The sequence below is a fragment of the Streptomyces sp. NPDC006997 genome, from assembly GCF_040635175.1.
In the GTDB taxonomy this organism is placed as follows: Bacteria; Actinomycetota; Actinomycetes; order Streptomycetales; family Streptomycetaceae; genus Streptomyces.
Genome location: NZ_JBEYHH010000010.1, coordinates 1 through 56250, shown reverse-complemented (window position 1 = coordinate 56250; position 56250 = coordinate 1). Strand labels below are relative to the sequence as shown.

General features: G+C 71.4%; 52 protein-coding genes (1 of these 52 only partly in view). 32 read left to right on the top strand and 20 right to left on the bottom strand.

The annotated features are described in order from the left end of the window. On the bottom strand, positions 1 to 2441 hold the 5' portion of the coding sequence (locus tag ABZ659_RS12275; RefSeq protein WP_360217061.1) for a phosphoribosyltransferase. Its footprint begins 25 nt before the window's first position; 2441 of the gene's 2466 nt are visible here — the first part of the coding sequence; its start codon is at positions 2439 to 2441; its stop codon lies beyond the left edge, outside the window. A gap of 17 nt (positions 2442 to 2458) precedes the next feature. Further along, a complete protein-coding gene (locus tag ABZ659_RS12270; protein ID WP_360217058.1) occupies positions 2459 to 3628 on the bottom strand; it encodes an HpcH/HpaI aldolase/citrate lyase family protein in 1170 nt (389 codons plus the stop codon). A gap of 185 nt (positions 3629 to 3813) precedes the next feature. Here ABZ659_RS12270 and ABZ659_RS12265 point away from each other — a divergent pair, with 185 nt between their 5' ends. Further along, positions 3814 to 4605, top strand: coding sequence for a TerD family protein (locus ABZ659_RS12265; RefSeq protein WP_360217055.1), 792 nt, complete (start codon positions 3814 to 3816; stop codon positions 4603 to 4605). Between the two features lie 101 nt (positions 4606 to 4706). Here ABZ659_RS12265 and ABZ659_RS12260 read toward each other — a convergent pair whose 3' ends face one another. From ABZ659_RS12260 to ABZ659_RS12235, 6 genes are all read right to left on the bottom strand, one after another. After that, positions 4707 to 5447: a Tellurium resistance gene (locus ABZ659_RS12260; RefSeq protein ID WP_360217052.1), complete on the bottom strand. Its 741-nt coding sequence runs from the start codon at positions 5445 to 5447 to the stop codon at positions 4707 to 4709. A 104-nt stretch (positions 5448 to 5551) separates the two neighbouring features. After that, positions 5552 to 6697, bottom strand: coding sequence for a DUF475 domain-containing protein (locus tag ABZ659_RS12255; RefSeq protein WP_360217049.1), 1146 nt, complete (start codon positions 6695 to 6697; stop codon positions 5552 to 5554). Positions 6698 to 6754: 57 nt separating this feature from the next. Then, positions 6755 to 7330, bottom strand: coding sequence for a TerD family protein (locus ABZ659_RS12250; RefSeq protein ID WP_360217046.1), 576 nt, complete (start codon positions 7328 to 7330; stop codon positions 6755 to 6757). A 111-nt stretch (positions 7331 to 7441) separates the two neighbouring features. Beyond that, complete coding sequence (locus ABZ659_RS12245) at positions 7442 to 8017, bottom strand: calcium homeostasis/redox stress adaptation protein (protein ID WP_360217043.1); 576 nt, start codon at positions 8015 to 8017, stop codon at positions 7442 to 7444. A gap of 113 nt (positions 8018 to 8130) precedes the next feature. After that, entirely contained in the window at positions 8131 to 8589 is a 459-nt protein-coding gene (locus ABZ659_RS12240; RefSeq protein ID WP_360217040.1) for a peroxiredoxin, read from the bottom strand. A gap of 137 nt (positions 8590 to 8726) precedes the next feature. Next, a complete protein-coding gene (locus ABZ659_RS12235; protein ID WP_360217037.1) occupies positions 8727 to 9164 on the bottom strand; it encodes a DUF3052 domain-containing protein in 438 nt (145 codons plus the stop codon). 412 nt (positions 9165 to 9576) lie between these two features. On the opposite strand from ABZ659_RS12235, the gene aceE reads away from it, so the two are divergent. Further along, the gene (gene aceE / locus ABZ659_RS12230; protein WP_360217034.1) at positions 9577 to 12324 is read left to right on the top strand and encodes a pyruvate dehydrogenase (acetyl-transferring), homodimeric type; all 2748 of its coding nucleotides are present in this window, start codon (positions 9577 to 9579) and stop codon (positions 12322 to 12324) included. 56 nt (positions 12325 to 12380) lie between these two features. Next, the gene (locus tag ABZ659_RS12225; protein WP_360217031.1) at positions 12381 to 13160 is read left to right on the top strand and encodes a potassium channel family protein; all 780 of its coding nucleotides are present in this window, start codon (positions 12381 to 12383) and stop codon (positions 13158 to 13160) included. A gap of 277 nt (positions 13161 to 13437) precedes the next feature. Here the strand turns inward: ABZ659_RS12225 and ABZ659_RS12220 are convergent, their stop codons facing one another. Both ABZ659_RS12220 and ABZ659_RS12215 read right to left on the bottom strand, forming a co-directional pair. After that, entirely contained in the window at positions 13438 to 13746 is a 309-nt protein-coding gene (locus ABZ659_RS12220) for a small hydrophobic protein (RefSeq protein WP_360217487.1), read from the bottom strand. An 88-nt stretch (positions 13747 to 13834) separates the two neighbouring features. Then, positions 13835 to 15430: an MFS transporter gene (locus ABZ659_RS12215; protein ID WP_360217028.1), complete on the bottom strand. Its 1596-nt coding sequence runs from the start codon at positions 15428 to 15430 to the stop codon at positions 13835 to 13837. Positions 15431 to 15533: 103 nt separating this feature from the next. On the opposite strand from ABZ659_RS12215, the gene ABZ659_RS12210 reads away from it, so the two are divergent. The 3 genes from ABZ659_RS12210 (at position 15534) to ABZ659_RS12200 (ending at position 18489) form a co-directional block, all read left to right on the top strand. Beyond that, positions 15534 to 16181, top strand: a complete 648-nt coding sequence (locus ABZ659_RS12210) for a TetR family transcriptional regulator (RefSeq protein ID WP_360217025.1) — start codon at positions 15534 to 15536, stop codon at positions 16179 to 16181. 178 nt (positions 16182 to 16359) lie between these two features. Then, entirely contained in the window at positions 16360 to 17577 is a 1218-nt protein-coding gene (locus tag ABZ659_RS12205) for an alpha/beta hydrolase (RefSeq protein WP_360217022.1), read from the top strand. Positions 17578 to 17634: 57 nt separating this feature from the next. Beyond that, complete coding sequence (locus tag ABZ659_RS12200; protein ID WP_360217019.1) at positions 17635 to 18489, top strand: DUF4429 domain-containing protein; 855 nt, start codon at positions 17635 to 17637, stop codon at positions 18487 to 18489. A 92-nt stretch (positions 18490 to 18581) separates the two neighbouring features. Here the strand turns inward: ABZ659_RS12200 and ABZ659_RS12195 are convergent, their stop codons facing one another. Together ABZ659_RS12195 and ABZ659_RS12190 are read right to left on the bottom strand one after the other, a co-directional pair. Next, positions 18582 to 19589 (bottom strand): aldo/keto reductase, encoded by a 1008-nt coding sequence (locus ABZ659_RS12195; protein WP_360217016.1) that lies wholly within the window; start codon positions 19587 to 19589, stop codon positions 18582 to 18584. After that, positions 19586 to 20068, bottom strand: a complete 483-nt coding sequence (locus tag ABZ659_RS12190) for a MerR family transcriptional regulator (RefSeq protein ID WP_360217013.1) — start codon at positions 20066 to 20068, stop codon at positions 19586 to 19588. Before ABZ659_RS12190 ends, ABZ659_RS12195 begins: the two co-directional genes overlap by 4 nt. Positions 20069 to 20168: 100 nt before the next feature. Here ABZ659_RS12190 and ABZ659_RS12185 point away from each other — a divergent pair, with 100 nt between their 5' ends. Beyond that, a complete protein-coding gene (locus tag ABZ659_RS12185) occupies positions 20169 to 20987 on the top strand; it encodes a serine hydrolase domain-containing protein (protein WP_360217010.1) in 819 nt (272 codons plus the stop codon). Between the two features lie 49 nt (positions 20988 to 21036). Then, the gene (locus ABZ659_RS12180) at positions 21037 to 22167 is read left to right on the top strand and encodes a DUF5954 family protein (RefSeq protein ID WP_360217007.1); all 1131 of its coding nucleotides are present in this window, start codon (positions 21037 to 21039) and stop codon (positions 22165 to 22167) included. A 5-nt stretch (positions 22168 to 22172) separates the two neighbouring features. Here the strand turns inward: ABZ659_RS12180 and ABZ659_RS12175 are convergent, their stop codons facing one another. Beyond that, on the bottom strand, positions 22173 to 22589 hold the full coding sequence (locus tag ABZ659_RS12175; RefSeq protein ID WP_360217004.1) for an ATP-binding protein: 417 nt from the start codon (positions 22587 to 22589) through the stop codon (positions 22173 to 22175). Between the two features lie 83 nt (positions 22590 to 22672). Between ABZ659_RS12175 and ABZ659_RS12170 the strand changes: the two genes are divergently transcribed. Further along, positions 22673 to 23497, top strand: a complete 825-nt coding sequence (locus ABZ659_RS12170; RefSeq protein ID WP_360217001.1) for a helix-turn-helix transcriptional regulator — start codon at positions 22673 to 22675, stop codon at positions 23495 to 23497. Continuing rightward, positions 23481 to 23822, top strand: coding sequence for a DUF397 domain-containing protein (locus ABZ659_RS12165; RefSeq protein ID WP_360216998.1), 342 nt, complete (start codon positions 23481 to 23483; stop codon positions 23820 to 23822). The genes ABZ659_RS12170 and ABZ659_RS12165 overlap by 17 nt, the downstream gene beginning before the upstream one ends. Here ABZ659_RS12165 and ABZ659_RS12160 read toward each other — a convergent pair. Further along, a complete protein-coding gene (locus ABZ659_RS12160) occupies positions 23819 to 24478 on the bottom strand; it encodes a pirin family protein (RefSeq protein WP_360217484.1) in 660 nt (219 codons plus the stop codon). The two genes, ABZ659_RS12165 and ABZ659_RS12160, sit on opposite strands and share 4 nt — an antisense overlap. Before the next feature lie 94 nt (positions 24479 to 24572). Between ABZ659_RS12160 and ABZ659_RS12155 the strand changes: the two genes are divergently transcribed. The 5 genes from ABZ659_RS12155 (at position 24573) to fabF (ending at position 29517) form a co-directional block, all read left to right on the top strand. Next, positions 24573 to 25778 carry a helix-turn-helix domain-containing protein gene (locus ABZ659_RS12155; protein ID WP_360216995.1) on the top strand — a complete coding sequence of 402 codons (1206 nt, stop codon included), beginning with the start codon at positions 24573 to 24575 and terminating at the stop codon, positions 25776 to 25778. An 89-nt stretch (positions 25779 to 25867) separates the two neighbouring features. Then, positions 25868 to 26785 carry an ACP S-malonyltransferase gene (locus tag ABZ659_RS12150; protein ID WP_360216992.1) on the top strand — a complete coding sequence of 306 codons (918 nt, stop codon included), beginning with the start codon at positions 25868 to 25870 and terminating at the stop codon, positions 26783 to 26785. A gap of 26 nt (positions 26786 to 26811) precedes the next feature. Next, on the top strand, positions 26812 to 27813 hold the full coding sequence (locus ABZ659_RS12145) for a ketoacyl-ACP synthase III (RefSeq protein WP_360216989.1): 1002 nt from the start codon (positions 26812 to 26814) through the stop codon (positions 27811 to 27813). 80 nt (positions 27814 to 27893) lie between these two features. Continuing rightward, positions 27894 to 28142: an acyl carrier protein gene (locus tag ABZ659_RS12140; RefSeq protein WP_190188172.1), complete on the top strand. Its 249-nt coding sequence runs from the start codon at positions 27894 to 27896 to the stop codon at positions 28140 to 28142. 100 nt (positions 28143 to 28242) lie between these two features. Continuing rightward, entirely contained in the window at positions 28243 to 29517 is a 1275-nt protein-coding gene (gene fabF / locus ABZ659_RS12135) for a beta-ketoacyl-ACP synthase II (protein WP_360216986.1), read from the top strand. A 192-nt stretch (positions 29518 to 29709) separates the two neighbouring features. Here fabF and ABZ659_RS12130 read toward each other — a convergent pair whose 3' ends face one another. Continuing rightward, positions 29710 to 30204: a DUF3145 domain-containing protein gene (locus tag ABZ659_RS12130; RefSeq protein ID WP_360216982.1), complete on the bottom strand. Its 495-nt coding sequence runs from the start codon at positions 30202 to 30204 to the stop codon at positions 29710 to 29712. Between the two features lie 263 nt (positions 30205 to 30467). Between ABZ659_RS12130 and ABZ659_RS12125 the strand changes: the two genes are divergently transcribed. Both ABZ659_RS12125 and ABZ659_RS12120 read left to right on the top strand, forming a co-directional pair. Further along, positions 30468 to 31364 (top strand): SGNH/GDSL hydrolase family protein, encoded by an 897-nt coding sequence (locus ABZ659_RS12125; RefSeq protein ID WP_360216979.1) that lies wholly within the window; start codon positions 30468 to 30470, stop codon positions 31362 to 31364. A gap of 24 nt (positions 31365 to 31388) precedes the next feature. Further along, on the top strand, positions 31389 to 32387 hold the full coding sequence (locus ABZ659_RS12120) for an aldose epimerase family protein (protein WP_360216976.1): 999 nt from the start codon (positions 31389 to 31391) through the stop codon (positions 32385 to 32387). A gap of 85 nt (positions 32388 to 32472) precedes the next feature. Here the strand turns inward: ABZ659_RS12120 and ABZ659_RS12115 are convergent, their stop codons facing one another. Next, a complete protein-coding gene (locus ABZ659_RS12115; protein ID WP_360216973.1) occupies positions 32473 to 33303 on the bottom strand; it encodes an EI24 domain-containing protein in 831 nt (276 codons plus the stop codon). Positions 33304 to 33346: 43 nt separating this feature from the next. After that, a complete protein-coding gene (locus tag ABZ659_RS12110) occupies positions 33347 to 33784 on the bottom strand; it encodes a MarR family transcriptional regulator (protein ID WP_360216970.1) in 438 nt (145 codons plus the stop codon). Positions 33785 to 33889: 105 nt separating this feature from the next. On the opposite strand from ABZ659_RS12110, the gene ABZ659_RS12105 reads away from it, so the two are divergent. Then, positions 33890 to 34912: an NADP-dependent oxidoreductase gene (locus ABZ659_RS12105; RefSeq protein WP_360216967.1), complete on the top strand. Its 1023-nt coding sequence runs from the start codon at positions 33890 to 33892 to the stop codon at positions 34910 to 34912. A 39-nt stretch (positions 34913 to 34951) separates the two neighbouring features. Here ABZ659_RS12105 and ABZ659_RS12100 read toward each other — a convergent pair whose 3' ends face one another. After that, positions 34952 to 35650 (bottom strand): hypothetical protein, encoded by a 699-nt coding sequence (locus ABZ659_RS12100; RefSeq protein WP_360216964.1) that lies wholly within the window; start codon positions 35648 to 35650, stop codon positions 34952 to 34954. A 287-nt stretch (positions 35651 to 35937) separates the two neighbouring features. Here ABZ659_RS12100 and ABZ659_RS12095 point away from each other — a divergent pair, with 287 nt between their 5' ends. The 8 genes from ABZ659_RS12095 (at position 35938) to ABZ659_RS12060 (ending at position 46332) form a co-directional block, all read left to right on the top strand. Beyond that, the gene (locus ABZ659_RS12095; RefSeq protein WP_360216962.1) at positions 35938 to 37104 is read left to right on the top strand and encodes a mandelate racemase/muconate lactonizing enzyme family protein; all 1167 of its coding nucleotides are present in this window, start codon (positions 35938 to 35940) and stop codon (positions 37102 to 37104) included. Then, positions 37101 to 38108 carry an alcohol dehydrogenase catalytic domain-containing protein gene (locus ABZ659_RS12090; RefSeq protein ID WP_360216959.1) on the top strand — a complete coding sequence of 336 codons (1008 nt, stop codon included), beginning with the start codon at positions 37101 to 37103 and terminating at the stop codon, positions 38106 to 38108. Before ABZ659_RS12095 ends, ABZ659_RS12090 begins: the two co-directional genes overlap by 4 nt. Positions 38109 to 38241: 133 nt before the next feature. Then, positions 38242 to 39210 (top strand): hypothetical protein, encoded by a 969-nt coding sequence (locus ABZ659_RS12085; protein ID WP_360216956.1) that lies wholly within the window; start codon positions 38242 to 38244, stop codon positions 39208 to 39210. Positions 39211 to 39342: 132 nt separating this feature from the next. Further along, positions 39343 to 40452, top strand: coding sequence for a multiple monosaccharide ABC transporter substrate-binding protein (gene chvE, locus ABZ659_RS12080; protein WP_360216953.1), 1110 nt, complete (start codon positions 39343 to 39345; stop codon positions 40450 to 40452). A 60-nt stretch (positions 40453 to 40512) separates the two neighbouring features. Beyond that, the gene (gene mmsA / locus ABZ659_RS12075; RefSeq protein ID WP_360216950.1) at positions 40513 to 42063 is read left to right on the top strand and encodes a multiple monosaccharide ABC transporter ATP-binding protein; all 1551 of its coding nucleotides are present in this window, start codon (positions 40513 to 40515) and stop codon (positions 42061 to 42063) included. Continuing rightward, a complete protein-coding gene (gene mmsB, locus ABZ659_RS12070) occupies positions 42060 to 43304 on the top strand; it encodes a multiple monosaccharide ABC transporter permease (RefSeq protein WP_360216947.1) in 1245 nt (414 codons plus the stop codon). Before mmsA ends, mmsB begins: the two co-directional genes overlap by 4 nt. 53 nt (positions 43305 to 43357) lie before the next feature. Beyond that, complete coding sequence (locus tag ABZ659_RS12065) at positions 43358 to 44509, top strand: aldose epimerase family protein (protein ID WP_360216944.1); 1152 nt, start codon at positions 43358 to 43360, stop codon at positions 44507 to 44509. A 116-nt stretch (positions 44510 to 44625) separates the two neighbouring features. After that, positions 44626 to 46332: an aminotransferase class I/II-fold pyridoxal phosphate-dependent enzyme gene (locus ABZ659_RS12060; protein ID WP_360216941.1), complete on the top strand. Its 1707-nt coding sequence runs from the start codon at positions 44626 to 44628 to the stop codon at positions 46330 to 46332. 189 nt (positions 46333 to 46521) lie between these two features. Here ABZ659_RS12060 and ABZ659_RS12055 read toward each other — a convergent pair whose 3' ends face one another. Next, positions 46522 to 47529, bottom strand: a complete 1008-nt coding sequence (locus tag ABZ659_RS12055; protein ID WP_360216938.1) for an arabinan endo-1,5-alpha-L-arabinosidase — start codon at positions 47527 to 47529, stop codon at positions 46522 to 46524. Positions 47530 to 47743: 214 nt separating this feature from the next. Here ABZ659_RS12055 and ABZ659_RS12050 point away from each other — a divergent pair, with 214 nt between their 5' ends. Beyond that, positions 47744 to 48217 carry a carboxymuconolactone decarboxylase family protein gene (locus tag ABZ659_RS12050; protein ID WP_360216935.1) on the top strand — a complete coding sequence of 158 codons (474 nt, stop codon included), beginning with the start codon at positions 47744 to 47746 and terminating at the stop codon, positions 48215 to 48217. A gap of 199 nt (positions 48218 to 48416) precedes the next feature. Here the strand turns inward: ABZ659_RS12050 and ABZ659_RS12045 are convergent, their stop codons facing one another. Next, positions 48417 to 49928, bottom strand: coding sequence for an alpha-N-arabinofuranosidase (locus ABZ659_RS12045; RefSeq protein ID WP_360216932.1), 1512 nt, complete (start codon positions 49926 to 49928; stop codon positions 48417 to 48419). 346 nt (positions 49929 to 50274) lie between these two features. On the opposite strand from ABZ659_RS12045, the gene ABZ659_RS12040 reads away from it, so the two are divergent. From ABZ659_RS12040 to ABZ659_RS12020, 5 genes are all read left to right on the top strand, one after another. Next, positions 50275 to 51531 carry an MAB_1171c family putative transporter gene (locus ABZ659_RS12040; protein WP_360216929.1) on the top strand — a complete coding sequence of 419 codons (1257 nt, stop codon included), beginning with the start codon at positions 50275 to 50277 and terminating at the stop codon, positions 51529 to 51531. Between the two features lie 98 nt (positions 51532 to 51629). Then, on the top strand, positions 51630 to 52130 hold the full coding sequence (locus tag ABZ659_RS12035) for a toxin (protein ID WP_360216926.1): 501 nt from the start codon (positions 51630 to 51632) through the stop codon (positions 52128 to 52130). Then, the gene (locus tag ABZ659_RS12030; RefSeq protein WP_360216924.1) at positions 52127 to 53296 is read left to right on the top strand and encodes an MAB_1171c family putative transporter; all 1170 of its coding nucleotides are present in this window, start codon (positions 52127 to 52129) and stop codon (positions 53294 to 53296) included. The genes ABZ659_RS12035 and ABZ659_RS12030 overlap by 4 nt, the downstream gene beginning before the upstream one ends. Positions 53297 to 53304: 8 nt before the next feature. After that, positions 53305 to 54489, top strand: coding sequence for an MAB_1171c family putative transporter (locus ABZ659_RS12025; RefSeq protein ID WP_360217481.1), 1185 nt, complete (start codon positions 53305 to 53307; stop codon positions 54487 to 54489). Next, the gene (locus tag ABZ659_RS12020) at positions 54479 to 55876 is read left to right on the top strand and encodes an FAD-dependent monooxygenase (RefSeq protein WP_360216921.1); all 1398 of its coding nucleotides are present in this window, start codon (positions 54479 to 54481) and stop codon (positions 55874 to 55876) included. The genes ABZ659_RS12025 and ABZ659_RS12020 overlap by 11 nt, the downstream gene beginning before the upstream one ends. Positions 55877 to 56250: the final 374 nt, after the last annotated feature.

Here is a 56250-nt window from a genome sequence, read left to right as displayed (position 1 = left end):
GCGCCGGTCGCGCCCCGGGTGTAGCGGGGGTGGATCAACCCCACGCACGAGTACGGCAGTTCGTCGACCTCCTCGACCGGCACCCCGCGCTGTTCGGCGAGCAGCCGTACGTGGTCGAGGTCGGCCCCGGCGCCCTTGCGCGCGAGGATCTTCCACGGCACCCGGCGCAGCAGCACCCGTGTGGTCTCCCCCACGCCCGGCTTGACCAGGTTCACGTCGTGGATGCCGTACTCCTCGCTGATCCGCTCGACGGCCGCCCAGCCCTCCCAGGTGGGCGCGCGGTCGGCGGACAGCAGTTCCTTCACCGCGGCGTCGACCGCGTCCGCGACGTCCGGGAAGCGGGCGGAGACGGCGTTCAGGAAGTCGCCGGACACGTCGGCCCCGGCGAGTTCGCGGTAGAACTTCGCGCCGTGGAAGTCGTCGGGGCCCACCAGGTCGGCCCGCAGCACGGTCCGTGAGACCAGCCCGGACACGGTGGAGTTGAGGCAGGCGGACGGGATGAGGAAGTCCTCCCGGGTGCCGTACGTCCGTACGCACGCGCCCGGATCGGCGAGGACGGCGATGTCCGGATCGAACCCGGTCACCCCCTCCCGCTCCTCGAACTCCCGCACGGCCGCCGCCAGTTCGCGGCTGATGGCGCCCTTGCCGGTCCACCCGTCGACGAAGACGACGTCGGCGGGGTCGTGGTGCCGCGCCAGCCACCGCAGCGCGTTGGCGTCGATCCCCCGCCCCCGCACGATCGACACGGCGTAGTGGGGCAGGTCGAGCCCGTGCCGGTACCGCGCCCAGCGGCGCATCAGCACCCCGACCGGCGTGCCCGCGCGGGCCAGCGACACCAGCACGGGCCGCGGGGACCGCTCGGCGAGCACGGTCTCGGTCACCACGCCCACGGCGTGCGCGAGCCGGTCCGCGGAGGCGTCCAGCGCGGCGTGGAAGAGCTGTTGGTACCGCTCGCTCGGCTGGTACTCCACCGGCAGCGACTCGGCGTAGTGCGCGCCGCCGCTCTGGACGGCCTCCTCGCGTTCCTCGGTCGGCGCCTCCAGCGCGACGTCCGACAGGTCCTGGAGCAGCCAGCCCACCTCCTCCGGCGCGTACGAGGAGAAGGCGGGGCCGCGGAGGGGCTCGGGCAGCATGGCGGGCCTTTCGGGGGCGTGCGCGGGAACGTGGGAGGGCACGACGGCGAGCAGCACGCACGGGACGTGCGCGGCGAGCTGGTCCAGCAGGCCGCCGGGGGCGTGCAGTTCGGGGGTGTCGGCGGCGGAGTCCACCACCGCCACCACCGCGTCGAACCCGCCGCCGGCGACGTTGTAGGCGTACCGCTCGCCGGGCCCGTCGGCCGGGTCGTCGTGCGCCGGGAAGACCAGGCGGCTGCGGATGGCGTACCCGGGGTCGTCGACGGCGAGGACGGGCGACCGGGTCGTGGTGGAGAACCGCACGTCCACGCCGTCCGCGACCTGCTCCAGCTCCCGGGCCAGCCGCAGCGGGGCGTACATCAGCTCCTCGCACCCCAGCACCAGCACCCGTCGCGCCGACGCCGGGAGGGCCTCGGCGAGCTGTGCGCCCAGCGCGGGCAGGGCGCGCTCCAGCCGCCGCCGGTGCGCGGGCGTGAACCCGTGCCGCCCGCCGTCGGGCACACCGCCGGGCCAGCGCAGCGCGAGGCGCCGCACGGAACCCCGCTCACCGACCGACGCGGGCGCGTCCCCCTCGTGCGCGGCGACGAGGGCCTGCCCCTTCTCCAGGACGCCGTCGGGCAGCCGTACGCTCCCCCGCGCGGCGGCGACCAGGTCCACCCGGGCGCCGATCTCGCGCCCGAAGGCGGTGAGCCGTTCCTGGTCGTCCGGCGACCGCATGTCGACGAGCGCCACGACGACGTACCGCCGCCGCGGCCAGCGTTCGTGCAGCGCCCGCACGGTGTTGAGGACCGTGTTGCCGGTGGAGAACTCGTCGTCGACGAGGACCAGCGGCCCGTCCCCGGCGAGGAACCGGTCGTCCTCGGGCAGCAGCAGGTGGGAGGTGGCGTGCGAGTGGGACTCCTCGAACCCCCCGGCGGTCCGCACCCCGGGCACCGGACGCCGCGTCGAGTGCAGGTACGGCACGTCGCCGATGCCGTCGGCGACGGAGTGCCCGAGCCCGGTGGCGGTCTCCGCGTACCCGAGGACGACGGCGCCGTCCGGGTCCCCGAGCAGCTCCCGCACCCGCCTGCCGAGGGCGAACCCGGCGCCGTACACCACCGCCGGCGACTGCGGTACGTGCTTGCCGAGCACGTGGGAGACGAGCAGGTGGGCGCGTTTGGGGTTGCGGCGCAGGGCCAGCCCCAGCAGGTCCCGCAGCTGGCCGTCGCCGACGAGTTCGACGCCGAGCCGTTCCGCGACCCAGGTACCCGACCAGACCCCCTTGCCTTCCGTGGTCCCGCTGACCCCGTTGTTCACTGCGTTCGTCATCCGTCCCTGTCGTCTCGTCAGCCGGGTATGCCCGCGGCGAGCAGTTCCACGAATCCGATGTCCTCGTTGGCCACGCCGAAGACCTCGGCGCGCAGCACCGTCCGCTCGGCCCAGGCGCGGTGCGGCTTCACTTCGTTCATCTTGTTCGTGTACGCGGACCTCAGCACCCCGCCGCCCCCGCGCTCGGGCCGCAGGATGTCCTGCGCGTCGCTGTACTCCTCGTGGCTGACCACGGACAGCGCGTGCACGGGCGGCACGTGCGAGGGGTGGATGCAGGTCTTGCCCAGCAGCCCGTTGGCCTGGTCGAGGGCGATCTCCCGCAGCAGCCCGTCCATGGCGTGCTCGATCAGCGCGGCCCGCAGTGCGTCGGCCTGGCCCTCCAGGAAGGGGCTGCGGCGCAGTTGCGGCTTGAACATGCGCTCCTGCACCCGGAAGTACTCCCACACGGGCCCGGTGACGGTGAACCCGGTCCCGTCGGCCCGCCCGAGCATGTTCACCACGTCGGAGATCACCGACGCCACGACCTGTACGTCGTAGGCGGTCATGTCGGACGCCCGGCGCAGCCCGTACGAGGAGCAGAAGTCGGTCACGCCGAGCCGCAGCGCGAGCACCCGGTCGCGGAACTTGTCGACGGCCCGGTAGATCCCCTCCAGGGTCTCCACCCGGGACTCCCGGTAGAGCAGTTCGGGCGATTCCAGCACCGGCATGGCGAACAGCCGCCGTCCGGTCTCGGCCTCGGCGACCTGGAGTGCCTCCAGGAACGGGATGCCCCGCTCCTCGGTGAACTTGGGCAGGACGAATCCGGACAGCAGCCGGACGGCGGGTCCGAGCCGCCGCGCGAGGTCGGGTATCTGCTCGGGCGCCCGCACCCGGACGAACAGCAGGGGCGGCTCCCCGCCGCCTCCCCGCCGCGCCAACGCGGCGAACTGCCGTACGAGGTTGGCCTCGGCGCCGGGGACCTCCGCGTCGTCTATGGAGTCCTCCAGGCACAGCACCATCGAGGCCACGCCCCGCGCGCCCTGCTTGCGGACGTCGTCGGCCAGCCGGGGGCGGGTCGCCGGGCTGTAGAGCGTGGCGCCCAGGGCGGCGGCGAGCAGTCGGGCCGGGGAGTCCGCGGTGAACGTGCACGGCTCCCGGTAGAACAACCGATTCCGCACCTCAGGGGCGATGTGCCCGAAATGACGCATGGAACTCCCCTGTGGTGACGGTGTGACGCTGTGGACGCTTTACGGGTGGCCGGTAATAGTACGTATCAATCCATGTCGGAGGTTCCCGTCGGGCATGAATTCCAAGTAACGCACGTGGGGCCCGTTCCCCGCACACCGTGCGCCCCGCGTTGTCGTGAGCAGGACCGAGAGGGCAGGATGACGGCATGACGCACGCGATGCTGAAGGGGTCGAACGTCCCCCTGGAAGCCACCACGGTACGCGCCGTACTGCGCTGGACGCCCGGACAGGGGGTACCGGACGTAGACGTCTCCGCGCTCCTGCTCGGGCCCGAGGGCCGTGTGCGTTCCGACGAGGACTTCGTCTTCTACAACCAGCCCCGGCACCCCTCGGGCAAGGTCTGGCGGCTCGGCAAGAAGCGGGCCGCCGAATACCTGACCGACACGATCCAGACAGACCTCTCCGGGGTCCAGCCGGACGTCGGGCGCATCCTGCTGGTCGCCTCCGCGGACGGGGTCACCTTCGACCGGGTACGGGACCTGCGCATCCTCGTCCACGACGCCGCGGACGCCGACGGGCAGCCGGTGGCGACGTTCGACGTCACGCCGGAGACCGGGCAGGAGACGGCGCTGATCTGCGGCGAGCTGTACCGGCGCGGGGAGGGGTGGAAGTTCCGGGCGCTGGGTGAGGGCTACTCCAACGGGCTGAAGGGCCTGGCGACGGACTTCGGCATCTCGGTGGACGAGTCGGAGGCGGCGGACGCGGGGGCGGCTGCCACGCCGGAGGTCTCCGTACCGCTGCCGCCGGAGCAGCCGACGGTGGTCACGCCGCCGCCGACGTACGGCTATCCGCAGCCCGCGCCGACGTCGGCTCCCTCCGCACCGGCGTACGGCTATCCGCAGCCCGCGTACGGCTACCCCCCGCCCCCGCCGGTCCCCCCGGGCCCGGACCCCGACTTCCAGCTCCCGCCGCAGGGGCCGCAGTTCATCGGCCGCTGACGCCAGCTAGGCGGGCACACGCACGTGACCGTACGCGCCTGGGGGCGCGGGGAACTGCCGTGGCCAGCCACCGGCCACCCGGAAGGCAGCCGCGCACCCCGTCAACGCTGGGCCTTCGTCTTGTAGCCGCGGCCCCACTGCAGGCCCCAGCCGTAGAGCCGGTCCAGCTCCCCCTGGAAGCCGTACACGAACCTCACCTCGCGCCGGACGAGGATCTCGCCCTTCACGTTCTCGATCATCACCACCGCGCAGGACCGCGCCTGCGGGTGCCGTTCGTCGAGGTGGATCTCGATCCGCGGCCCGTTGCTCGGGTACAGCGTCACCACCGCCTGCGTCCGGTCGAACGCGGGCGTCTGGTCGTAGATGTACGCGAAGACCAGCAGCCGCTTGATCGCGTCCCGGTGGTCCAGGTTGACGTAGATCGTCTCTCCGGACGCCGACCCGAACCGGTCGTCCCCGCTCAGCTTGACGTACGGCGGCGCGTTCACGTCCCCGAGGTAGCCCCCGAGCGGCTGCACGACGCCCTTGGTGCCGTCCTGGAGCTCGTACAGGCACCCGAGGTCGAGGTCCACGTTCACCATCGACTGGCTGTGCCCCATCACCTCCGGCGGCTTCAGCGCCCTGAAGGGGTGCCGCAGCAGGCTCTCCCGCTGCGGCCCGCCGAAGTCCGACGTCCGCATCCGCCAGTTCAGGTTGATCCGCAGGTGCCCCGTCGCCGCGTCCTGCTTGGTCAGCGACACCTGCCCGTGCCGTCTCGTCAGCTCGATCGCGTTGCTCGACGCGCTCCCCGAGTCGAACTGGGCTTCCCGCCCCCGCCACAGCAGTCCGTCGAACAGTCCCATCAACGCCCCCACCCAACCGACACCGGCACGACACAGCGAACGGGGCGGCGCCGAGGAACCCCCGCGCCGCCCCACTCAGAAGCGTTCCCCTACCCGCGGGAACGTCACACCCCGGAAGAGACCTCGGCCTTCTCGCCGGAGGACCCGGCAGCCCCTTCCTCCGCCTCCAGCGCCCGGTTGCGCCGCACGGAGGACCAGAAGGACGCGGCGATCAGCAGGACGCCCACGAGCCCGGTGATGACCTCGTGGATCTCGTACTGGATGGTCACCAGCAGGATGACCGCCAGCGCGCCGATCGCGTAGTGCGCGCCGTGCTCCAGGTAGACGTAGTCGTCCAGCGTGCCCTGCCGGACCAGGTACACGGTCAGCGACCGGACGTACATCGCGCCGATGCCCAGGCCCAGCGCCATGAGCACGATGTCGTTGGTGATGGCGAAGGCGCCGATGACGCCGTCGAAGGAGAAGGACGCGTCCAGGACCTCCAGGTAGAGGAACATGAAGAAGGCGGCCTTGCCGGCGAGCAGGATCGCGGGTTTCTGCTTGCCCGACCGCCTGGCCTCTTCCTCCTCCTCGTGCTCGCGCTCCTCTTCCTCCTCCAGCTTGTCCTCGAAGTAGCCGGAGAGCCCGCCCACCACCATGTACGTGATCAGACCGGCGATCCCGGACAGCAGGACCGTCTCCGCCTTGTCGGCGGACCCGGCGTGCAGGTGCGCGTGCGTGGCGAAGGTCATCGAGCTGACCAGCAGCACGATCAGCGCGATGCAGACCGACAGCATGTCGACCTTGCCCAGCTTGGCCAGCGGACGCTCCAGCCAGGCCAGCCACTTGATGTCCCGGTCCTCGAAGATGAAGTCCAGGAAGATCATCAGCAGGAACATGCCACCGAACGCGGCGATCGCCGGGTGCGCGTCGGTGACCAGCTCCTGGTAGCGGTCCTTGTCGGTCAGCGCGAGGTCGACCGCCTCGATCGGCCCGAGCTGCGCGCTGATGGCCACGATGACGACGGGGAACACCAGCCGCATACCGAAGACCGCGATCAGGATGCCGATCGTGAGGAAGATCCTCTGCCAGAAGGCGTTCATCTTCTTCAGGATCCCGGCGTTGACCACCGCGTTGTCGAACGACAGCGAGATCTCCAGGATGGAGAGGATCGCCACGATCCCGAACGCGGTCCACCCCCCGTAGAAGACCGCCGCGACCAGGCCGAGCGCGGTGACCGCGAACGACCAGCCGAAGGTTTTCAGTACCACTGGCTACCCAATCCCTTGGTATCGGGTGTACGGGTCTCCCCCGCGCCGCACCCGGCTTTACGAAACATTGACCCCGAAGTCTAGAGCGATCCCCCGCAGTCCGGACGCGTACCCCTGTCCCACCGCCCGGAACTTCCACTCGCCCTGGTAGCGGTAGACCTCACCGAAGATCATCGCGGTCTCGGTGGAGGCGTCCTCGCTCAGGTCGTAGCGGGCCAGTTCCTGGCCGTCGGCCTGGTTGACCACCCGGATGAAGGCGTTGCTGATCTGCCCGAAGGTCTGGCCGCGTTCGTCGGCCATGTGGATCGACACCGGAAAGACGATCTTGTCGCAGTGGGCGGGCACCTTGGACAGGTCGATCAGGATCGACTCGTCGTCGCCCTCGCCCTCACCGGTGAGGTTGTCTCCGGTGTGCTCCACCGAGCCGTCCGGGCTCTTGAGCTGGTTGTAGAAGATGAACCACTCGTCGCCGAGCACCCGCCCGCTGTTGAGTACCAGCGCGCTGGCGTCGAGGTCGAAGGGGGCTCCGGTGGTGGAGCGCGCGTCCCAGCCGAGTCCGATCATCACCTGTGTGAGGTTCGGCGCGGCCTTGGACAGGGAGACGTTGCCTCCCTTGGCGAGCGTGACGCCCATGATGCTGGTCCTCCCCTGGTCATGCCTCTTTGGTTGTCCTGCGCGTCCGGCGCCGCACGCGGTCGGTGCGGCGCCGGACGGTGAAACGACGAGCCGGTGGAGCGGGGGACGTCAGACGTTCACGCCGAAGTCCTGCGCGATGCCGCGCAGACCCGAGGCGTACCCCTGCCCGATGGCCCGGAACTTCCACTCCGCGCCGTGCCGGTACAGCTCACCGAAGACCATCGCGGTCTCGGTGGAGGCGTCCTCGCTGAGGTCGTAGCGCGCGATCTCCGCCTCTCCGGCCTGGTTGACGACGCGGATGAACGCGTTGCGCACCTGACCGAAGGACTGCTGGCGGTTCTCGGCGTCGTAGATCGAGACCGGGAAGACGATCTTCTCGATGTCGGCCGGGACCCCGGCCAGGTTGATCTTGATCTGCTCGTCGTCGCCCTCGCCCTCACCGGTGATGTTGTCACCGGTGTGCTCCACCGAGCCGTCGGGGCTCTTGAGGTTGTTGAAGAAGATGAAGTGCTGGTCACTGGCGACCTTGCCCGCGCTGTTCAGCAGCAGCGCGCTGGCGTCGAGGTCGAAGTCGGTGCCGGTCGTGGTGCGCACGTCCCACCCCAGACCGACGATGACCGCGGTCAGGCCCGGCGCCTCCTTGGTCAGCGATACGTTGCCGCCCTTGCTGAGGCTGACTCCCACGAGTCCTCCATTGGTGTCCAGGGGCGGGAAGCCCCGTCATGCGTTGCTATCGGATCAAACGACTCGATCCTAGTGACGGGTTCCCACCGCCCGCAGTGCTTGCGACCGAAGAATCACAGGGTGTCGAGCGCGGTGACGTACTCGTTCAGGTCACGGGCGTCCGGCAGACCGTTGACGACGGTCCAGCGCACGACGCCCTCCTTGTCGATGACGAAGGTGCCGCGCACGGCGCAGCCCTTGGCCTCGTCGAAGACGCCGTAGGCGCGCGAGGTCTCGCCGTGCGGCCAGAAGTCGCTGAGCAGCGGGTACTCCAGGCCCTCCTGCTCGGCGAAGACGCGCAGGGTGTGGATGGAGTCGTTGGAGACGGCGAGCACCTGGGTGTCGCGGTCGGAGAACCTCGGGAGGTTGTCGCGCACCTCGCACAGCTCACCGGTGCACACGCCGGTGAAGGCGAACGGGTAGAAGAGCAGCACCACGTTCTTGTCGCCGCGGAGGTCGGAGAGCCGCACGGTGCGGCCGTGGTTGTCCTTCAGTTCGAAGTCGGGCGCCTTCTCGCCGACCTGGATCGCCATGCGTCATCCCTCCAGTGGGGCTGTTCGGGTGGATCACCCACCCTACGCAGCGGCCACCGGGTTCCGGCGCGCGACCCGGTTCCGAGCGCGGCTCCGGCCAGGGGTGACCCCGGCCGGGGGCCGCGCTCGGCGGGCGTTCACTTCTTGGACTTGGCCGCCTTGGGGGTGGCCAGGCGGCTGCCGCTCCAGTCCTTGCCGACGCTGACGCTCTTGGACGCCGTCAGTCCGGCCGTCGTCGCGGCCTCCGAGATGTCACTCGGCTCGACGTACCCCGAACGGCCGGTCTTCGGCGTCAGGAGCAGGATGGCGCCGCCTTCCTCGATGTACGTGGTGGCATCCACCAGCGCATCCGTCAGGTCGCCGTCGTCGTCGCGGAACCACAGCACGACGGCGTCGGCCACGTCGTCGTACTCCTCGTCCATCAGGTCGCTGCCGATGGCTTCCTCGATGGCATCGCGGAGTTCCTGGTCGACGTCGTCGTCGTAGCCGATCTCCTGGACCACCTGCCCGGGCTGGAACCCCAGCCTTACGGCGGGGTTCGTCCGCTCCTCCGCGTGGTCCGCGGTCGCGCTCACGGGTTGCCTCCTGATCATGTCTTTGGATTGGGGTGTCCCCCGCTCCTTCGAGTCCGGGGGATCTCAGCCACGCGCGTGCGCGAAGCATTGGCCGTAGTCCACACGGGCGGGGCGGATCGCGCAAGTACCCGGCGGTTCGGACCGCCGAAACGGTGACGATCCCGGCGCTGTCGCCGCAACCCACGCCACACTTCCGCGACTGTTGGTGACGCACACCACACCGTTGTGCCCTGTTTGCGCGTTTGGGAACCATATACGGGTACGGATTTCGAAGGCTTTTGCGCCGAGAGCTGACGAAGGTCTCGGTTACCCCGGGGTAGAGATGACGTTTGCCGCGCCGAGGTAGACGATGGGGGACGGCGCAGGCATCGGCGCACGCATATGGACAACCCTCTGACAGGTAAGGATCAGCGTGGCTTCCGGATCCGATCGCAATCCGATCATCATTGGCGGCCTTCCGAGTCAGGTTCCTGACTTCGATCCCGAGGAAACCCAGGAGTGGCTCGACTCACTCGACGCCGCGATCGACGAGCGCGGGCGGGAGCGCGCCCGCTACCTGATGCTGCGGCTGATCGAACGGGCCCGTGAGAAGCGTGTGGCCGTGCCCGAGATGCGCAGCACGGACTACGTCAACACGATCGCCACCCGGGACGAGCCGTTCTTCCCCGGCAACGAGGAGATCGAGCGCAGGATCCTCAACGCCACCCGGTGGAACGCCGCCGTGATGGTCTCGCGCGCGCAGCGCCCCGGCATCGGCGTCGGCGGCCACATCGCCACGTTCGCCTCCTCCGCCTCCCTCTACGACGTGGGCTTCAACCACTTCTTCCGGGGCAAGGACGAGGGCGACGGCGGCGACCAGGTCTTCTTCCAGGGCCACGCCTCGCCGGGCATCTACGCCCGCGCGTACCTGCTGGACCGCCTCTCCGAGCAGCACCTCGACGGGTTCCGCCAGGAGAAGTCCAAGGCGCCGTACGGGCTGTCCTCGTACCCGCACCCGCGGCTGATGCCGGGCTTCTGGGAGTTCCCGACGGTGTCGATGGGCCTCGGCCCGATCGGCGCGATCTACCAGGCGCGGATGAACCGCTACATGCACGCGCGCGGGATCGCGGACACCTCGAAGTCGCACGTGTGGGCGTTCCTCGGCGACGGCGAGATGGACGAGCCGGAGTCGCTGGGCCAGCTGACCATCGCCGCGCGGGAGGGCCTGGACAACCTCACCTTCGTCGTCAACTGCAACCTCCAGCGCCTGGACGGGCCGGTGCGCGGCAACGGCAAGGTCATCCAGGAGCTGGAGTCGGTGTTCCGGGGCGCGGGCTGGAACGTGATCAAGCTGATCTGGGACCGCACCTGGGACCCGCTGCTCGCCCAGGACCGCGACGGCGTCCTGGTCAACAGGATGAACACGACGCCGGACGGCCAGTTCCAGACGTACGCCACCGAGTCCGGCGCCTACATCCGCGAGCACTTCTTCGGCGACGACCACCGGCTGCGCGCGATGGTCGAGAACATGACCGACGAGCAGATCCTGCACCTCGGGCGCGGCGGCCACGACCACCGCAAGGTGTACGCGGCGTTCAAGGCGGCCGTGGAGCACCAGGGCCAGCCGACGGTGATCCTCGCCAAGACGATCAAGGGCTGGACGCTCGGCCCGAACTTCGAGGGCCGCAACGCCACGCACCAGATGAAGAAGCTGACGGTCGACGACCTGAAGCGCTTCCGGGACCGCCTCCACCTGCCGATCTCCGACAAGGACCTGGAGTCCGGCGCGCCGCCGTACTACCACCCGGGCCGGGACTCGGAGGAGATCCAGTACATGCACGACCGCCGCAAGGGCCTCGGCGGGTACGTGCCGACGCGGGTGGTGCGCTCCAAGCCGCTGCCGCTGCCCCCGGACAAGACGTACGCGACCGTGAAGAAGGGCACCGGTCAGCAGCAGATCGCCACGACCATGGCGTTCGTACGGCTGCTGAAGGACCTCATGCGGGACAAGGAACTCGGCAAGCGGTTCGTGCTGATCGCGCCGGACGAGTACCGCACCTTCGGCATGGACTCCTTCTTCCCGAGTGCGAAGATCTACAACCCGCTCGGCCAGCAGTACGAGTCGGTGGACCGGGAGCTGCTGCTCGCCTACAAGGAGTCCCCGACCGGCCAGATGCTGCACGACGGCATCTCCGAGGCGGGCTGCACCGCGTCGCTGGTGGCGGCCGGGTCGGCGTACGCGACGCACGGCGAACCGCTGGTCCCGGTGTACGTCTTCTACTCGATGTTCGGTTTCCAGCGCACCGGCGACCAGTTCTGGCAGATGGCCGACCAGCTGGCGCGCGGTTTCGTCCTGGGCGCGACCGCCGGCCGTACGACCCTGACCGGCGAGGGCCTCCAGCACGCGGACGGCCACTCGCAGCTGCTGGCGTCCACCAACCCGGCGTGCGTCGCCTACGACCCGGCGTACGGGTATGAGATCGCGCACATCGTGCAGGACGGCCTGCGCCGGATGTACGGCTCCGACCAGCGGCATCCGCACGGTGAGGACGTCTTCTACTACCTGACCGTCTACAACGAGCCGATCCAGCACCCCGCCGAGCCGGAGGACGTCGACGTCGAGGGCATCCTCAAGGGCGTCCACCGCATCAGTGAGGGCACCTCCGGGACCATCCCGGCGCAGATCCTCGCCTCCGGTGTCGCGGTGCCGTGGGCCCTGGAGGCCCAGCGGATCCTCGCCGAGCAGTGGAACGTCCAGGCCGGGGTCTGGTCCGCGACCTCCTGGAACGAGCTGCGGCGCGAGGCGGTGGACTGCGAGCGGCACAACCTGCTGCACCCGGAGGAGGAGCAGCGGGTGCCGTACGTCACCCGGAAGCTGGGCGAGGCGCAGGGGCCGTTCCTGGCGGTGTCCGACTGGATGCGGTCGGTGCCGGACCAGATCGCGCGGTGGGTGCCGGGGACGTACCAGTCGCTGGGCGCGGACGGCTTCGGCTTCGCGGACACCCGGGGCGCGGCGCGGCGCTTCTTCCACATCGACGCCGAGTCGATCGTGGTGGGCGTGCTGGCGGAGCTGGCGAAGGAGGGGAAGGTGGACCGGTCGGTGCTGAAGCAGGCGATCGACCGGTACCAGCTGCTGGACGTGGCGGCGGCGGACCCGGGGACGGCCGGGGGCGACGCGTAGGCCCGTGGGGTGGGGGCGGTGCGGATCCGTCCGCGCCGCCCCCACCGTTTCCTACGATGGCCCGCATGTCCGACGTCACCGCATCCACCGCCCGGGACCGCTGGGAGCGACGCACGCAGGGGCCGCTGCTGGTCCTCGCCGTCGTCTTCGCCCTCGCCTACGCCTATCCGATCGTCGAGCCGGACGCGCCGGAGGCGATGCTGACCGCCTGCCACGTCGCCAACTGGACGGTGTGGGGTGCGTTCGCCGTCGACTACCTCGCCCGGCTGTGGCTGACGGAGGACCGGCTGCGGTTCGTCCGCGGCAACCCGCTGGCGTTGCTGGCGGTCGTCCTGCCGTTGCTCCAGCCGTTGCGGCTGCTGAAGCTGGTGTCGCTGCTGCTGCTCGCGGGGCAGCGGGCGCGGGTGGCGTCGCAGGTGCGGGTGACGACGTATGTCGCGGGGTCGTGCCTGGGGCTGCTGGTGTTCGGGGCGCTCGCCGTGCTGGAGGTCGAGCGGGGGAAGCCGGGGGCGTCGATCCACACGCTGGGGGACGCGATCTGGTGGGCGTTCACCACGATGACCACCGTGGGGTACGGGGACATGGCGCCGACGACCGGCCTGGGGCGGGTGCTGGCGATCGGGCTGATGCTGTCGGGGATCGCGTTGCTGGGTGTGGTCACCGCGAACATCGCCGCGTGGTTCATCGCCCGGTTCGAGATGGACGACGCGGAGGAGCGGCGGCAGACGGAGGCGATCGTGGCGCTCACGGAGGAGGTGCGGGCGTTGCGGGCGGAGGTGGCCGCGATCGCCTCCGGCGCGGTGCGGGAGCGGCCGACGGAGCTGGACCCTCGGTGACCTGGTGCCCGGCGTCGCCGCTCGCGCGGGGTGGGTCGCCCGCCCGGCACCAACGGGCGTCGCTTCCGCGGATCGGGTGCCACCAACGGGCGCCGCTTCCGCGGATCGGGCGCCGCCCCAGCGGCACGACTGCCCGCAGCCGGGGCGGCACGGGTAGGCGGGCGTGACGGTGCGCGCAGCCGGGGCGGCACGGTTGGGCAGGCGTGACTGAGCCCGCCCAGGGGCGCGGGGAACCGCGCGACCGGCCAGTGACGGCCCGCAGGTCCCCGCGCAGGGGTTAGAAGACCCCCGCCCCCGGGGACGCCGCCCCCGCGAGCCAGATCAGGGCCAGCAGGGTGTCTATCGCGCCCAGGACCACCGCTATCAGGGCCGGGACGTGGCGGGAGCCCGTCCAGGTGCGGCCCATGGCGAGCCACCCGCAGACGATCGCCGCCGGACCGAGGATGATCCCCAGCACGAAGAAGCCAGCGACAGCGCAGATGGCACCGATGATTCCGAGCGTCGCGCGATCCGGCCCGGTCCGTGACCACGTCCGGCCACGCGAGCGGGGGTTCCTGCGCGCGCTCTGTCCGAAGCCCGCCATCATCAACTCCCGGAGTTGGTCGGTGTGTTCGGCCTTCGACACGCGAGTACCCCGCCCGCGCAACTCAACCCCCGTCCCTTGTCAAGGGCGTTCAGACGTGTACCGCTCCTCCGCCCGCCTCCGCGTTCTCCCCGCGCTTGGCCAGGAAGGCCACCAGCACGGCGACCGCCGCGACCCCGGCCGCGGTGAGGGAGGCCAGGCTCATGCCGGAGATGAAGGTGTCGTGGGCGACGTCGGTGATCTGGGCGGCGACCTGCGCGGGGGTTTCGGGGGTCACCGGCGCCGCGCCGACCTGGACCGCCTCCGACGCCTGGTCCATCTGCTCGGGGCTCAGCGGTGGCAGCCCCGCGTCGGCCCAGTTGCCGGGCAGGTCGCTGTCGACCTTGGAGGCCATGATGGCGCCCAGGACGGCCGTACCCAGGCTGCCGCCGATCTGCATGGCGGACTGCTGGAGGCCGCCGGCGACCCCGGACAGCTCCAGCGGGGCGTTGCCGACGATGACCTCGGTGGCGCCGACCATGACGGGGGCGAGGCCGAGGCCCAGCAGGGCGAACCAGAGGGACATCAGGCCGCTGCCGGTGTCGGTCTCCAGGGTGGAGACGCCCCACATGGCGACGGCGGTGCAGGCCATGCCGGTGACCAGCGGGACGCGCGGGCCCACCGCGGTGATCGCGGCCCCGGCGAGCGGCGAGCCGACGATCATCATGCCGGTGAGCGGCAGCAGGTGCAGACCGGCGTCGACGGGGCTCATGCCGTGCACGTTCTGCAGGTAGAACGTGACGAAGAAGAGGCCGCCCATGAAGGCGATGGCCATCAGGACCATCAGGACGACACCGGCCGACAGCGACACCGAGCGGAACAGCGCGAGCGGGATCAGCGGCTCCTTCACCCGGGTCTCCCAGAGGGCGAAGACCACGAACAGGGCGACCGACGCGACGAGGAACAGCCAGGTCCTGCCGTCGCCCCAGCCCCAGGTGGGGGCCTTGATGAGGGCCCAGACCAGGCAGAACATCGCCACGGAGAGCAGCACGATGCCGAGGATGTCGAAGGACCGCGGGGCGTTCTCGGCGCGGTGGTCGAGCAGGATCCACGCCCCGAGCGCGAGGGCGAGGACGCCGACGGGGACGTTGATGAAGAAGACGGACTGCCAGTTGACGTGCTCGACGAGCACGCCGCCGAGGATCGGGCCGCCCGCGGTGGAGGCGCCGATGACCATGCCCCAGATGCCGATGGCCATGTTCAGCTTCTCGGCCGGGAAGGTGGCCCGCAGCAGCCCGAGCGCGGCGGGCATCAGCAGCGCGCCGAACAGGCCCTGGAGGACGCGGAAGGTGACGACCAGCGCGATGCTGCTGGACAGTCCGATGGCGCCGGATGCGGCGGCGAAGCCGACGACGCCGACGAGGAAGGTCTGACGGTGGCCGAAGCGGTCACCGAGCTTGCCCGCGGTGATCAGGCAGACGGCCAGGGCCAGGAAGTAGCCGTTGGTGATCCACTGGACGTCGGCGAAGCTGGCGTCCAGGTCCTTCTGGATGGCCGGGTTGGCGATCGCCACGATGGTGCCGTCCAGGGCGACCATCATGACCCCTACGGCGACGGTGATGAGCGTGAACCAGGGGTGGCCGCGCAGCCCCTTGCCGGGGGTCGCGTCCGACGGCCCCGCCGCGTCGATGGTGGTCTGACTAGTCATGCCGACGAGGCTAATGACAGCCGCTGACAGTTGACAAACGTATTCACAAGTCGGTAACTGACGCGACACTCCCGCTGGACGACCGAACAGGAGAGACGGTTCCTTGAATGGTGAACAGAGCATCGGACTGCGCGAGCGCAAGAAGCGCCGCACCCGGGACGCGCTGGTGCGTGCCGCGCTGGAGCTGTTCACCGAGCAGGGGTACGAGCGCACCACCGTGGACGAGATCGCCGAGGCCGTCGAGGTCTCGCAGCGGACCTTCTTCCGCTACTTCGCGGGCAAGGAGGAGGCCGCCCTGGCGCTCCAGGCGCTGGCGGAGGAGCACTTCGTCGCCGCGGTGCGGGCCAGGCCGCCGCACGAACCGCCCATGGAGGCGCTGCGCCGGGCGATCCTGGAGGGCTGGGACACCATCAGCGACGCCATCGAGGCCGTCGTACCCGTCAAACTGCACCTGCGGATGTGGCGGGTGGTCGAGTCGACGCCGGTGCTGCTCGCCGCCCATCTGCGGCGGGCCATGGAGACCGAGGAGCTGGTCACGCGGGTGATCGCCGAGCGGGAGGGGCTCGACGCGGACACCGACCCGCGGCCCCGGGTGGCGGTGGCCGTCTTCAGCGGGGTGATCCGGGCCACCGAACGGCAGTGGGGCGCGGACGGCGACTTCAGCGTGCCCGCGATCCGGGCGCTGACGGCGCGCTACCTCGACCAGGTCGGCCCGGCACTGGCGGGCGACTGGCGGGCGCCCGGGGCCTGAACACGCCGGGGGAACGGGCGGGATTCCCTGTCGACCCTGTGGACTCCGTCACACCGAATCGTCACTTATCGACCAGAGTTGACCGCATTGCCACCCCAACTCTGGCCCTGGTTCTCAAACGTGATCCCCATCACTTGATTCACGTGAGACCGTCCCGTTCTCCTAGTGTGTCCTCCCAGTGACTTCCTTCGACACCTCCCCGCAACTCGGCGTCTGGCGCGCACTGCTCGCGCTGGCCGTCGTGTTCGTGATGCTGGCGACCTCCGGCTGGACCGCGCTGCGGGGCGAGCGGGAGTCGACGCCGTTCCGGGCTGCGGTCAGCGCCTGGGAACACGGCAGGCTGCACGGACGCCACCTGCCCGACCCGCAGTCCGCCCCCGAACGGCTGGCCCGCTTCTTCGCCGCCCTCTCCGACACGGACCGCGCCCACCTGGCCCACCGCTACCCCCTGGTCGTCGGCAACATGAACGGCGCCCCCGTGGGCCTGCGCTACCGGGCCAACCGCGTCGCCCTCACGCAGGCCCGCACGGTCGAGCGGCGACGGATGCACGACCCCCGGCTCACCCCGGCCGGTCAGTACGAGGCGGGCCGCCGGATGCACCGCCTGGAGTCGCTGCTCACGCCGGGCCGGAACATCCTCGCGTTCAGCCCGGACGGCTCGGGCCGGGTCGCCGAGGTCTTCGGCGACCTCACCAGGGCCGAGCGGGTCTCGGTCGTCGTCCCCGGCGTCGACACCGACCTGCTCACCTTCCAGCGCACCCGGCGCAGGTACAGCGCCCCGGTCGGCATGGCCGAGTCGCTGTACCGGGCCGAGCGCGCGATCGGCCCCGGCACGCCCACGGCCGTGATCGCCTGGGCCGACTACACCGCACCCAGCGGTATCGGCATGGACGCGGCGACCGCGATGCGCGCCGAGCGCGGTGCCGTACGGCTGGACGCGCTGGTGCGTGCGCTGCCCGGCCGGGCGCCGGTCTCGCTGTTCTGCCACAGCTACGGCTCGGTGGTGTGCGGGGTCGCCGCGCACCGGCTGCCGGACCGGGTGACGGACATCGCGGTCGCGGGCAGCCCCGGGATGCGCGCCGAGAAGGCGACGCACCTGCGGACCTCCGCCCGGGTGTGGGCGATGCGGGACGCGGACGACTGGATCCAGGACGTGCCCTACCTGGAACTGGGCGGCCTCGGGCACGGCGCCGACCCGGTGTCCGCGGCGTTCGGCGCGCGGGTGCTGTCGGCGGACGGCGCGCACGGGCACGCCGGGTACTTCGAGCCCGGCACGGAGAGCCTGTGGAACTTCGCCGAGATCGGGGTCGGCGCATACTCGTCGGTGCACTGCGCCGACGATGCCGGGGGGTGCCGGGCGGGTTTGTCCCGTACGGACCCGGTCGGACGCGCGTAGAGACGGAAGAACTGCGGTCCGTGCGGGGAGGGGACGAACGAGCACATGCCGCATACGATGAGCCGCATGGGTGACGTACTGGCCGGATTTCATGCCGCCTGGGAGTTCGGGACCGACTCCGTGCTCATCCGCTACGAGCGGGGGATCCGCACACCGAAGCTGTTCCAGGCGCTCGGGGAACGCCGTGTCCCCCTGGCGGCGTTCGCGGGGGTGACGCTCTCCCCCGGCAAGCGCGGGACCGTCGTACTGCGGGCGGAGCCGAGGCCGGGCGCCGACCCCCTGATGGAGGCGGCGGCGGGGCAGTTGAAGGACGCGCACGACCCGTACCGGCTGGTGCTGCCCGCCGAGCGGGAGTCCCTCGCCGAGCGGTACGCCGACGGGCTGCGGTCGCGGATCGACGACGCCGGTCCCGCCGACCGGCACCTCGTGGCGGCGCCCGAGGCGCCGCTCGCGTTCAAGGCGTACGACGGCAAGGCGTCCTTCGACGGGACGACGGTGCGGTTCCGCTGGTTCTGGACGGGCGCGTCCACCGCCAAGTGGAAGGCCGGGGACCAGAGTTTCGCCGTCACCGAGCTGGGCGGGGTGGAGTGGCGGTCCCCGGACGGCCTCGACGGCCACCTGCGCCTCCTCCCCCGCGACGGCACCCCGACCACCGTCCCCGCCGACCAGGACCCGGCCGCCGTGACCTTCGGCCTCGGCTACGGGCCCGTCCACGAGTCCCTCCCCTTCGCGGCGGCGGTACTGTCCGCCGTACGCGGCAGATCGACGGCGGTCCCGGCGACGGCGGTACCACGCCGGGACCCGGCCGACATAGCCGAGCGGATCCGTCACCTCGGGGAGCTGCACCAGGCCGGTCTGGTGACCGACGAGGAGTTCTCGTCCAAGAAGGCGGAGTTGTTGGCCGAGCTGTAGCAGGGGTTCTTCGGGTGCGGGTGCGTCGTGGCTGGTCGCGCCCGCGCGGCGGAGCCGCGTATCAATACAGCCCCGCGCCCCTGAGAAGCCCGTTACTCGCGCCCCGCCGAAGAGAACCGCATGTCCGCGTAGCGGTCGCCCGCCACCTGGGCCGCGATGCCGTCGAGCTGGGCCAGTTCCTCCTCCGTCAGGACGATGCCGGTCGCCGCCACGTTCTCCTCCACCCGGCTCGGCTTGCGGGTGCCCGGGATCGGGACCAGGGGCAGGCCGTGGACCGCCGACTGCTGGTGGACCCAGGCCAGGGCGATCTGGCCGAGGGACGCGCCGTGCGCCTCGGCCACCGCGCGGACCGGGGCCAGGAGGGCGGCGTTCGCGGCGGCGTTGTCGCCGGTGAACCGGGGCTGGTGGCGGCGGAAGTCGTCCGCGGTGAGGTCGGTCTCCGCGTTGGTGAAGGCACCGGTGAGGAACCCGCGGCCGAGCGGCGAGTACGGCACCACGGTGACGCCCAGCTCCGCGGCGGCCGGGACCACGTTCGCCTCGATGTCCCGGCTGAACAGCGACCACTCCGACTGGAGCGCGGCGATCGGGTGCACGGCGTGCGCCGCCCGCAGCTCGTCGGCGGTGACCTCGCTCAGCCCGAGCTGCTTGACCTTGCCCTCGCGCACCAGGTCGGCCATCGCGCCGACGGTCTCCTCGATCGGCACGTTCACATCGCGCCGGTGCATGTAGTACAGGTCGATCACGTCGACGTCGAGGCGCTTCAGGCTGGCCTCGACCGCCTGGCGGATGTAGGGCGGGTCGTTGCGGATGACCCGCTTCGAGGGGTCGTCCGGCGGGATCGACAGGGCGAACTTGGTCGCGATGACGACCTCGTCGCGGTGCGCCTTGAAGAACGGCGACAGGAAGCGCTCGTTCTCCCCGGCACCGTAGGCGTCGGCCGTGTCGTACAGGGTGACGCCGAGTTCCAGCGCCCGTTCCAGGGTGGCCCGGGAGGCGTCGGCGTCCGCGGGGCCGTAGGCGAAGCTCATGCCCATGCAGCCCAGGCCCTGGGCGCCCACCTCGGGGCCGTCCGTGCCCAGCTTCACCGTCGTGATCGTCATGAGGACCTCTCTGATGCCAGCGCGTGTCCGGCGTCCGCGTAGAAATCGATCTTCCGGTCCAGGACGGCGAGGGTGCCCTGGAGTTCCGCGATCCGGGCCAGCACGTCCTGCCGGGTCTGCTTGAGCAGTTCGAAGCGTTCGGTGTACGTGTGGTCGCCCTCGCGGACGAGTTCGGCGTACCGCACCATGTCGGCGACCGGCATCCCGGTCAGCCGGAGCTTGCCGACGAGGTCGAGCCAGTCGAGGTCGCGGTTGCGGTAGCGCCGCTGCCCGGTGTGCGACCGGTCGATGTGCGGCATCAGCCCGATGCGCTCGTACCAGCGCAGGGTGTGCGCCGACAGACCGGTGAGGGCGACGACCTCGCTGATCGTGTACCTGTCCTGTCCGTCCGGTCGCCGCTCCTGCTGGGGCGGTCCGGCGCAGCTGTCGGTCCTGGTGGCCGTGGCGGTCGCCGCGGCCGTGGTCTCCATCACCGTCATGCCCCCCACGCTATGACCTTGGAGTGCGCTCCAAGCAAGCGGCGGCGGCAGAAAACCGTCGGTGGCGGGGGGCGGGCGCCGGTGTCATAGGCTCGGCCGCATGTCGCTGAAGAGCCTCGCGCTGATCGAGAACTGGCCCGTCCCCACCGCCGCGGCGGGCGTCGTACGGGCCGACGGCACGGTGCTGGGACGGCACGGGCCGGTCGGCCACCCCTTCCCGCTGGCCTCGGTCACCAAGCCGCTGGCGGCGTACGCCGTCCTGGTCGCGTACGAGGAGGGCGCGGTCGAGCTGGACGAACCGGCCGGGCCCGCCGGGGCCACGGTCCGTCACCTCCTCGCCCACACCTCGGGGCTGGCCTTCGACGACGAGCGCGTGATGTTCGGCCCCGGCGAGCGGCGGCTGTACTCCAACACCGGTTTCGAGGCGCTCGGCGACCACGTCGCCAAGGCGACCGAGATCCCGTTCCCCGAGTACCTGCGCCAGGCCGTCCTCGAACCCCTCGGCATGACGTCCACGACCCTCACCGGCTCCCCCGCCAAGGACGCCGTCTCCACCGTCGACGACCTGCTCCGCTTCGCCGCCGAGGTGCAGGCGCCGCGCCTGCTGGACCCGCGCACGGTCGCCGAGGCGATGACCGTCCAGTTCCCCGGCACCAAGGGCGTCCTGCCGGGCTACGGCCACCAGAACCCCAACGACTGGGGCCTCGGCTTCGAGATCCGCGACGGCAAGTCCCCGCACTGGACCGGCGCCACGTCCTCCCCGCGCGCCTTCGGCCACTTCGGCCAGTCCGGCACGTTCCTGTGGCTCGACCCCGACGCGGGCCTGGCCTGCGTCGCCCTGACGGACCGGGCGTTCGGGGAGTGGGCGATCGCGGCGTGGCCGGAGTTCACGGACGCGGTGCTCGCGGAGGCGGTGTGATTCCCCCGTTCCCCGGCGAAACCGCCCCCGGTTCGGGCACGCTCTGTGCATGGCCGGTTACGAAGACAGGGTGCCCGGATATCTGACGTTCCGGGTCGCCCCTCAGGAAGGGCCCATCGCGGCGTTCGCCGAGCAGGAGGCGTGGCAGGCGCGGGAGCGCTATCCCGAGTTGAGAGGGCTGGGGCTCGCGGAGTTCTTCTACGCGCGGGAACTCGACACCGGTGGCTGGGAGTTGTCCGAGTACGGTAGCGACACCCCGCAGGGCTCCCGGGACTCCCTCGGCTCGCACTTCAGGTTGCGCGCCCAGAAGGCCGAGGCCGACGGTGACGTGGAGGCCCACGCGACTTGGATGGCCGCCGCCGAGCGCATGGACGCGGAAGTGGTCAACGACGTGCGCGTCCGCGGCGAGCGGTTCCGCGTCCTGCGGGCCTCGCGGTTCGTCCGCGTCGGACGCAGCGGGCCCGAGCCGCCCCGCCCCTCCGACCCCGACCCCGGAGAGGCCGGGGACGGCTACCGGGAGCGGTCGCGCACCAAGGGCTTCGTCGTCGACCCCTATACGAGCGCGGGGTTGTCCGAGAGCCTCCTGAAGTACGACCTCCTCCAGCTCGTCGGGGCTCCCGAGAGCGCGCCCCCCGCCGTCCTGGCCGACGCGCGCCACGCCGCCCACGCCTGTCCGGGCGGTGTGCTGCTGCCCGCCGTCTTCATGGTCTCCGAACGGCGGGACGGGGAGTGGCAGTCGCACGACCCCGGCACCGCCAACGCCACCCCGCAGGGCGCCCGCGACAGCCTCGCCGGGTGGCTGCGGGTCATGGCGCCGTTCACCCTGCGACTCCCCGACGACAAACGGGCCGAGTACGCCCGCGCCGCCGACATCCTGGACGAGAAGCGCGGCAACAGCCTCACCGTCGACGGGATCCGGTACCGGATCACCCGCGTCGAGCGGCTGATCCGCATCGGTCCCGACGGTCCCGAAGGCCCCCGGCCCAGCGACTACGACCCCGAACCCCCGGTGCTGGTCCAGAAACGGCAGCTCCAGGAGCAGGGACTCTGGACCGAGGACGACGAGGACACCCCGATCGAACTCGACGAACGCTCCCTCGAACTCAAGGCCCTGTGGGACCAGGAGGAGGCCCGGCGCCTCGCCGTCAAGGCGCGCAAGGAGAAGAAGCGGCGCGGCTGAGCCGACTACTTGGCCCGGCATTCGAACCACACCGTCTTGCCGTCCCCGGTGGGGCGCACCGTCACGCCCCACCGGTCGGTCACCGCGTCCACCAGCAGCAGGCCACGCCCGTTGTCGGCGAGCGCGTCCCCACCGCCCCTGACCGGCAGCCGCGGACAGCTGTCGGACACCTCCACCCGCACGGCGGCGGGCAGCAGCAGGAAGCAGATACGGCACCGGCGCCCCGGCACATGCCGTACGACGTTCGCCACCAGCTCCGTCAGCGCCAGCTCGGCCGCGTCCGCCACGTCGAGCAGACCCGCGCCCGTCAGGTACAGCCGCAGGATGCGGCGCAGGTGCCGTGCCGAGTGCTCGCCCAACGCGAACTCGGCGCGGTACTTCGACTGAAAGTCCGTCGCCTGCGGACCAATTGCCTGATTCACATCACCATCCTGCGACGCACCGCATACGCTCGACTACGCAACGAAACGAACGCTGCGAGGCGTTGCAGGCCGGAGGTGCACACGTGGCCCACATCCAGACGCTCGACCCCACCGCGTCCCCGCTCCACTACTACGGCGGCGAACTGCGCCGCCTGCGGGAGGCGGCCGACCTGAGACAGGGTCGGCTCGGCGACATCATCTTCTGCACGGGTTCGCTGGTGGGCCAGATCGAGACCGCGAAGAAGGTCCCGACGCGGGACTTCTCCGAGCGGGTGGACGCGGCACTGGGTACGGACGGGGTGTTCTCGCGGCTGGTGGGGCTCGTGCTGCGCAGCCAACTCCCGACGTGGTTCCAGCCGTACGCGGATATGGAGGCGCGCGCCACGTACATCTCCGCGTACCAGGCGCAGGTGGTGTACGGCTTGTTGCAGACGGAGGCTTACGCCCGGGCGCTGCTCGGCGTCGATCATCCCGACAGGGTCGACGAGATGGTGGCGGCCCGGCTGGACCGGCAGCGCATCCTGGGGCGCGAGCAGCCACCGGTTCTGTGGGTGGTCATGAGCGAGGCCGCACTGCTCCAGTGCGTCGGTGGCCGTGACGTCATGCGCGGGCAACTGGCCCGCCTGTTGGAGTTCCATGACGACCCGTGGGTGCAGATCCAGGTGGTTCCGTTCTCGGTCGGGCAGCACACGGGAATGATGGGTTCCTTCAACCTCCTCAGGTTCGACGACGACCCGGACCTGTTCTACGTGGAGAGCTACGACCAGGGCCATATGACTGCCAACCCGCAAGTGATCAGGGAGCGTTCGGTCGGTTACGCTCGTCTGCAAGCCACGGCCCTCTCCCCCGAGGACTCGGCGGCACTGATCGCTCGTGTGATGGAGGAACGCTATGGGGACCAGCCATGACCTGACCACAGCGCCGTGGCGAAAGTCGTCCTACAGCGGCACCAGCGGCGGCGACTGCGTCGAGTGCACCGTCACCGATGGCGCCGTGTGGCGTAAGTCCTCGCACAGCGGTAGCACCGGCGGCGACTGCGTCGAGTGCACCGTCACTGGCGGCGCCGCGTGGCATAAGTCCTCGCACAGCGGAAACACCGGCGGCGAGTGCGTAGAAGCCGCCCCCGGATGCCCCACCGGTACCGTCCCCGTCCGGGACAGCAAGAACCCCTCTGGTCCCATCCTCACCGTCGGTGGAACCGCCTGGCAGACATTCGTCGACGGGCTGCGTTAGTCCTCCGTCATTTCCCAGAGGAGCAGCTCCGTGCCGGGGAACAGGCCCACCGCCTCCACCCCTTTCTCGTCCGTGAGCCGCATCGCGTCTCCCGGGCGCAGGTGCTCCTCCCCCAGCCGTACCTCGCCCCGTACGACATGGACGTACCCGTACCGCGCGTCCGGGACCGCCGTCCGCTCCCCCTCCCCCAGGCGCCGTACGTGCAGCATCGCGCCCGCCTCGGGGAGGGCGTACGGCGTGGAGTCGGCGATGCCGCGGACGATCTCGTAGAAGGGGTCGCCGCCGGGAGACCGGGGGGCCAGCCACATCTGGAGGAAGACCAGGGGGGTCGGGCCGTCGTTGCGTTCCACGTGGCGGACGCCCGACGCGGCGCTCAGGCGCTGGACGTCGCCGGGGCGGACCACCGTCTCCCGGCCCGTCGAGTCGCGGTGGGTCAGCTCGCCCTCGACCACCCACGTCACGATCTCCGTGTGGCTGTGCGGGTGCTCGGTGAAGCCCGCGCCGGGGGCGAGGTGCTCCTCGTTGCAGGCGACCAGGGGGCCGAAGCGGAGGTTGTCGGGGTCGTAGTGCGGGCCGAAGGAGAAGGCGTGGCGGGTGGCGATGCCCGCGTGCGGGTCGCCGCCTGGGTAGCGCTCGTCCGCGCGCCGTACGTCCATCACGGGGTCCACCGTAGCCCCGCTCCCGTCCCCCGCCCGTGCGCACTGTGACCCGCCGGCGCATGTCCGGCGCCGGATAAGGCAGTCTTGTCCCGTGCCCGAACCCGAAACCCGCGCCGCCGACGCCTCCCCGCCCGCCGTCCACGCCCACGCCGCGACCCTGCGGCGGCTGGAGAAGTCCTCCGGCTCGCTCGCCGCGCAGGCGATCGCGCGGATGGACGAGACGCTGCCGTGGTACCGGGCGATGCCCCCGGAGAACCGTTCCTGGATCGGGCTGGTCGCCCAGGCCGGTATCGCCGCGTTCACGGAGTGGTTCCGGCGCCCGGACGCCCCGCAGGCGATCTCCACGGACGTGTTCGGGACCGCGCCGCGTGAGCTGACGCGGGCGATCACGCTGCGGCAGACCGTGGAGATGGTGCGGACGACGATCGAGGTCATGGAGACCGCGATCGACGAGGTCGCGGCGCCCGGCGACGAGAGCGTGCTGCGGGAGGCGCTCCTCGTGTACGCGCGGGAGATCGCCTTCGCGACCGCGCAGGTGTACGCGCAGGCGGCCGAGGCACGCGGTGCCTGGGACGCCCGGCTTGAGTCGCTCGTCGTGAACGCCGTGCTGAGCGGGGAGGCCGACGAGGGGGCCGTGAGCCGGGCCGCCGCGCTGGGGTGGAACTCGCCGGAGCACGTGTGCGTCGTCCTCGGGACCGCGCCGGACGGGGACAGCGAGCTGACCGTGGAGGCCATTCGGCGCGCGGCCCGGCACGCGAAGCTCCAGGTGCTCACCGGGGTGCTCGGGAACCGGCTGGTGGTGATCGCGGGGGGCAGTGACAACCCGCTGGCCGTCGCGAAGTCGCTGATCGGGCCCTATGCCGCCGGGCCCGTCGTCGCCGGGCCCGTGGTGCCCGACCTGCTGGCCGCGACCCGGTCCGCGCAGGCCGCCGCGGCGGGGCTGAAGGCGTGCTTCGCCTGGCAGGACGCCCCGCGCCCGGTCCTCGCTGACGATCTGCTTCCGGAGCGCGCCATAGCCGGGGACCCCGGCGCGCGCGAGCAGTTGGTGGAGGAGATCTACAGACCGCTGGAGGTCGCGGGGTCCGCGTTGCTGGAGACGCTGAGCGTGTATCTGGAGCAGGCGAGCAGTCTGGAAGGCGCCGCGCGGATGCTCTTCGTCCATCCCAACACCGTGCGCTACCGGCTGCGACGTGTGACTGACGTCACCGGTTGGTCGCCGTCCGATGTACGCTCCGCCTTCACGCTGCGGATCGCGCTCATCCTGGGACGTCTCGCCGACGGGGACCCCCAGTCCTAGCGTTTTGTCGGGGGTCCACAAAACCCCCTGCCGTTCTTCGTCCTTGTCCCCACGGGCGGCTTGGGCCGTCCACAAGAGAGAGTGTGAGAGTGCTCGTACTCGTCGCTCCCGGCCAGGGCGCCCAGACGCCCGGCTTCCTGACCCCCTGGCTCGAACTGCCCGGCGCCGCCGACCGTGTGGCCGCCTGGTCCGACGCCGTCGGCCTGGACCTCGCCCACTACGGCACCCAGGCCGACGCCGACGCGATCCGTGACACCGCCGTGGCGCAGCCGCTGCTGGTCGCCGCCGGGCTGCTCTCCGCCATGGCACTCGGTGACAGCGCGTCCACGCCGGACGCCGTCGCCGGGCACAGCGTGGGCGAGATCACCGCCGCCGTGCTCGCCGGGGTCCTCGACGACACCGCCGCCCTGACCCTCGTACGCAGGCGCGGTCTGGCGATGGCCGAGGCCGCCGCGGTCACCGAGACCGGGATGTCGGCGCTGCTCGGCGGCGACCCCGAGGTCAGCGTGGCGCACCTGGAGAAGCTGGGGCTGACCCCGGCGAACATGAACGGCGCCGGTCAGATCGTCGCCGCGGGCACGCTGGAGCAGCTCGCCGCGCTGGCCGAGGACAAGCCGGAGGGGGTGCGCAAGGTGATGCCGCTGAAGGTCGCGGGCGCCTTCCACACCCCCCACATGGCCCCCGCCGTGGAGAAGCTGGAGGCGGCCGCCGAGGCGCTGACGCCCGCCGACCCGAAGGTCACCTACGTGTCCAACAAGGACGGCGCGGCGGTCGCCACCGGCGCCGAGGTCCTCCAGCGGCTGGTCGGGCAGGTCGCCAACCCGGTCCGCTGGGACCTGTGCATGGAGACGTTCAAGGAGCTGGGCGTCACCGCGCTCGTCGAGGTGTGCCCGGGCGGTACCCTCACCGGTCTCGCCAAGCGCGCGCTGCCCGGTGTGGCGACGCTCGCCCTGAAGACCCCCGACGACCTCGACGCGGCCCGCCAGCTCGTCGCCGAGCACGTCTGAAGACGCCCAAAGGAGCCGACCGGAACATGGCCAGAATCAAGCCCAGCAAGGGCGCCCCGTACGCGCGCATCCTCGGTGTGGGCGGCTACCGGCCCACCCGCGTCGTGCCGAACGAGGTGATCCTGGAGACCATCGACTCGTCCGACGAGTGGATCCGTTCGCGCTCCGGCATCGAGACCCGGCACTGGGCGGGCGCCGAGGAGACCGTCGCCGCGATGTCGGTGGAGGCCTCCGGCAAGGCCATCGCGGACGCCGGGATCGACGCCGCGCAGATCGGCGCGGTGGTCGTGTCCACGGTCAGCCACTTCAAGCAGACCCCGGCCATCGCCACCGAGATCGCCGACAAGCTCGGCACAGCGAAGGCCGCCGCCTTCGACATCTCCGCGGGCTGCGCGGGCTTCGGCTACGGCCTGACCCTCGCCAAGGGCATGATCGTCGAGGGTTCCGCCGAGTACGTGCTGGTCATCGGCGTGGAGCGGCTGAGCGACCTGACCGACCTGGAGGACCGCGCGACGGCCTTCCTGTTCGGTGACGGCGCCGGCGCGGTCGTCGTCGGCCCGTCGAAGGAGCCCGCGATCGGTCCCACGGTGTGGGGCTCGGAGGGCGACAAGGCGGAGACCATCAAGCAGACCGTGCCGTGGTCGGACTACCGGGACGGCGAGGTCGAGAAGTTCCCGGCGATCACCCAGGAAGGCCAGGCGGTGTTCCGCTGGGCCGTGTTCGAGATGGCGAAGGTCGCCCAGCAGGCGCTGGACGCGGCCGGGATCAGCGCGGACGAACTGGACGTCTTCATCCCGCACCAGGCCAACGAGCGGATCATCGACTCGATGGTGAAGACCCTGAAGCTCCCGGAGACCGTCACGGTCGCCCGGGACGTACGCACCACCGGCAACACCTCGGCCGCCTCGATCCCGCTCGCGATGGAGCGGCTCCTGGCGACCGGCGAGGCGAAGAGCGGCGACACCGCGCTCGTCATCGGCTTCGGGGCGGGTCTCGTCTACGCCGCGTCGGTCGTTACCCTCCCCTAGGCACTCCGTGCCGGATGATCCGTCCGGTACGGGAGCGAACCACAGCATCCCTCTACGGAAAACAACGAAGGAGCGCCAACATGGCCGCCACTCAGGAAGAGATCGTCGCCGGTCTCGCGGAGATCGTGAACGAGATCGCCGGCATCCCGGTTGAGGACGTCCAGCTGGACAAGTCCTTCACCGACGACCTGGACGTCGACTCGCTGTCCATGGTCGAGGTCGTCGTCGCCGCCGAAGAGCGTTTCGACGTCAAGATCCCGGACGACGACGTCAAGAACCTCAAGACCGTCGGCGACGCGACCGAATACATCCTCAAGCACCAGGGCTGATCAGATCCTGGGCTGACTGCCCCGCCACCCGGCGGTGGCGCCGTCATCCCCGCCTCGCGCGGGGGTTGTCCTCCTCGTAACCGTTGGAGAAAGAATTCCCGTGAGCCCGACCAATCGCACCGTGGTCGTCACCGGTATCGGCGCAACCACACCGCTGGGTGGCGACGCAGCCTCGACCTGGGAGGGGCTGGTGGCCGGACGTTCCGGCGTCAAGCCCCTGGAGCAGGAGTGGGCGGCCGACCAGGCCGTCCGCATCGCGGCCTTGATCGCCGTCGAGCCCTCCGAGGTCCTGCCCCGGCCGCAGGCCCGCCGACTCGACCGCTCGGCGCAGTTCGCGCTGATCGCGGCGCAGGAGGCGTGGGCCGACGCCGGTTTCACCGCCAAGGCCGGTGAGGGGTCGTCCGAGGTCGACCCGGACCGCCTCGGCACGGTCATCGCCTCCGGCATCGGCGGTGTGACCACCCTGCTCGACCAGTACGACGTGCTGAAGGAGAAGGGCGTACGCCGCGTCTCCCCGCACACCGTCCCCATGCTGATGCCGAACGGCCCGTCCGCCAACGTGGGCCTGGCCGTGGGCGCCCGCGCGGGCGTGCACACCCCGGTCTCCGCCTGCGCCTCCGGCGCCGAGGCCATCGGCTACGCCGTCGAGATGATCCGCACCGGGCGCGCCGACGTCGTCGTCGCCGGTGGCACGGAGGCGGCGATCCACCCGCTGCCCATCGCCGCGTTCGGCAACATGATGGCGATGTCCAAGAACAACGACGACCCGCAGGGCGCGTCGCGCCCCTACGACACCGCGCGGGACGGCTTCGTCCTCGGTGAGGGCGCGGGCGTCGTCGTCCTGGAGTCCGCCGAGCACGCCGCCAAGCGCGGCGCCCGCGTCTACGCGGAGGCGGTCGGCCAGGGCATCTCCGCCGACGGCCACGACATCGTGCAGCCGGAGCCGGAGGGGCGGGGCATCGCCCACGCCCTGCACAACCTGCTGGACCGCACCGACCTGCTGCCGTCGGAGATCGTGCACGTGAACGCGCACGCGACGTCGACGCCCGCCGGTGACATCGCCGAGCTGAAGGCGCTGCGGAAGGTGTTCGGCGACGACGCCGACCACATCGCGGTGTCCGCGACGAAGTCGATGACGGGGCATCTGCTGGGCGGCGCGGGCGGGGTCGAGACCGTCGCGACCGTACTCGCGCTGTACCACCGGGTGGCGCCGCCGACCATCAACGTCGAGAACCTCGACCCGGAGGCGGAGGCCAACGCGGACGTGGTGCGGGGCGAGGCTCGGAAGCTGCCCGTGGAGGGCCGGATCGCGGCCCTGAACGACTCGTTCGGGTTCGGTGGGCACAACGTGGTGCTGGCGTTCCGGTCGGTGTGAGACTGGCGTCTCGTCAGCTGTTGATGGCCCGGGCCCCTTCGGGGGTCCGGGCCATCGCCGTTGGGGTGGGTGTGGTGTGCCGGGTGCGGGTGGTGTGTGGCTGGTCGCGCAGTGCCCCGCGCCCCTAGAAGCAGGGCACTTCCCTACCGCCCCTCGAAAAAGCGGGGCACTCCCCCACGCCCCCCGAAAGCCTCACACCACCTGGTGGAGCCATCTCACCGGGGCGCCCTCTCCCGCGTAGCGGAAGGGTTCCAGTTCGTCGTCCCAGGGCTTGCCCAGGAGCTTGGCGATCTCGGCCTCCAGGACGGTCTCGCCGCGTTGGGCGCGGAGCAGGGCGGCGCGGAGGCGGTCCTCGGGGATGAGGATGTCGCCGTGGATGCCGGTGACGGCGTGGAAGATGCCCAGGTCGGGGGTGCAGCTGTAGCGCTCGCCCTCGGCGGTGGGGCAGGGCTCGGCGGTGACCTCGAAGCGCAGCAGGTGCCAGCCGCGCAGCGCGGAGGCGAGCTTGGAGGCGGTGCCCGGCTGGCCCTGCCAGGAGAACTCCGAGCGCCAGGTGCCGGGCGCGGCGGGCTGCCGGATCCAGTCGAGGTTGACGCGCGTGCCCAGCACCCCGGCGACGGCCCACTCGACGTGCGGGCACAGCGCGCGCGGAGCGGAGTGCACGTACAGAACTCCACGTGTCGTCACCGGGACCTCCGAGCAGAGCGGGACGTGAGCGGGCGGGTGGGCGGTGGTGGCGGCGGGGCCGCACTGATGGCGAGGCTACCGTGCGGGGGCGCGCGGAGTGTGACGTACCGTCGGTCCCGGTGCGCCCGACGCCGCCCTTTCACCCGGCAGGACGCTTGTGCGGGGGTGTCGCGGGGGCACGCGCGCGGTCGGGAACTCCCGCGCGTTGGTATGGGTGGGGGCGAGTGAGGCGGCGGCGCGTCGAGCGAGGGGATCTTCTGGAGATGCGGAGTGGCGGTCACCGCGCGGGAGGTGTGCTCGCGGCGCTGGTCGCGGGCGCGCTGGCGCTGACGGGGTGTGACGCGGTCGGCGGCGACGCGGCGGACCCCACGGCGAGCAGCGCCCGGCCGTCGCCGAAGCCGACGCCGGAGTGGGACCGCAGCCCGGAGTCGCTCGTGGCGGTCGGTGACTCCATCACCCGGGGTTTCGACGCCTGCGGGGTGCTGTCGGACTGTCCCGAGGTGTCCTGGGCGACCGGGGACAGCGCGGAGGTGAACAGCCTGGCGGTGCGGCTGCTGGGGCGGTCGGGGGCGGCCGAGCGGAGCTGGAACTACGCGGTGTCCGGGGCCCGGATGGCGGACCTGCCCGGCCAGATGGCCCGCGCGGCGGCGCGGCGCCCGGAGTTGGTGACGGTGATGACGGGCGCGAACGACGCGTGCCGGGCGACGACGTCGCGGATGACGCCGGTGGCGGAGTTCCGTGCCGACTTCGAGGACGCCCTGCGCACGCTGCGCCGGTCCGCGCCGAAGGCGCAGGTGTACGTGGCGAGCGTGCCGAACCTGATGCGGCTGTGGTCGGAGGGCCGCGGCAACCCGCTGGGCCGGCAGGTGTGGAAGCTGGGCATCTGCCCCTCGATGCTGGACGACGCGGACGCCCTGGACTCGGCGGCCACCCTGCGCCGGGAGACGGTGCTGAGGCGCGTGGAGGACTACAACACGGTGCTGGAGGAGGTGTGCGCCGCGGACCGGCACTGCCGCTCCGACGGGGGCGCGGTGTACGACTTCCGGTTCGGTACGGACCAGTTGAGCCACTGGGACTGGTTCCACCCCAGCAAGGACGGCCAGGCGCGGCTCGCGGAGATCGCGTACCGCACCGTCACGGCCCGACAGTCGCCGTCCTAGCCACCGTGACCTAGGGTTTCGCTCATGAGTGGACTCTCCGGCACACATTTCGGCACACTTTCCGACGGCACCGAGGTGCGTAGTTGGACCCTGGAGCGCGCGGGCGTACGGGTCCGGGTCCTGTCGTACGGCGGGATCGTGCAGTCGGTGGAGGTGCCGGACCGCACCGGGCGCGCCGGGAACGTGGTGCTGGGGTTCGCTGACCTGGCGGGCTACGAGGAGCACCCGGGGCCGTACTTCGGCGCGCTGGTCGGGCGGTACGCCAACCGGATCGGGGGCGGCAGCTTCCCGCTGGACGGGCGGACGTACGAGGTGACCCGCAACGAGGGGCCGAGTTGTCTGCACGGCGGTGGGCGCGGTTTCGACCAGCGGGTGTGGGACGTCATACCGGACGGGCCGTACGCGGTGCGGCTGTCGCGGGTCAGCCCGGACGGCGAGGAGGGCTTCCCGGGGCGGGTGGAGGTGTCCGCGGTGTACGCGCTGGAGGAGTCCGGCGCGCTGCGGATCGACTACGAGGCGGTCACGGACGCGCCGACGGTCCTCGCCCTGACGAACCACTCGTACTGGAACCTGGGCGGGGTGGACGGCGGCCCGGAGAGCACCACCGGTCATGAGCTGCGGATCGACGCCTCCCGGTACACGCCGGTGGACGCCGACCTGATCCCGACCGGGGTGGCGGAGGTGGCGGGCACCCGCTTCGACTTCCGTGCGGCGCGGAAGGCGGGGTCGGGGTACGACCACAACTACGTGCTCGACAAGGGCGTCACGGAGGCCGCGGAGGAGATCGCCGAGCTGTACGACCCGGCGTCCGGCCGGGCGCTGACGGTGGCGACCACCGAGCCGGGGCTCCAGCTCTACACCGCCGACCAGGTGACCGGCCCGTTCGCCCCCGGGTGCGGTGTCGCCCTGGAGACCCAGCACTTCCCCGACTCCCCCAACCGCCCGGAGTTCCCGAGCACGGTGCTGCGTCCGGGTGAGGTGTACCGGTCCCGGACGGTGTACGGGTTCCGGGTGCGCGACTGACACCCGTCAGCCCTGGTCCGGCGGTCAGGTCACCGGACCAGGGCTGTGTCGACGGTAACGGGCGCGCCGAACCCACGGGCGGGGATCAGTCGTTGCGGGAGGGATCCCGTACCAACCCTTCACAAACGGCGGCGTCCTTCCCGTCCGGCTCGCCGGTGTCGCCCTCCTCGGTCTCCTCGCCCATCAGGTCGCGGGCCATGAGGGTGGCGCCCGCGACCGCGCCGGGCATCAGGAAGACGGCGACCAGCGGGACCAGGAAGGCCAGCCCGAGGGGCGTACCGAAGCCCCAGGCGAGCGGCTTGCGGGCGCGCAGCAGGGCGAGGCGCTCGCGGAGTTCGACGCCGCGCCGCTGGAGGGCGACGGCGGTCAGCTCCTCGGCGAGGAAGAAGCCGGTGACGAGGAAGCCGACGGCGGGGACGGCGGTCTGGCCGACGACGGGCAGGAAGCCGAGGGTGAACAGCAGCACGCCCCAGAGGGCGGCGCGGGCGAGGACGCGCAGGCTGTCCCGGGCGGAGATCCACAGTTCCCGGGCGAGCGGCAGTCCGGACTCGGGCGCGGTGCCGTCCGGGGAGACGTCCCGGTCGACCCGCTCGGAGAGGCTCTCGTAGAACGGCTGCCCGACCAGCAGGGTGACGGCGGTGAAGGTGAGGACGGAGAGCAGCAGGGCGAGGGCGAACAGCACGGCGGTGAGGAGGCCGCGGAAGAGTCCGGCCCAGGGGCTGGACCAGTCGTCGGCGAACGGGGTCGCCCAGGCGACGAGGTCCGCACCCCACAGCGCCAGGGCGGTCAGCGCCGCCGCGTAGAGCACCAGGGTGATCAGTCCGGGCAGCAGCCCGAAGCCGTAGCTCCTGCCGTGCCGGGCCACCCATCGCTGGCCTTTGAGGAGATAGTGGAAGCCCGCCCCGAGATCACGCATGACGCGACTCTACCGAGCCGCTGTCAGGGGCCGCGCGGGTGGTCTAGGCGTCGATCATGCGCTGGAGCAGGTCGCGTAGCGCGAGACGCTGTTCGTCCGTCAGGGCGGCCAGGGGTTCGCGGGCGAAGTCCAGGGACTCGCGCAGTTCCCCGGCGACCCGGCGGCCCTCGGGGGTGGCCGCGGCCAGTTTGACGCGCCGGTCGCCGGGGTCGGGGCGGCGTTCGACGAGGCCGCGGGACTCCAGGCGGTCGACTATGCCGGTGACGTTGGACGGCTCGCACCTGAGCCTGTTGGCGAGCTTGCGCATGGGCAGCGGTTCGAGGCTGAGGAGGCTGAGGAGTTTCGCCTGGGCGCCGGTGAGCGCGTGCGCGGCGGCGGCCTCCTCGTACTCGTCGTGGTAGCGGGCCACGACCGAGCCGATGAGGTCGACGACCTCCAGGGTGAGCGCGTCGGGGCGGCTTCGGGCGGGGGGTGGGGCCATGCTCTTCAGGGTACCTGCTTACTTGACATGCTGAAATGTTCAGGCGCATCTTTGTTTCAGGTACTGAAACAAATGCACCGCAAGCCATCCGGAGAGGCGCGTCTCATGTCCGACACCCCCACACTCCCCGCCGTCAGCCGCGAGTGGCGGCTGCTCAGCCGCCCCGTCGGCTGGCCGAAGCCCGAGGACTTCACCCTGGCCGAGGCGGAGATCCGGCAGCCGGGGCCCGGCGAGGTCCTGGTGCGCAACGCGTACCTCTCCGTCGACCCGTACATGCGCGGCCGGATGAGCGCCGCCAAGTCCTACGTCGCCCCTTACGAGCTGGGCAAGGCCATGCAGGGCGGCGCCGTGGGCGAGGTCGTCGCCTCCCAGGCCGACGGGATCGCGCCCGGCGACCACGTCCTGCACTTCGGCGGCTGGCGCGAGTACGCCACCGTGGAGGCGGAGCACGCCGTCAAGGTCGACCCGGAGGCCGCGCCGCTGTCGACGTACCTCGGCGTGCTCGGCATGACCGGCCTGACCGCGTACGCCGGGCTGCTGCGCACCGCCTCCTTCAAGGAGGGCGACACGGTGTTCGTCTCCGGCGCGGCGGGCGCGGTCGGCAGCCAGGTCGGGCAGCTCGCCAAGCTGAAGGGCGCCTCCCGGGTCATCGGGTCGGCGGGCTCGGCCGAGAAGGTGAAGCTACTGGTCGAGGAGTACGGGTTCGACGCCGCGTTCAACTACAAGGACGGCGCCGTCAGCAAGCAGCTGCGCGCCGCCGCGCCGGACGGGATCGACGTCTACTTCGACAACGTCGGCGGCGACCACCTGGAGGCCGCCATCGGCTCCCTGAACCGGGGTGGCCGGATCGCGGTGTGCGGGATGATCTCCGTCTACAACGACACCGAGCCCGCGCCCGGCCCGCGCAACCTCGCCCGGCTGATCCAGACCCGGGGCCGCATCGAGGGCTTCCTCGTCGGCGACCACTACGACCTCCAGCCGCAGTTCGTCTCCGAGGTGGGCCCCTGGGTGGCCTCCGGGGCGCTGAAGTACCGGGAGACGGTCGTCGAGGGCATCGAGAACACCCTGGAGGCGTTCCTCGGGGTGCTGCGCGGCGACAACACCGGGAAGATGATCGTCAAGCTCTGAAGGGCCTGAGGGCTCCGACGGCCGCCCGGCCTCCCCCGGTCACGTGCACCACCACAGGAACCGGTCGCACGTCCTGGTCGGCTCGGGCTCCGGGTCGTCGGCCGGGGGGTCGGTGGTCGGGGCGGGGTCGTCCGGGGCCGGGCGGGTGCTGGTGGGGGCGGGGGCCGTGGGGCCCGGTCCGGCGGTGGCCGTCTGGGCGTCCCGGGTGGGGGACTCGTCGGCCGACTCCCCGTCGCTCTCCTCGTCCTCGGGCGACGCGGACGCGGACTCCGACGCCGACGCGTCCGGGGAGGCCGAACCGGTGCCGGAGCCGGAGGGTGACGCGGCGTCGGCGTTCGTGGTGCCGGTCGCGGGGGCCTCCTGGTCGGCCGCGGCCTCCGCCGACGTGCCGCCGTCCGGCGAGGGGCCACCGGCCGAGGCCGGGCGCGGGGCGGCGCCCGGGGCGTCCAGGCCCAGCTCCGCCAGGCTCAGTGCGGCGGCGGCCAGCACGAAGCCGGTGCCGATCAGCAGGGCACGGCGTCGCCGTCGGCGGTGGGCGGCGGCTTTGCGGTCGCGGCGGCTCTGACGCCCGCCGGGAGGCGCGACCTCGGCCGCTCCGACCCGTTCGTCCTCGCCGGGGGCGTCCGGCTCGTCGTCGTACTCCGCCACCTCGGGCGGGAGCTGCTCGGCCGGGGCGCCGCACCCCGGGCAGGCGAGGGCGCCGTTCAGGTGCCGTCGGCACGGGTGGCAGTAGTCCATGACGCGGGAAGGCTAAGTTCCGGGCCGGTAGCTTTCCTAGTCGCCACGGTGAAGATTCTGTGCGGAACTCTTCGTTCCGGCGCGGGAGTTGAGGACAGGCCGGGCATCCGACACCTTCACCCCGAAAGCGAGTTTCGAAACCACTTTCGAAAGTGTCGAAACCGTTACGCGTTCGACCCATTGACACGTCCGCCAACCCCTCCTTACTGTCACGCCAGCATTTCGAACGTGTGACGATATTTCGAACAGAGCCAGCCAGAGCCGACGTTCACGAGGGGCAGCAAACCGTGCGCATCACCGGAATCAGCACACACGTCGTCGGGACGCCGTGGCGCAACCTGACGTACGTCCAAGTGCACACCGACGAGGGCGTCTCCGGAGTCGGCGAGACCCGGATGCTCGGGCACACCGACGCCCTCCTCGGCTACCTGAAGGAGGCCGAGACCAACCACATTCTCGGCTCCGACCCGTTCGCCGTGGAAGACCTCGTCCGCCGGATGAAGTACGGCGACTACGGGCGCGCCGGGGAGATCGTGATGTCCGGCATCGCCGTCATCGAGATGGCCTGCTGGGACATCAAGGGCAAGGCCCTCGGCGTACCGGTGTGGCAGCTGCTCGGCGGCAGGGTGACCGACAAGGTCAAGGCGTACGCCAACGGCTGGTACACCACCGAGCGCACCCCCGAGGCGTACCACAAGGCCGCGCAGGGCGTCATGGAGCGCGGGTACCGGGCGCTGAAGATCGACCCCTTCGGCACCGGGCACTTCGAGCTGGACCACCAGCAGACCCTGTACGCCGTCTCCCTGATCGAGGCCGTGCGGGACGCCATCGGGCCCGAGGCCGAGCTGATGCTGGAGATGCACGGCCGGTTCTCCCCCGCGACCGCCGTGCGCCTCGCCCACGAGCTGGCGCCGTTCAAGCCCGCGTGGCTGGAGGAGCCGGTGCCGCCGGAGAACCTCAAGGCGCTGGAGAAGGTCGCCGCGAAGGTGGACATGCCGGTCGCCACCGGTGAGCGCGTCCACGACCGGATCGAGTTCCGCGAGCTGTTCGAGAGCCAGGCCGTGGACATCATCCAGCCCGACGTCGGCCACATCGGCGGCATCTGGGAGACCCGGAAGCTCGCCGCCACCGCCGAGACCCACTACATGCTGGTCGCCCCGCACAACGTGGGCGGCCCGGTGCTCACCGCCGCCTCCCTCCAGGTCGGGTTCACCTCCCCGAACTTCAAGATCCTGGAGCACTTCAACGACTTCGCGGACGCGGAGATCAAGAAGGTCGTCAAGGGCGCGCCGCGGGTGGACCCCGAGGACGGCTGCTTCCACCTGTCCGACGCGCCCGGCCTCGGTGTCGAGCTGGACACCGACGCCGCCGCCGAGTTCCCGCAGCAGCAGGCCCGCTTCGACCTGTGGGCCGAGGGCTGGGAGCAGCGCAAGCCCAAGGGGACCGGCGCGTGAGCGGGGCCGCCGTCGTCGTCGAGGCGCCCGGCGCGCACCGGGTCGTCGCGCACACCCCCCGGCCGCCGGAGGCCGGGGAGGCGCTGGTGCGGGTGCATGCCGTGGGGATCTGCGGCAGCGACCGCGAGGTGTACCAGGGCAACCGGCCCGAGGGGTACGTCCGCTACCCGCTGACGCCGGGCCACGAGTGGTCCGGGACGGTGGAGGCGGTGGGCGCCGGGGTGCCGGGGAGCCTCGTCGGCCGCAAGGTCGTCGGGGAGGGGTTCCGCAACTGCCAGGTGTGCGACCGCTGCCACGCCGGTGAGACGACGCTGTGCACCGACGGCTACGAGGAGACCGGGTTCACCCAGCCGGGCGCGATGGCCGGCACCCTCACCCTCCCCGCGCGGCTGCTGCACGTGCTGCCCGACGGCGCCGACCTGACGGCGGCGGCCCTGCTGGAGCCCGCGGCGTGCATCGCGGCGGCGGCGCTGAAGGCCGGTGCCGTGCCGGGACAGCGGGTGGGCGTGGTCGGCACCGGGACGCTCGGCATGTTCGCCGTGCAGTTCCTGCGCGCCGCCTCCCCGGCCGAGCTGCTGGTCGTCGGCACCCGTCCGGACCGGGAGGCGCTGTCGCGGCGGTTCGGGGCGACGGACTTCCGCACGAAGGACCAGGAGCTGCCGGGCGACCTGGACGTGGTGATCGAGACCGCCGGGTCCGCCGACGCCGCCCGGACCGCCGCCGCCCTGCTGCGGCGCGGGGGGCGGCTGGTGCTGACCGGGATCCCGGCGCCGGGCGCGGACGGGCTCGACCCGACCGACCTCGTCGTACGGCAGCTGGAGGTGCACACCGTCTTCGGGGCGGCGCCGGACGCCTGGGCGCACGCCGTGCGGGTCTTCGGCGCCGGACTGCTCGACCCGGAGCCGCTGGTCACGCACGAGCTGCCGCTCACGGAGTTCTCCGCGGCCATCGAGCTGGTGGGCTCCGGTGACCCGAAGGTCGGCAAGGTGCTGCTGCGCCCCTAGCCGTACGCCGGTGCGGGGGCAACCTGTCGGCTCCCGCGCCGGCGTACCTCCAGGTCCACCCCAGGCCCTTACGAGCCTTCGCGCACCTCGTGCCGCGAACTTCGTCCGCAATATCGAACACGAAGGACAACTTGTGACCGACGCATCCGCCCCGGCGGCCCGCAGGCCCGGTGAGCCGGCGCTCACCACCCTCGGCCTGGGCGCCCCGGCCCTCGACCCCGCCGACGCCTCGCCGCACTCCTTCCCCGGCGGTGGCCGCTGGCGCACCGAGATCCCCTCGTGCGAGGGTCCCGAGGCGCTCGCGGTGGTCCTGAAGGAGTCCTCGCGCCTCGACGTGCCGATCCACCGGATCAGCCAGGGCAGCGGCGTGTGGATGCTCACCGACGCCGAGATCACCGAGATGGTCGAGGCGACCGCTGCCCGGGACATCGAGCTGTGCCTGTTCACCGGGCCGCGCGGCACCTGGGACATCGGCGGCTCCACCCGCACCGACTCGCGCGGCGCGGGCCTGCGGGCCCGGGGCCACGACGCGGTCGCCGGATGCGTCGAGGACGCCGTACGCGCCACCGAGCTGGGGGTGAAGTGCCTGCTGGTGGCCGACGAGGGCGTGCTGTGGACGCTGCACCGGGCGCGCGCCGCCGGGATCATCCCGGCCGACACCACGCTGAAGGTGTCGGCGCTGATCGGGCCGGTCAACCCGGCCGCGTACCAGGTGTACGAGCTGCTCGGCGCCGACTCGGTCAACGTGCCCAGCGACCTGACCCTGGACCACCTGACCGAGATACGCCGGGTCTCCGCCGCCCCGATGGACATGTACATCGAGGCGCCGGACGACCTGGGCGGCTACGTCCGGATGTACGAGGTCGCCGAGCTGATCCGGCGCGGCGCCCCGCTCTACCTGAAGTTCGGCCTCTCCAAGGCCCCCGGGATCTACCCGTACGGCACCCACATGCGGGACCTGACCCTGGACACGGCCCGGGAGCGGGTGCGGCGCGGACGGCTCGCCCTCGACCTGCTCGCCCGGCACGGGGCGGACGGCGACATGGCGCCGCTGGGTTCGCGGCTGCCGGGCCAGCTCAGCAGGTTCGACATCCCGGCATAACTTTCCGGAAACTTCCCTCCACAAAACGCGACACAGCTGCGCACAATCCAACACACCTTCTCGGCCGGACCTGTTCCACGCGCACGGCCGACGCACCGCCCTCCAGCCGCACACACATCAAGGATGATGACCATGCGCAACCGCCGAGTCTCACTCGCCGCCATAGCCACCGCCGCCTCCCTCGCCCTGACCCTGTCCGCCTGCGGCCAGGACAGCGAGGGCGGCAGCGAGGAGAAGAAGGGCAGCTCCGAGGACGCCACCATCGGCATCGCGATGCCGACCAAGTCCTCCGAGCGCTGGATCGCCGACGGCGACAACGTGGTCAAGGACCTGGAGTCCAAGGGCTACAAGACCAAGCTGGTCTTCGGCGAGGACGAGCCCGACCAGCAGGTCTCGCAGATCGAGAACATGATCACGCAGGGTGTGGACGCCCTGATCGTCGCGGCCATCGACAACAAGTCGCTGAACAACGTCCTCCAGCAGGCCGCCGACGCCGACATCCCGGTCATCTCCTACGACCGCCTCATCCTCGGCACCGAGAACGTCGACTACTACGCGTCCTTCGACAACGAGAAGGTCGGCGAGCTCCAGGGCAGTTACATCGTCCAGCAGCTCGGCCTGGAGGACGGCGAGAAGGGTCCGTTCAACATCGAGCTGTTCGCGGGCTCCAACGACGACAACAACACCCGCTACTTCTTCCAGGGCGCCATGAACGTCCTGCAGCCCTACATCGACAAGAAGCAGCTCGTCGTCCGGTCCGGCCAGACCGAGCTGACCCAGGTCACCACCCTGCGCTGGGACGGCGCCACCGCGCAGCGCCGCATGGACGACATCCTCACCAAGTCCTACAAGAGCGAGCGGGTCGACGCGGTCCTCTCGCCGTACGACGGCATCTCCATCGGCATCCTGTCGGCGCTGAAGTCCGACGGCTACGGCACCAAGAGCAAGCCGCTGCCGGTCGTCACCGGCCAGGATGCCGAGGTCGCCTCGGTGAAGTCGATCATCGCGGACGAGCAGTCCATGACGGTCTACAAGGACACCCGCGAGCTGGCCAAGGTCGCCTCCAACATGGTCGACGCGCTGCTCAACGACAAGAAGCCCGAGGTCAACGACACCAAGACCTACGACAACGGCTCGAAGGTCGTCCCGGCGTACCTGCTGGAGCCGGTCGCCGTGAACAAGGAGAACTACCAGGAGGTCGTGGTCGACTCCGGCTACATCAAGGAGGGCGACCTCAAGTAACCGGTCCCGAGTGACTGGTTACGCGTAACCGCCACCCCCTACTGATTGGAAGGCACGACCATGGCGGGACCCGTCCTGGAAATGCGCTCGATCGTCAAGACCTTTCCCGGCGTCAAGGCGCTGTCGGACGTCACGCTGACCGTCCGGCAGGGCGAGGTCCACGCCATCTGCGGGGAGAACGGCGCCGGCAAGTCGACCCTGATGAAGGTCCTCTCCGGCGTCCACCCGCACGGCAGTTACGAAGGGGAGATCCTCTTCGAGGGAGAGACCTGCCGGTTCAGGGACATCCGGGCCAGCGAGCAGCACGGCATCGTCATCATCCACCAGGAACTGGCGCTGGTGCCGTACCTCTCCATCGCGGAGAACATCTTCCTCGGCAACGAGCACGCCTCGCGCGGGTTCATCAACTGGAACCAGACCCTGCGGCACGCCACCGAGCTGCTGCGCAGGGTCGGGCTCGACGACCACCCGGAGACCCGGGTCGCCGACATCGGCGTGGGCAAGCAGCAGCTGGTGGAGATCGCCAAGGCGCTCTCCAAGAAGGTGAAGCTGCTCATCCTCGACGAGCCGACCGCGGCTCTCAACGACGAGGACAGCGGCAAGCTGCTCGACCTGATCCTGGAGCTGAGGAACCAGGGCATGACGTCGATCATCATCAGCCACAAGCTCAACGAGATCCGCAAGGTCGCCGACTCGGTGACCATCCTGCGCGACGGGCAGACCATCGAGACGCTCGACGTGAAGGCCGCGGAGACCACCGAGGACCGGATCATCAGCGGCATGGTCGGCCGCGACCTGGAGCACCGCTTCCCCGAGCGCACCCCGCACCAGCCGGAGGAGGGCGCCGCCCCGGCGCTGGAGATCCGCGACTGGACCGTGCTCCACCCCATCGACCAGCACCGCAAGGTCGTCGACGACGTCTCGCTGCACGTACGGCGCGGCGAGATCGTCGGCATCGCGGGCCTGATGGGCGCCGGGCGCACCGAACTGGCGATGAGCGTCTTCGGCCGCACCTACGGCCGGTACACCGGTGGCACGGTCCTCAAGGACGGCAAGGAGATCCGTACCAGGTCCGTCCCCGAGGCGGTCGGGCACGGCATCGCCTACGTCACCGAGGACCGCAAGCACTTCGGCCTCAACCTCATCGACACCATCAACCGCAACATCTCGCTCAGCGCGCTGGGCAAGGTCGCCAAGCGGGGCGTGGTCGACGAGCACGGGGAGCGGCAGGTCGCCGAGGGCTTCCGCACGTCCATGAACATCAAGGCACCGACCGTCTTCGAGCCGGTGGGCAAGCTGTCCGGTGGCAACCAGCAGAAGGTCGTCCTCAGCAAGTGGATCTTCGCGGGCCCGGACGTGCTGATCCTCGACGAGCCGACGCGCGGTATCGACGTCGGCGCCAAGTACGAGATCTACACGGTCATCGACCAACTGGCGGCCCAGGGCAAGGCGGTCGTCTTCATCTCCTCCGAGCTGCCGGAACTGCTCGGCATGTGCGACCGCATCTACACCATGGCCGCCGGGCGGCTCACCGGTGAGTTCACGCGGGCGGAAGCCTCGCAGGAAACGCTGATGCGTCAGATGACGAAGGACAAAGAGGTAACGCGATGAGCACCGATGTGACCGCCAAGACCCCGGCCCCCGCGCCGCCGGGCAGGAACGGCGGCGCCACCGGCGGTGGGCTGCTGGGCCTGGTCCTGGACGGGATGCGCCGCAACATGCGGCAGTACGGCATGTTGATCGCCCTCGGCCTGATCGTGGCGCTGTTCGCGGTGTGGACCGACGGCGACCTGCTGCTGCCGCGCAACGTCTCCAACCTGGTCCTGCAGAACAGCTACATCCTGATCCTCGCGATCGGCATGATGCTGGTCATCATCGCGGGCCACATCGACCTGTCGGTGGGATCGCTGACGGCGTTCATCGGTGCCGTGGCCGCCGTGTTCATGGTCAGGAACGACATGCCGTGGCCGATCGCCGTGGTGCTGTGCCTGGCCATCGGCGCGGTCGCGGGATCCGTCCAGGGCTTCTTCATCGCCTACGGCGGCATACCCTCGTTCATCGTCACCCTCGCGGGCATGTTGGTCTTCCGCGGCCTCACCGAGATCTTCCTGGAGGGCCAGACCCTCGGCCCGTTCCCCAAGGGCGAGCAGAAGGTCGGCAACGGCTTCCTCCCGGAGGTCGGCCCGGACACCAACTACCACAACCTGACGCTGCTGCTCGGCATCGTGCTGATCGCCGCGGTGGTGTTCCAGGAGGTCCGCGACCGCAAGCGCCAGCAGGAGTTCTCCCTCGACGTCCTGCCGCGCAACCTGTTCCTCCTCAAGCTGGTCGCCATCACCGCGGCGATCCTCACCGTCACCATGCTGCTCGCCAGCTACAAGGGCACCCCGATCGTCCTGCTGGTCCTCGGCGTGCTGGTGGTCGGCTACAGCTACGTGATGCGCAACTCCATCTTCGGCCGCCACATCTACGCCATCGGCGGCAACCTCCCGGCGGCCAAGCTGTCCGGGGTCAAGGACAAGAAGGTCACCTTCTACGTCTTCCTGAACATGGGTATGCTCGCGGCCCTGGCGGGACTGGTCGTCGCCGCCCGCCTGAACGCGGCGTCTCCGAAGGCGGGCCTGAACTACGAACTGGAGGCCATCGCCTCCGCGTTCATCGGCGGCGCGTCCATGAGCGGCGGTGTCGGTACCGTCCTCGGCGCGATCATCGGCGGTCTCGTCCTCGGCGTGCTGAACAACGGCATGAACCTCCTCGGCGTCGGCACCGACTGGCAGCAGGTCATCAAGGGCCTCGCCCTGCTGGCCGCGGTCGGCTTCGACGTCTGGAACAAGCGCAAGGTCGGTTCGTAAGTCGCTCGGGCCCCGCCGGATGGCGGGGCCCCACCTTTTTGGGAGAGCCGCACATGGAACTGAACAGACGCACGGTCATCGCAGGAGCGGCAGCCGCCGGGATCACCGCGGTCGCGACAGGGGGTACGGCACACGCGAAGGGCGGTGGCCGGGCCCCGGTGAAGTCGCTGTTCGGCACCCTCGCCGACGGCACCGAGGTCCACCGCTGGTCGCTGGCGAACGGCGGCACCCGGATGAAGGTCCTCTCCTACGGCGGCATCGTGCAGTCCCTGGAGATCCCGGACCGCCGCGGCCGGTACGCGAACGTCTCCCTCGGCTTCGACACCATCGAGGAGTACGTCGCCTCCAGCCCCTACTTCGGCGCCCTCGTCGGCCGCTACGGCAACCGCATCGGCCAGGGCCGCTTCACCCTCGACGGCACCACGTACCAGCTCTCCGTCAACGACGGCGACAACAGCCTGCACGGCGGCGAGAAGGGCTTCGACAAGCGCGTCTGGGACGTCGAGCCGTTCACCCGCGGCACCGACGTCGGCCTCGTCCTGCGCTACACCAGCGCCGACGGCGAGATGGGCTACCCCGGCACGCTGCGCACCAAGGCGACGTACACCCTCAACCGGCACGGCGACTGGCGCATCGACTACGAGGCGACGACGGACAAGCCCACCGTCTGCAACCTCACCAGCCACGTCTACTACAACCTCGCGGGCGAGGCCAGCGGCACGATCTACGACCACGAGCTGTCGATCGACGCCTCCCGCTACACCCCCGTCGACTCCGGCCTGATCCCCACCGGCGAACTGGCGCGGGTCGCGGGCACCCCCTTCGACTTCCGCCGCGCCAAGCCGGTCGGCCGCGACATCCGCGTGGCCCACGAGCAACTGCTGTACGGCAAGGGCCTGGACCACAACTGGGTCCTGGACAAGGGCAGCACCAGGCGCCCCGCGCACGCCGCCACCCTGCGCGACCCGTCGTCGGGGCGCACGATGCGCATCGCCACCACGGAGCCCGGCCTGCAGTTCTACTCCGGCAACTTCCTCGACGGCAGCCTCGTCGGCAGCGGCGGCACGGTCTACCGGCAGGGCGACGGACTGTGCCTGGAGACCCAGCACTTCCCGGACTCCCCGAACCAGCCCGCGTTCCCGTCGACGGTGCTGCGGCCGGGGCAGACGTACCGGACGACGACGGTGCACTCGTTCGGCGCGTGACCCGTCCGACGTGAGGACGCCCTTCCTCCACGTCGGTTGAACGGCGCCCCACCCGCCTCCGTACTCCTGGGTGGCCCGTGCTCCCCCGCACGGGCCACCCCGAACCGGAGGCTCCCTTGGCTGACAACGTCACCTCGTTGTTCCGCTCCACGGCGGCGCACAGCCCTTCGATGGCGGCGCTGACCCGGGAGAGCGGCGGGGACGGCGCCGGTCCGGTGGACTTCTGCATCCCCTGCAACCCGTACTTCCCCACGTCCGCCATGTTCGACGACATGGCGGGCAGGCTCCGCGACATCCTCACGTACTACCCGAGCGGCGCCGACACCATCACGGCCGAACTGTGCGGCCTGCTCCAGCTCCCGCCGCAGTGCGTGGCGATGGGCAACGGCTCCACGGAGCTGATCACGTGGATCGACCACCTCCTGGTCCGCGAGTCCCTCGCCGTCCCCGTCCCCACCTTCGGCCGCTGGACCGACCAGCCCATGGAGACCGGCAAGCGGGTCGACATGTTCCCGCTCCAGGAGTCCAGCGGCTTCGCCCTCGACCTCGCCCGGTACGCCGAGTTCATCCGGGCCCGCGGCACGCGTGCCGCCGTCCTCTGCAACCCCAACAACCCCGACGGCGGCTTCCTCCACCGCCACGCCGTCGTGCAGTTCATGGACGCGATGGCCGACCTCGACCTGGTCGTGGTCGACGAGTCGTTCCTGGAGTTCGCGGACGCGGAGGCGGAACCGTCCGTCGTGCGGGAGGCGATGCTGCGCCCCAACGTGATCGTGCTGCGCAGTCTGGGCAAGAACTTCGGCCTGCACGGCATCCGCTTCGGCTACCTGGTCGCCAACCCCGCCCTGGCGGGCCGGATCCGCTCGACGCTGCCCAGGTGGAACCTCAACTCCTTCGCCGAGCACGTCGTCTTCATGCTGAAGGACCACGGCACGGAGTACGCCCAGAGCCTCCAGCAGGTCCGCCGCGACCGCCTCGACATGGCGAACCAGCTGGCGGCCCTGCCCGGTCTGACGGTCTACCCCTCCCAGGGCAACTTCCTCTTCGTCCGCCTCCCGGTGGGCGCGGAGGGCACGGTCGTCCGGGACCGGATGCTCACCGAGCACCGCGTCCTGGTCCGCGAGTGCGGCAACAAGATCGGCTCGTCCAGCCGCTTCCTGCGTCTCGTGGTACGCCCCCAGGTGGACGTGCGTCGCCTGGTGTCCGGCCTGGAGCAGGTGCTCTACGGGACCAGGAGGGGAGCCGCCGTGCCCGAGCTGGACACCGGGACCGGCTACAGCTCGGGCACGGCGGCGGTGGACCGGCTGATCGGGGCGACGAACGGGGCGGGGGCGCGGAGGGCGCAGTCGGCGCCCCCGTCGGTACCGCGGGCGGTGCCCCAGCCGGTGCCGAAACCGGCGGTGCCCCAGCCGGTGCCGCAACCGGCTTTGGCACAACCGGCGTTGGCGCAGTCGGTGCCGCAACCGGCGGTGGCGCAGGCGTACCCGCAGCCCTACCCGCACCAGACCGCTCCCGCGCCCGCGCCCGTTCCCCAGACCTACCCGCAAGCGGTGCCGCAGGGGGTCCCCCAGCCCGCCCCCCACCCTGCGGCACCGCGTCCCGCCGCCGCCCAGCAGCCGGTACCGGCCCCCACACCGGTACCGGCTCCGGCGGCGGCGGTGACCTCCCCGACGATGACGCCCGGCGTCCCCGCCCGCGGCGGTCTCACCGCCGCCCAGGTCCGCGGCGCCACCTCCCCCACCGACCTGACGGCGGCCCCGGCCACCGGCTGGCCGGGTCCGGGCGGCTGGCCGAACGCGGCGGGGATGGGGCAGACGGGCTGAGCCCACCACCGCGCTCCAGCCGGGGCCCGTGAACGTTACGCGGCGGGGACGAGGCCGGGCGTCGCGCCGCGCCCCCTCCGTCGTGGGGTCACGCGGGGGTCAGGCACCACTGCTGGCAGGCTGCCGCACCAGGCGGCGCTCGCGGACGGCTGTCCGAGGCTCAGCGCGAGCAGGAGGCCGCCACCAGGATCAGTACGCGACGGGCCATCCGCTGCTCCAGTCCAGGAGGTTGATGCCGAGCTTGGGCGTGCCGTTCGCGGCGCCGTCGTAGTAGTGGTAGACGATCAGGTCGCCGTCGACGTCGGACATGATCGACTGGCCGCCGGGGCCGATGGTGTTGCCGTGCGACTCCAGGACCGGGGTGCCGCCGTTGTTCATCAGGGCGACGCCGTTGCGGTCGTAGTAGGGGCCGGTGACGCGGGTGGCCCGGCCCACCTTGACCTTGTAGGTGGAGCTGGTGCCCGCGCAGCAGGTGTCGTACGAGGCGAAGAGGTAGTAGTAGCTCCCCCGCCTGACGACGAAGGGGGCCTCGACGGCCTTGGTGCCGGTGGGGCGGGAGGCGAGCGAGTAGCGGGTGGTGTGGGAGCCGAGCTGCTTCCCGGTGGACGGGTCGATCTGGATCATCTTGATGCCGGTCCACCAACTGCCGAACGACAGCCACCACCTGCCGTCGACGTCGACGAAGAGGTTGGGGTCGATGGCGTTGTAGTCGCTGGAGGAGGACGACGTGTAGACGATGCCGTAGTCGCTCCAGCTGCCCGGCTGGCCGGTCGTGGAGCCCGCCAGGCCGATGGCCGAGGTGTTCGAGCCGAACGACGAGACCGAGTAGTACATCAGGTACTTGCCGCCGTGGTACGAGATGTCCGGGGCCCACGCCTCCGGTACGGAGGAGTAGCGCGACCACCAGCCGGGGCGGCTGCCGAACGCGTCCCGGCCGGCCGCGAAGGCGATGCGGTCGCTGGACGTCTTGCTGCTGATGCCGCCGCCGGTGGCGTAGAGCAGGTACTGCCCGGAGGACGTGCGGATCATCGACGGGTCGTGGGTGACGACCGAGCCGGTGACGTGGCCGGGGTTCGGGTACGCCGACGCGCTGCTGGGGACCAGCGCGAGGACGACGGCCGCGGGGACGGCGAAGAGCGCGGTGCGCAGTGCTTTCCGCCGGGAGCGGGGGGTGCGCGGTGTGGGGGTGCGGCTCACGGGAACGCTCCTGTTCGTTCGTCATTTCGAACAACGGTCGTTCTGTCGGACGGAACCTAGAATCGAACCCTGTTCGCGTCAATCCTTCGCGCACCCACCCCCACGCGTCTCCCGTCGTCGGCGGTGCGGCGTAGGTCACAGTGGGGCGCCGTCACACTCGGCGGAGACGGCGGGTCGTAGCGGTGTAGCCACGCACAAGGAAGAGGAGACCATCGTGGAAGCCCGTCTCGACCTGTTCGCGAACCCCGTCCTCGCCAAGTTCATGCGGAGCATCAACGCCGCGGGGAGGGCCGTGACCGGCTCGGCCCTCCCCGCCGCGACGCAGGAGTTGGTGAAGATCCGGGCCAGCCAGATCAACGGCTGCGGATTCTGCACCGACATGCACAGTAAGGACGCCGCGCACGCCGGGGAGACCTCGGTGCGGCTGAACCTCATCGCCGCCTGGCGGGAGGCCACCGTCTTCACGGACGCCGAGCGCGCCGCCCTGGAGCTGACCGAGCAGGGCACCCGGATCGCGGACGCGGCCGGCGGGGTCGGCGACGAGGTGTGGGCCAACGCCGCCAAGCACTACGACGAGGAGCAGCTCGCCGCCCTGGTGGCCCTGATCGCGGCCATCAACACGTACAACCGCCTCAACGTCCTGATCCGCCAGCCCGCCGGGAGCTACGAGCCCGGCATGTTCGGCTGAGCCCGGGGCCCCGTGCCGCCGGGGCCGGTGGCCCACGTCGGGTTTCCCCCCTCCGCCGGTTCCGCCGCCCGGCGCAGGACGGGCCCGGGAGGGTGGAGTTCCCGTACCGCCCGCACCGCGTGGTCCGCCCGTGCCGGGATCCTCATGCCGCCATCGTCCGGTGCGCCGGGGGACCGCGGCGCACCGGACGGGCGCGGTATCAGCTCATTCGGATCACGTTCCAGGACAGCGGCTCCAGTACGGCGGTCAGCGCGCCGTCCGTCAGGGCGGTGCCGTCCACCGGGTGCGGGGCCACCCGCTCGGGGTCGTCGAGGGTGTTGCGGGCGTCCGGGTCGGCGTCCGCCAGCGCGCTGTGCTCGACGACCTCCGTCAGGTCCAGGCCGTTCAGCGCGACGCGCAGCGGCAGCGCCTCCGTGCGGCTGCGGTTGACCGCGAAGACGGTGACCGAGCCGTCCTCGGCGCGTACGGCGGTGGCGTGCAGCAGGTCGGTCTCGCCGTACTTCGCCGTCTCGTACGTCGGCGAGTCCACGCGGACGTCGAGCACCTCGCCACGGCCGTACCGCGAGGCCTGCGCGAACGGGAAGAACGTCGTCTGCCGCCACGCCGGGCCGCCCGGCTCCGTCATGATCGGCGCGATGACGTTCACCAGCTGCGCGAGGCAGGCGACGGTGACGCGGTCGGCGTGCCGCAGCAGCGCGATGAGGAGCGAGCCGAAGACGACGGCGTCGGTGACGCTGTAGCTGTCCTCCAGCAGGCGGGGGGCCTCCGGCCAGTCCAGCGGGTGGGTCCGCGAGTCCTCCTGGAAGCGCGTCATGTACCAGACGTTCCACTCGTCGAAGGAGAGGTTGATCTTCTTCTTCGACTTCAGCCGGGCGCCGACGTGGTCGCAGGTCGCGACGACGTTCTCGATGAACGACTCCATGTCCACGGCCGAGGCGAGGAAGGAGTCCACGTCGCCGTCGTGCGGCTCGTAGTAGGCGTGCAGGGAGATGTAGTCGACGAGGTCGTACGTCTCCCGCAGGACGGTCGCCTCCCACTCGGCGAACGTGTCCATCGACTGCCCGGAGCTGCCGCAGGCGACGAGTTCCACGGACGGGTCGATCTGGCGCATCGCCCGGGCCGTCTCGGCGGCGACCCTGCCGTACTCCTCGGCGGTCTTGTGGCCGGTCTGCCAGTCGCCGTCCACCTCGTTGCCCAGGCACCACAGCCTGATGCCGAACGGGTCCTTGTCGCCGTGGGAGCGGCGCAGGTCCGACAGGCGGGTGCCGGACGGGTGGTTGGCGTACTCCTGGAGTTCGATGGCCTCGGCGACGCCGCGTGTGCCGAGGTTGACGGCCATCATGGGCTCCGCCTGCGGGCCGACCTTCCTCAGGAACGCGATGTACTCGGAGAGGCCGAAACGGTTCGTCTCCGTGGTGCGCCAGGCGAGGTCGAGACGGCGGGGGCGGTCCTCGACCGGGCCGACCGAGTCCTCCCACTGGTAGCCCGACACGAAGTTGCCGCCGGGGTAGCGGATGGCCGTCACGCCGAGCTCCCGGACGAGCGCGAGGACGTCCTGGCGCAGGCCCGCCTCGTCGGCGGTGGGGTGCTCCGGTTCGAAGACGCCGGTGTAGACGCAGCGGCCGAGGTGCTCCACGAAGCTGCCGAAGACGCGGGGGTTGACTTCGCCGACGGTGAAGGCGGGGTCGAGGGTGAATCGGGCGGTGCGCATTGTTTCCTTTCGGAGGGGTCCGTTCTTGTCCGCGGGTGCGTGGGGGCTGGTCAGGCGGTTACCCGCGCCGCCCCGGCCGCGCGGGGGCCATCAGGCCGCCCACGGCCGTGAGTAGTTGCCTGCGATTCAGGCCAGGTCGCCCCATTGCCTGCCCTCATTGCTCTCATGGTTCGAGATTTCGAATCCCGCCCGTAACTTCGAACGGGACCGTAAGGTCAAGGCGGGCGGCCGTCAATGGATCGGACAGAACTTCGAGGAACCCGAGCCGACCCGGTCCCTCCCGGACACCGGCCCGCGTACGCTCGTACGGCCGCCGTTCGACGGTCGGCGGTCAGAAGGGGGGCCGATGGAGTTCGCGGGCGCGCTGCCGACGGCCCAGGACCCCGCCGCGTTCCTCAGCGGGTTCTACACCTCGTTCTGGTGGGTGCCCGCCGGTGTGCTGGCCGTGGCCCTGGCGCTCAAACTCCCCACGATCATCCGGCTCTGGGACGACCCGCTGCTGCGCGCGGTCGGCGGTCTGCTGCTGCTCGCCTGCGCGGTGTTCGTCTTCGTCGCGCCCTCGACGATCGCCTGGGTCAACCGCGTCACCGGCGTCCCCAACATCTCCGCGCCCTGGGTGTACTCGCTGCTCACCGCGTACTCCGGGGCCTGCCTGTGGCTGATCACCGCCTGGCGCAACGGACTCTCCGAGCAGTCCGCCACCACCCGCCGCACCCGGCGCCGGGTCCTCTCCGCCTACTCCGGCGTCATCGTCGCGCTGTGGGTGCTGTTCGCCCTCGCCGAGGTGCCCGACGAGCGCCTGCGCGACCTGGACACGTACTACGCCACCACCCCGTTCATGCGCGAGGAGATCCTCCTCTACCTGCTGGCGCACACCACGGCCGCGCTGGTCACCTCGAAACTGATCTGGAACTGGATCCGCGCCGACGGCCTCGACGCCTGGCTGCGCGGCGGACTGAAGTTCCTCGGCCTCGGCTACGCGCTCAACCTCGTCTTCGACGCGGTGAAGCTGACCGCCGTGGTGGCCCGCTGGACGGGCCGCGACCTGGACTGGCTCAACATGAACGTGGCCCCGCCGGTGGCCTGCCTGTCCGCCGTACTGATCGCGGTCGGCTTCATCCTGCCGCACGCCGGGCAGTACCTGCACGGCCGCTGGCGGATCCGGCTCGCCCACCACCGGCTGCGGCCCCTGTACGCGCTGATGTGCCGCGCCACCGGCGACCGCGTCCCCCTCGTGCTGCGCGCCAGCCCCGAACTGCGCCTGACCCGACGCGAGACGTTCATCCGCGACGCGCTGCTGCCGCTCGCCCGGCACGTCGACGGCGACCTGCGCGCCCGCGCCCACGCCGCCGCCCTGGACCTCGGCTTCCCGCCCGGGCAGGCCCGCGCCCTCGCCGCCGCCGTGGCGGTCCTCGACGCCGTCGACGCCGGGCCGCGCGCCCCGGACCACACCGACACCCCCTGGGACGTGGACCTGCTCCGGGAGATCGGCGCGGTCTCCCACGCCCTGCGGCGGCCGGACGACATCCGGGCGGTGCGCACCGGAGCCGCCCGCACCGCGACCACCCGACCACCGCGCACCGAACGACCCGTCACCGAATAGCCCCGTCACCGAATAGCCAGGAAGGTGGCCCGGGCCACACCCGTCTTGGCATAGTGCACAAGTGACCGCGCACAGACCGGCCGAGCAGGGAGAGAAGGGTGCGTACGAGGAAGGAGATGCGTCGCCTCGCTGACGTCCTCATCGACCCCATACGGGTGCCGGTACCGGCCGACCCCGAGGTGCTGTTCGAGGCGCTCGTCGCCTCCGTCAGCGCCTGGCGGGGGCGGGAGGTGACCGTGCACCGGCGGGCGTTCCCGCCCCACACCGCGAGCGGACTCTGGCTGAAGCGGGACACGCACGACGACGTCGTCGTCGACGAGCGGGCCGCCGTATGGCACCAGATCGTCATCTTCTGCCACGAGGTGTGGCACATGAACAGACGCCCCGCCGCCCCCGACCCCGCCCGACCCCATCTGGTCGCCGCCCGCACCGACTTCAGCCTCTCCGAGGAGCAGGAGGCGGACCGCTTCGGCATGTTGATGGGCCGTCGGCTGCGCACCTGGCTGGACGCCTCCTCCGACTGCACGGACGACGACGACGCCCAGGACCTCGCCGGACGCATCGGCGCCGCCCTCAACTACCGCGGGACCCGAAGATGAGCGGCCTGATCAACTACGTCAGCTGTACGGTCCTGTGGCTCGCGGTGCTGCTCAAGGCCCCGGACCTGCTCCGGCACCGCGCCGACCCCTACCTGCGGACCATCTGCGCGGTCCTGGGCCTGGCCGGGCTGTGCTTCTTCCTCGGGGCACCGCCGAGCGTCGGCGCCATCAACGACCTGGGCGGCGTCCCCAACCTGGCCGCGCCGCTCACCTACGCGGCGATCACCGCGTACTGCGCCGCCTCCCAGGTCCTGGTCGTCTACTGGCGCGGCGGCACCCGGGTGCACCGCACCGCACGCCGGTGGATCCTCGCCTACGCCTGCGTACTCGTCGGCATCGCGGTCATGTTCACGCTCGGCGAGGCGCCCGTGGAACGCCGTACCGACCTGGACACCTACTACGCGACCACGCCGTTCATCGCCGAGATGATCGTCCTCTACCTGGTCGCGCACCTCACCGCGGCCGGCGTCACCACCTTCTCCGCGCTGCGCTGGGCCCGCCACGTCGACGGCTGGCTGCGCGTCGGCCTGGCCGTCCTCGGCATCGGGTCGCTGTTCAACTGCGGCTACAGCGTGAGCAAGCTGGTGGCCGTGGCCGCCCGCTGGTCCGGCTACGACTGGTCGGCGCTCGGCACCACCGTCGCCCCCGCCGCCGCGGGCCTCGGCGCCCTGCTCACCGTCACCGGCGTACTGCTCCCACTCGTCGCGCCCCGCGTCGCCGCCTGCTACCGGGCCCGGCGCACGTACGCCCGGCTCGCGCCCCTGGAACGCGCCCTGGACGACCTCCTCACCCGCCACTGCCTGCGCCTGCCCCGCCCCCGCCCGGCGTCGCCGGTCACGCTCCTCATCTGGCGCCAGACCAGCATCCACAACGCGCTGAACCACCTCGACGCCTACCTCGACCGGTCCCTGTACGACCGCACCCTCCAGGCCGCCCTGGACACCACCGGCGACCCGGCCCGGGCACGGGCCGCCGCCTGGGCCACCGCCATCACCACCGCGGCCCGCGCCGACGCCCACCACCCCGCGGCCACGCCCGCCGCCGACCGGCTCCCGGACCAGCTGCCCGACCTCGCCCTCATCGCCGACGCCCTGGCCGCGGCACCCCCCGTCACCCCCGCCGCCCTCCGGGTCCCGAGCGGCACGACCACGACGGGCGGCGCATGAACCAGACCATGAGCTACGTCGTCTACCTGGCCGCCGCCGCCCTCGGCCTCTCCGGCGTCCTGCTGTTCCGCCGCCCCCGCAACCCCCTCGTCCTCTCCACCTCCGTGGCGATCACCCTCGGCGCGCTCGTCTTCCTCTGCTCCGCCCCCCTGACCCTGGCCGCCGTCAACGACCTCACCGGCATCCCCAACTTCGGCGCGCCCCTCACGTACGGCATGATCACCGCGTACAGCTGCGCCCTGCTCATCCTGCTGACCCACTGGCGCGGCGGGTCCCGCGCCCGGGTTCGGCGTCTGGTGCTGCGCAGCGTCGCCGCCTACACCCTGCTCGTGGTCGCGATCATCGTGCTCTTCGCCCACGCCGACGCGGACACCGAACGCCTCCGCGACCTCGACACCTACTACGCGAACACGCCGTACATGCGGGAGATGATCCTGCTCTACCTGCTCGGCCACAGCGCGGCGACCCTCGTCATGGCCGCCGTGTGCGTCCGGTGGGCGCGCGAGGTGACCGGGCTGCTCCGCACCGGCCTGCGACTGATCGTCCTCGGCGCGATGGTCGACGTCACCGGCTTCCAGCTGGCCAAGTACACGGCCGTCGCCGCCCGCTGGACGGGCCACGACCTGGACACCCTGTCCACCAACGTCGCCCCGCCGATGGCCTCCCTCGCCGGGCTGCTCTGCGCGGCCGGTTTCGTCCTCCCCCGGCTGCTGCCCTCCCTCACGGCGCACTGGCGGGGCCTGACGGACTACCGCCGCCTCACCCCCCTCTGGTCCCTGCTCCGCCACGTCTCCACCTCCCCCAAACCCCCCACGTCCTGGTGGGACCTCCCCCCGACCCGGCTGCACTGGCGGGAGGTGTGCATCCACGACGCGCTGCTCGCCCTCGCCCCCTACTTCGACGACCGGATCCGCGCCCACGCCCACGCCGCCGCCCTGCGCGCGGGCGCGTCCCCGCACCAGGCGCGCGTCACGGCCGAGGCGGCGATGGTCACCGACGCCGCCCGCCGGGCCGCCGCCCGCGAGGCGCCCCTGGACCGGCCGAGCGCCCACCGCCTGCACGCCACGGAGGCCTCCGGAACGAGCGACCTGGTCGAACTGTCCCAGGCCCTGCACCACCCCCTTCCGCCCGCCGCACGTCGTGAGGACACGGCACGGACCACACCGGAACCAGAGGAGCCCCATGTCGCGTAGAGCTGTCGTCATCGGCGCGGGCCTGGGCGGCCTGCTGGCCGCGGCGGCCCTGTCCAGGGCCGTGGACGAGGTGACCGTACTGGACCGCGACGCGTTGCCGGAGGGTCCCGAGCACCGCAGGGGCGTCCCCCAGGGCCGCCACGCCCACCTCCTCATGGCCGGTGGCCTGACCGCCATCGAGTCCCTGCTCCCGGAGGCGGACGTCCGCAAGCGTCTCCTCGCCGCCGGGGCGCACGAGGTCTCCCTCAGCTCGGGCGTGCTCTCCCTCACCGCCGAGGGCTGGCTGCACCGCTGGCGCCGCCCCGGCCCCCACCTGCTGACGTGCAGCAGGGCGCTGCTGGAATGGGCGGTACGGGACCTGGTGACGACGCACACCAAGACAGTGATCCGACAGGGCACCGTGACCGGCCTGCTCGGCAGCGCGGACCGGGTCCGCGGCGTACGGCTGGACGACGCCACGGACCTCCCGGCGGACCTCGTCGTCGACGCCAGCGGACGCGGCTCGCGTGCCCTGACCTGGCTGGACGCCCTGGGCATCCCCCCCGTCACCACCCGAACCGTCGACTCGGGACTCGTCAACGCGACCCGCGTCTACCGCGTCCCGCGAGGAGCGGAACGTTTCCCCCTGACGGTCGTCCACGCCAACCCCCACCTCTCCCGCCCCGGCCGCAGCGGCATGGTCCTGCCCATCGAGGGCGACCGCTGGATGGTGAGCCTCGCGGGCACCCGGGGCGCGGAACCCCCCTCCGACCCCGCCGCGTTCCTCCAGTACACCCTCGACCTGCCCGACCCCATCGTCGGACGACTGATCTCCGGCGCGGAGCCCCTCACCGACGTGCACGTCAGCCACTCCACCAGCAACGTCCGCCGCTACTTCGAGAAGGCCCCGCGCTGGCCCGAGGGCCTCGTCGTCCTCGGCGACGCGGTGGCGACCTTCAACCCCGCCTACGGCCAGGGCATGTCCGTCGCCGCCCTCGGCGCCCGGGTCCTCGCGGACGAGGTACGGCACTCCGCCGCCGACGCGCCCGGGCTCGCCCGGCGGGTCCAGCGGGGGGTGGCCCGGTCGGTGGAGACGGCGTGGTCCAGCGCGGTGAGCCAGGACGTGCTGTATCCCGACGTACGGGGCGGCAGCCCCCGCCCGACGGACCGCCTCGTCACGGCGTACTCCCGCCGCCTGATGCGCGCCGCGGCGGGCTCCTACAAGGCGGCGTCGGTGCTCTGGGACGTCACGAGTATGCGCGGCGGCCCCACCCGCGCCCTCCACCCGGACGCCCTCCTCGCCACCCTCACGGGGCCGCTGGTACGCCCGGCGACGGAGGCTCCGCTGACGCCGGATGAGCGGAGGGTACTGGCGCTGCTTGACCGCACGGGGGCTGTGGCTGGGTAGGCGGTGTCCCCCGGCACTGGTGGGCGCCGGGACTCAAACGGTGGGACCCCCATCGCCCCAGCGGCACGACTGCCCGCAGCTGGGGCGGCAGACGACGACCCGCAGCGAGGGCGGATCTGGGCGACGACCCGCAGCGAGGACGGATCTGGGCGACGACCCGCAGCGAGGACGGATGTGGGCGACGGCCCGCAGTCGCCGTACGACGGAAGGGGACGGGTCGGGGGGTGTCCGCCCGCAGTGGTTCGCGCGGAAAACCCCGCACACCCCGCACCCCACAGCCCGCGCGGTTCCGAGGACGGACACCCCCCGGCGCGGCCCCCCCCCCCCCCCCCGCCGGCCCCCCGACCCCCCCCCCCCCCCCCACAACCCCCGGG

What these genes read in the sequence shown, in the direction of transcription:
- ABZ659_RS12270 (WP_360217058.1), bottom strand. Translation starts at nt 3,628, where the DNA reads ATGCGTCATTTCGGGCACATCGCCCCTGAGGTGCGGAATCGGTTGTTC.
- ABZ659_RS12265 (WP_360217055.1), top strand. Translation starts at nt 3,814, where the DNA reads ATGACGCACGCGATGCTGAAGGGGTCGAACGTCCCCCTGGAAGCCACC.
- ABZ659_RS12260 (WP_360217052.1), bottom strand. Translation starts at nt 5,447, where the DNA reads ATGGGACTGTTCGACGGACTGCTGTGGCGGGGGCGGGAAGCCCAGTTC.
- ABZ659_RS12250 (WP_360217046.1), bottom strand. Translation starts at nt 7,330, where the DNA reads ATGGGCGTCACGCTCGCCAAGGGAGGCAACGTCTCCCTGTCCAAGGCC.
- ABZ659_RS12240 (WP_360217040.1), bottom strand. Translation starts at nt 8,589, where the DNA reads ATGGCGATCCAGGTCGGCGAGAAGGCGCCCGACTTCGAACTGAAGGAC.
- ABZ659_RS12225 (WP_360217031.1), top strand. Translation starts at nt 12,381, where the DNA reads ATGGCCCGCATGTCCGACGTCACCGCATCCACCGCCCGGGACCGCTGG.
- ABZ659_RS12220 (WP_360217487.1), bottom strand. Translation starts at nt 13,746, where the DNA reads ATGATGGCGGGCTTCGGACAGAGCGCGCGCAGGAACCCCCGCTCGCGT.
- ABZ659_RS12215 (WP_360217028.1), bottom strand. Translation starts at nt 15,430, where the DNA reads ATGACTAGTCAGACCACCATCGACGCGGCGGGGCCGTCGGACGCGACC.
- ABZ659_RS12200 (WP_360217019.1), top strand. Translation starts at nt 17,635, where the DNA reads ATGAGCCGCATGGGTGACGTACTGGCCGGATTTCATGCCGCCTGGGAG.
- ABZ659_RS12195 (WP_360217016.1), bottom strand. Translation starts at nt 19,589, where the DNA reads ATGACGATCACGACGGTGAAGCTGGGCACGGACGGCCCCGAGGTGGGC.
- ABZ659_RS12190 (WP_360217013.1), bottom strand. Translation starts at nt 20,068, where the DNA reads ATGACGGTGATGGAGACCACGGCCGCGGCGACCGCCACGGCCACCAGG.
- ABZ659_RS12185 (WP_360217010.1), top strand. Translation starts at nt 20,169, where the DNA reads ATGTCGCTGAAGAGCCTCGCGCTGATCGAGAACTGGCCCGTCCCCACC.
- ABZ659_RS12180 (WP_360217007.1), top strand. Translation starts at nt 21,037, where the DNA reads ATGGCCGGTTACGAAGACAGGGTGCCCGGATATCTGACGTTCCGGGTC.
- ABZ659_RS12165 (WP_360216998.1), top strand. Translation starts at nt 23,481, where the DNA reads ATGGGGACCAGCCATGACCTGACCACAGCGCCGTGGCGAAAGTCGTCC.
- ABZ659_RS12160 (WP_360217484.1), bottom strand. Translation starts at nt 24,478, where the DNA reads ATGGACGTACGGCGCGCGGACGAGCGCTACCCAGGCGGCGACCCGCAC.
- ABZ659_RS12145 (WP_360216989.1), top strand. Translation starts at nt 26,812, where the DNA reads ATGGCCAGAATCAAGCCCAGCAAGGGCGCCCCGTACGCGCGCATCCTC.
- ABZ659_RS12140 (WP_190188172.1), top strand. Translation starts at nt 27,894, where the DNA reads ATGGCCGCCACTCAGGAAGAGATCGTCGCCGGTCTCGCGGAGATCGTG.
- ABZ659_RS12125 (WP_360216979.1), top strand. Translation starts at nt 30,468, where the DNA reads ATGCGGAGTGGCGGTCACCGCGCGGGAGGTGTGCTCGCGGCGCTGGTC.
- ABZ659_RS12120 (WP_360216976.1), top strand. Translation starts at nt 31,389, where the DNA reads ATGAGTGGACTCTCCGGCACACATTTCGGCACACTTTCCGACGGCACC.
- ABZ659_RS12115 (WP_360216973.1), bottom strand. Translation starts at nt 33,303, where the DNA reads ATGCGTGATCTCGGGGCGGGCTTCCACTATCTCCTCAAAGGCCAGCGA.
- ABZ659_RS12110 (WP_360216970.1), bottom strand. Translation starts at nt 33,784, where the DNA reads ATGGCCCCACCCCCCGCCCGAAGCCGCCCCGACGCGCTCACCCTGGAG.
- ABZ659_RS12105 (WP_360216967.1), top strand. Translation starts at nt 33,890, where the DNA reads ATGTCCGACACCCCCACACTCCCCGCCGTCAGCCGCGAGTGGCGGCTG.
- ABZ659_RS12100 (WP_360216964.1), bottom strand. Translation starts at nt 35,650, where the DNA reads ATGGACTACTGCCACCCGTGCCGACGGCACCTGAACGGCGCCCTCGCC.
- chvE (WP_360216953.1), top strand. Translation starts at nt 39,343, where the DNA reads ATGCGCAACCGCCGAGTCTCACTCGCCGCCATAGCCACCGCCGCCTCC.
- mmsA (WP_360216950.1), top strand. Translation starts at nt 40,513, where the DNA reads ATGGCGGGACCCGTCCTGGAAATGCGCTCGATCGTCAAGACCTTTCCC.
- mmsB (WP_360216947.1), top strand. Translation starts at nt 42,060, where the DNA reads ATGAGCACCGATGTGACCGCCAAGACCCCGGCCCCCGCGCCGCCGGGC.
- ABZ659_RS12065 (WP_360216944.1), top strand. Translation starts at nt 43,358, where the DNA reads ATGGAACTGAACAGACGCACGGTCATCGCAGGAGCGGCAGCCGCCGGG.
- ABZ659_RS12045 (WP_360216932.1), bottom strand. Translation starts at nt 49,928, where the DNA reads ATGCGCACCGCCCGATTCACCCTCGACCCCGCCTTCACCGTCGGCGAA.
- ABZ659_RS12040 (WP_360216929.1), top strand. Translation starts at nt 50,275, where the DNA reads ATGGAGTTCGCGGGCGCGCTGCCGACGGCCCAGGACCCCGCCGCGTTC.
- ABZ659_RS12030 (WP_360216924.1), top strand. Translation starts at nt 52,127, where the DNA reads ATGAGCGGCCTGATCAACTACGTCAGCTGTACGGTCCTGTGGCTCGCG.
- ABZ659_RS12025 (WP_360217481.1), top strand. Translation starts at nt 53,305, where the DNA reads ATGAGCTACGTCGTCTACCTGGCCGCCGCCGCCCTCGGCCTCTCCGGC.
- ABZ659_RS12020 (WP_360216921.1), top strand. Translation starts at nt 54,479, where the DNA reads ATGTCGCGTAGAGCTGTCGTCATCGGCGCGGGCCTGGGCGGCCTGCTG.